Below are 57,168 nucleotides of genomic sequence, written 5' to 3' on the forward strand. Positions count from 1 at the left end.
CGGGAGGAGCCATGTCAGCCTCGTCTCACTGGTCTCGCTTGCTTCGCTTGTCTCGCTCGCCTCGATCACGCGGGTCGACAGGTCGACTGGCGCAGCATGCTAGTACGGTGCCGCTATGCGCACCAGGTTGCGAACGGCGCAACTTGACATGTGAGGTGGGGGATTGCCCCTCCCCCGGGCCGCGTCCGGGCAGCCCCCGCACTGTTGTTTACCGCGCGTATAGTTTCGCTGTGAGCAACTTCAGTGCAGATACCGAAACAAGCGGGGCGCAGCCGGGCGGCGTCCAGTCCGTGGACCGGGCGATCAGCGTGCTGGAGATCCTGGCGCAGCGCGGCGAGGCCGGCGTGAGCGAGGTCGCCGCCGAGATCGAGGTCCACAAGTCGACGGCGTTCCGGCTGCTCGGCGCGCTGGAGGCACGCGGGTTGGTGGAGCAGGCGGGCGAGCGCGGCAAGTACCGGCTCGGCTTCGGCATCGTACGGCTGGCCGGCGCGGTGACCGGCCGCATCGACATCACTCAGCAGGGCCGCCCGGTGTGCGAGCGGCTCGCCGAGGAGATCGGCGAGACCGTCAACATCGCCGTGATGGAGAAGCACTTCGCGATCAACCTGTACCAGGTGCGCGGACCGGCGGCGGTCACCGCGCACAACTGGGTCGGCCAGCTGACCCCGCTGCACGCGACCTCCAGCGGCAAGATCCTGCTCGCCCACCTCCCCGCCGGGCAGCGCGCGGAACTCCTCGCGGACGCGGGCCTGGAGAAGCTGACCCCGCACACCCTCACCTCGCGGACGAAGCTGGAGAAGGACCTCGCCGGGGCCCGGGAGCGCGGGTACGCCTGGACGCTGGAGGAGCTGGAGATCGGCCTGCACGCGATGGCCGCCCCCGTCCGCTCGCGCGACGGCGAGGTCGTCGCCGCCGTCAGCGCCTCCGGCCCCTCGTACCGCTTCACGCAGGAGCGCATGCACGAGCTCGCGCCGCTGCTGGTCGCCGGGGCCGCCGAGATCAGTCACCGCATGGGCTACCTGGGCTGAGCCGTGCCGAGTCGTTCGTGCACCCAGTCGTGGAAGCCGGCGATGTGGTGCTCGCTCGGGACCAGGACCCCGCCCTTGGCGTAGAGCCGGGAGGCCATCGCGGGCTGGCAGCGCTCGCAGGCCTCGAAGTCCTGGCGGTTGACCCGGTCGAAGAGTTCGACCGAGCGGCTGACATCCCTGCCCCCGGTGACGACCTCCTCCAGGTAGAGCCAGTCGCACTCGACGACCGTGCGGTCTGCCGCGACCGGGTACATGCGGTGGAAGATCACGTGGTCCGGCACCAGGTTGACGAAGACCTGCGGCTTGATGGTGATCGCGTAGTAGCGGCGGTCCTGGTCCGCGGAGACCCCGGGTATGCGCTCCAGACCGGGCGAGCCGTCCACGGTGAAGCCCTGGACGTCCGCGCCGAACTCCGCACCGTGGCCGACGTAGTACTGCGCGGCGTAGCCGTCGGCGAACTCCGGTAGCACCTCGGTGAGTTCGGGGTGGATCGTGGCGCAGTGATAGCACTCCATGAAGTTCTCGACGATGAGCTTCCAGTTGGCCCGCACGTCGTAGACGATCCGCCGGCCGACCCTCAGGTCCTCGATGCCGTAACGCTCCAGGGACGCCACGTCCCCCAGCCGGGTGACGACCTCGCCGACCACCTGCTCCTCGAAGGACGGCGGGTCCTCGGCCAGGCAGACCCAGACGTACCCCAGCCACTCGCGGACGTGGACGGCGACGAGTCCGTACTCGGTGCGTCCCACGTCGGGCATCTTGGTGAGGTTGGGGGCCGCCACGAGCCTGCCGTCCAGGTCGTACGTCCAGGCGTGGTAGGGGCACTGGAACGCCCGTCGGACCTCGCCGCCCTCCTCGGTGAGCAGCCGGGCGCCGCGGTGCCGGCACACGTTGAAGAAGGCACGCACCGCGTTGTCCCGGGACCGGGTGACCAGGATGCTCTCGCGGCCGACGTCCACGGTCCTGAAGGCGCCCGGCCGGCCGAGTTCGGAGGAGCGCGCCACGCAGAACCACATCGTCTCGAAGATGCGCTCCTGCTCCTGGGCGAAGATCCCGGGGTCCGTGTAGTAGGAGCCGGGGAGGGTGGCGATCAGGCTGTCCGGCAGACCGGTCGGGGTCACGGGCACTCCTTGCAGGACGTTGTGTAATGAGCAACGGAGTGTGCAGTGCGCAACTGCAGCATGTGGCGCCGGTCCGGCGCTGTCAAGACGTGGCGGCGGCCAGCCGCTTGCGCCAACGGGTGAACGACCGGGGCCGGTTCATCCCCAGCACCGCCACCGGCATCCCGCCCCTGCGGTAGACGGCGAGCACGTCACGCCCCTCCGGGGCGCCCTCCTCGACCGTGACGGTGTCGGCCCCCGCGGCGCGGCCCGCGAACTGGATGCGCACCCCGTACTGGTCGGACCAGAAGTACGGCGGACGCGGCGCCCGTTGCCCGCTCGGGCCGCCGGACAGCAGCGCGGCAACGGCGGCGGCCGGACGCTCCAGTGCTCCCGTCCAGTGCTCCACGCGGTGGTGCGCTCCGGCGGCCGGGTCGTACCAGGCGGCGCAGTCGCCGACGGCGACGACGCCCGGCAGGTTCGTCCGGCCGTCCGGCCCGCACAGCACGCCGTCGCCGAGCCCGATCCCGGACCCGGCGAGCCAGTCCACGCAGGGGCGCGCCCCGATGCCGACGACCACGGTGTCCGCGGGCAGCCTGCGGTCGTCGGCCAGGAGCACGGCCGTCACCCGCCCGCCGCCGTCCGTCTCGGTCCCCCGCACCCCCGTGCCGCACAGCAGCCGTACGCCGTGGTCGGCGTGGAGGCCCGACACGACGCCGCCCATCGTCTCGCCGAGCGGCCCCGAGAGCGGGGTGGGCGCTGCCTCGACGACGGTGACGTCGAGGCCGAGGGCGCACGCGGTCGAGGCGACCTCGGCCCCGATGAAGCCACCGCCGATGACGACGAGCCGGCCGCCGCGCGCCAGGTCGGCCCGTAGCGCGCGGGCGTCGTCCAGGGTGCGCAGGGTGTGCACCCCGGACCCGGACCCGGCCGCGGCGCCGGGCAGGGTACGGGCCGCGGCCCCGGTGGCGATGACGACGCCGTCCGCGCCGACGGAGCGGCCGTCCGCGAGTCCGACACTCCGGGCGCCCGGGTCGAGCGCCACGGCCCGTGCGCCGAGCAGCCATTCGGCCCCGAGGTCCTCGTCCTCCGCCTCCAGGACCAGGGCGGTCTCGTCGGCCCGTCCGGCGAGGAACTCCTTGGACAGCGGCGGCCGGTCGTACGGCCGGTGCGGTTCGTCGCCCACGACCACCAGCCGCCCGTCGAACCCCCGGGCACGCAGCGCCCGCGCCGCCGACAGCCCCGCCAGCGAGGCGCCGACCACGAGGACCGCTCTCACCCGGCTCCCCCGGCGGGCCGGCCGGCGGCGCACGACGGGAGGCCCGGGGCGGCCGGCGACAGCCGTACGTGGATCATGCCGTCCTCGACCACGACCTCGTGCGTCCGCACCGGCCGCCTGGCCGGGGGCGCGTCCACCGCGCCCGTCCGCAGGTCGAACTTCGAGGCGTGCAGCGGGCACTCGACCTCGCACCCCTCCAGCCAGCCGTCCGCGAGCGACGCGTCCTGGTGGGTGCAGGTGTCGTCGACGGCGTAGAGCTCGCCCTCCTCGGTGTGGAACACCGCGACGGGCGGGTCGGTTTCGAGCCGGAAGGCCTCGCCACGCGGGAGATCCGCGAGCCGGCACACGGGAATCATCATGACACCTCGGTGCGTATGGCGGAACTGATTGCGGTTGACGCAACATCAGTGTGGGGGCGCCCCCCACCCCTGTCAAGGCGTCGCCCGGACGTCCGGGACGCCGGATCTGACGGGTGATCACCCGCCGCGATTCGGTCACGGGGGTTGTCCGGGTTCAACCGAATGACATAATCCGTTCCTCTTCTGCATGACAACGGCCGGAATCCGGCCCGGAGGAAGTGACCCACGGCATGAACGTGACCGTTTCGGCCCAGCAGCCCCGTGTGCTGGTCGTGGAGGACGAGGCGAGCATCGCCTCGATGCTCGCGATGGCGCTGCAGTTCCTGGGCTTCGACGTGGTCACGGCCGGTACCGGCGAGGAGGCGGTGAGCACGGCCGCCGAGCGCGCGGCCGACGTGATCCTGCTCGACGTGGGGCTGCCGGACCTCGACGGCTTCGAGGTCTGCCGCAGGCTCCGCGCCGCCCGGGTCGACGCGCCCGTCCTCTTCCTCACCGCCCGGGACGCGGTGGAGGACAAGATCAGGGGGCTGGCGCTGGGCGGCGACGACTACGTCACCAAGCCCTTCGACATCAACGAGGTCGCGGCCCGGGTGAACGCCCTGCTGCGCCGGGGCCGGGCCCCCGAGCCCGCCGGTCGCCGGCTGCGCGCGGGCTGGGTCGAGCTCGACGCGGACACCCACGAGGTGTGGCGGCACGGCAGGCCCGTCCAGGTCTCGGCCACCGAGTTCGCGCTGCTCCGCTTCCTGCTGGAGAACCCGGACCGGGTGGTCTCCAAGGGGCAGATCCTCGACGCCGTGTGGAGCTGCGGCTTCCAGGGCGAGTCCGGGATCGTGGAGACCTACATCTACTACCTCCGCCGCAAGCTCGGGGACACCGACCAGTCGCTGATCCGCACCGTGCGGGGGGCCGGCTACCTGGTGCGGGCCGGGCAGGCGGGCGATACGGCTTCGCGCTGACGGTCCCCGCGCGCGGCGCTATGTTGGCCTTCGGAGGAAGAGCCGACGAGAAGAGGGCATGATCCCGAACGAAGCCGCCGCCCAGGAGCCTGAAGCGCCGCTCGAGCAGCCGGGAGCGGAGCGGCTCGGGCTGCTGCGGTCCTCGGGCGACGACCAGGGCGAGCGCGAGGCGCTGCGGCTGGGACTGCAGCAGGCGGTGGCGGCGCTGAACGGCTTGGGCGGACTGGTCCACCTGCGCGGGCAGGAGGCCCGGGGCGGGGTACCGCTGCGCCTGGCCGCCAGCAGCGGTCTGCCCCGGAACCTCACCCGGGGCTGGCTCTTCCTTCCCCCGCAGGACGGCACCGCGCCCGGTCGCGCGACGACCGGCGGCGAGCCGGTGTGGCTGCCCACCACGGAGACGACCCCCGGCCCGCTGCCGGGCGGGTCCGGGCTCGCCGCCGTACCGCTCCCCGGCCCCGAGGGCCCGCTCGGGGCGCTCTCGGTGGTGACCGCGGACGCCGTGCCGCCGGCCCCGGGCGAGTGGGAGCTGCTGCAGGCGATCGCCGCGTGGGTGTCGGGGCGGCTGGGACGGACGGCCGCCGTCGAGTCCCGCGAGCGCTGGCGCCTGGCGGAGGGCGGTTCCGGCCCGCGGCCCCGGGAGACCCCGTCCGACGTGGGCATCGGCACCTGGGAGTGGAACGTCCGCACCGGCGAGGCGTACCTGGACGAGACCGCGCGCTCCGTCTTCGGGATGTCGCCGCAGATGTACGACGGGCGTTTGGAGACCTGGGTGGAGCTGGTCCACCCCGAGGACCTGCCGTGGGTGATCGCCGACGCCGAGGAGGCCGCCCGGGCCGCCGGCGGTTTCGCCTGGGAGTACCGGGTCCGCCGGCCGGACGGGAGCTTCCGCTGGGTGCAGGCCCGTGGCCGCAGCGTGCTCGGTGCGGACGGCAAGGCCGTGCGACTGGCCGGGGTGCTGTGGGACAGCACGGAGACCCGGGTCGCGATGGACGCCGCCGGCCGGGCCCTGCGCCACATGAGCGACGGATTCCTGGCGGTCGACGACGACGGCCGCATAGCCTTCGCCAACCCGCAGGCGGAGCGGCTGCTCGGGGCACGGCGGCCACTGGTCGGCGACGTGCTGTGGGACCTGCCAGGCGTGCACGGATCGGAACTCGAGGCGCACTGCCGCCGGGCGGCCGGGGGCGATGCGACCGTCAGCGCGGACATCGAGTGGGACGGCGGCAAACGCCGCTACCACCTGCGCGTCATGCCGGTGCCCGACGGCCTGACCCTCTACCTCACCGACGTCACCGAGCACCGGCTGGCCGAGGAGGCCCGCGCCGACGCCGCCCGCACCGCCGCCGACCGCGCCGCGCACATCGGCCGGCTCACCACCGCGCTCGCCGAGGCCGTCACCGTCAAGGACGTCGTCGCCGCCGTCGCCGACCGCGTGCTCCCGCTGTTCGACGCGACCGGGCTGATCATCAAGACGCTGGAGGGCGATCTGCTGCGGGTGGTCGGCTTCGTCGGCTACCCGCCGGGCCTGATGGAACGGCTCAGCCGGACCCGGCTCGCCGAGGGCAGCCCCAGCACCGACGCCATCCGCGAGCGCGTGCCCCGCTACGTCACGTCCGCGAAGGAGTTCCGCGAGGCGTACCCGACCCGGGTGCACCTCCAGGAGTGGTCGCAGAAGCACGCCTGGGCCTTCCTCCCGCTGATCGTCTCCGGGAAGGCCGTCGGCTCCTGCGTCGTCTCCTTCTCCGAGCCCCGCCCGTTCAGCGAGGAGGAGCGCACCCTGCTGACCGCGCTCAGCGGGCTGGTCGCCCAGGCACTGGAGCGGGCCCGGCTGTACGACGCCGAGCACGGGCGGGCGCAGGAGCTCCAGCGCGGTCTGCTGCCGCGCCTCCTGCCCGAACTGCCGGCGGTCAGCGCCGCGGCGCGCTACCTGCCCGCCGTCGAGGGGACGACGGTCGGCGGGGACTGGTACGACGTCATCCCCCTCTCCGCCGACCGGGTCGCGCTGGTCATCGGGGACGTGATGGGGCACGGGATCTCCGAGGCCGTGACGATGGGGCGGCTGCGCACCGCGGTGCACACCCTGGCCGGTCTCGAACTGCCGCCCGACGAGCTGCTCGCGCACCTCAACGACCTGGTCAGCGACCTCGGGGACGACTTCTACGCGACCTGCCTGTACGCCGTGTACGACCCCACCAACCGCACCTGCACCTTCTCCCGGGCCGGTCATCCGCCGCCCGCGCTGGTGCTGCCCGACGGCACCGTCCACTTCGCCGGGCACTCGCCGGACGCCCCGCTGGGCGCGGCCACACCGCCGTTCGCGACCGCGCAGCTGGAGATCCCCGACGGCAGTCTGCTGGTCCTCTACACCGACGGCCTCGTCGAGTCCTCGCGCCGGGACATCGACACCGGCATGGCCGGGCTGGCGAAGGCCCTCACCGGCGCGCGGGCCGCGACGCCGGCGCGGACCGCGGACGGCCGCCGGGGCGAGGCCGAACGGCTCGGCAGGCTCTGCGAGGAGGTCGCAACGGCCCTCGACCCCCACCAGCAGCACGCCGGGGACGACGCGGCCCTGCTCATCGCCCGTACTCATGCCCTGGCGCCCGGCGACGTCGCCACCTGGTCCCTGCCCGAGGACCCGCTCGCCGCGGGCCAGGCGCGCGAGCACGTCCGCAGCCGGCTGGACGCCTGGGGCCTGGACGAACTGGTCATGACCACCGAGCTGATCGCCAGCGAGCTGGTCGGCAACGTGGTCCGGCACGCCCGGGGGCCCATCGACCTGCGGCTGATCCGCAGCCGCACCCTCGTCTGCGAGGTGTCGGACGGCAGTCTCAGCACCCCCCGGATCCGGCACGCCGGCGACACCGACGAGGGCGGCCGCGGGCTGCAGCTGGTGGCCGCGCTGTGCCAGCGCTGGGGCACGCGCTACGTACCCGGCGGCAAGTGCATCTGGACCGAGCAGGCGATCCCGGAACCGTCGTGACGTCGGGCGACACCCAGCGGCAACTCTGATCGGGCTTTGATGTGACTCTGATGCTCCGGTGCTTGGCTTGCGCGCATGACCACCCACGCACCGGTGTCCACGGGCCTGGATTCCTGTCTTGACCTGGGATTCACCGACTCCGGCGGAGGCGAGCCCTCGTTGCGGCGGGAGCTGTTCGCCGCCCTTATAGAAGTCGTCTCCGGCTCGGGTGAGTGGAGCGAGCAGACCGCCGCGCGGATCCGCGGCGAGGGGGTCGCCTGGGCGGCGCGTGGCGAGCCGGTGAGCGCGCTGCGGGTCGCCGTCCAGGAGACGACCGAGCACATCCTGCTCTCCAGCGGGCACACGGCGGCCGGCGCCACCGCCTCCGACGGCTCCCGCGACGAGTTCGCGCGGCGCCTCGCCGACGCCGGGCGCCGCGTGGGCCGGGAGCTGAACCGGGGCTTCTTCGCCCAGTCGGGACCGCGAAGTCCGGCCCCGGTCCCTGAGCCGCCACGGCCCGGACCGTCCTACGCCCCGCCCGCCTACGCCGTGATGGCGCTGCGCGCGCCCGGCCGTCCCCCGCGCGACGTCGAGGCGGTGGCCCGCGGCCACGGCGGCCCGGAGACGGCCGTGCTCACCTCGGCGCGCGGGCTGTACGTGCTCACCCCCGCGCCGCGCCACGAGGAGTCCCTCGACCTGGCGGAACGCGTCCACCGGGACCTCGGCGGGACGGTCCGGCTCGCGGTGCACTGGAAGCCGTACAACGAGGTGACGGCCGGTCAGCTGCTGGTGGACGACATCTGCGCGGTGGTGGACGCGCTGGGCTTCGGGCCCGGCGTGTACCAGCTGGACGACGTCCTGGTCGAGTACGCGGCCGCGCAGACCCCCGACATCGCGCAGCGGCTGGTCGGCATGGTGCAGCCGGTGCTGGCCGACCGGGTGCTGCGGGAGACGCTGAGCGCGGTGATCTCCGCCGACGGCGACCCCGACCTGGCGTGCGAGCTGCTCACGCTCCGCCGCAAGTTCTTCGACCGCCGGCTGCGCCGGGTCGAGGAGCTGACCGGCCGTCGCGTCGACGGCCCGCGCGACCTGCAGGTCCTGCGGACGGCCGTCGCCGTCGCCGCGATCATGCGCCAGTGAGCGCCGGCAACCGGACCCGGAACCACGCGCCCGACTCCGACGCCTCCACCCGCACCGACCCCGAGTGCGCCGCGGCGATCGCGGCGACGATGCTCAGGCCCAGGCCGCTGCCGGGGGCGGGGTGACCGTCCGCGTGGGCGGGGCGGGCCGGGCCGCCGGCGCGGAAGAACCGCTCGAAGATCCGCTCGTGCAGCTCCTCGGGTATCCCGGGGCCGCCGTCGACGACGTCGACGATCTGCTCGTCGCCCTCGCGGCCGACCCGTACCTCGGCGGGGACGTCGTGGGCGGTGTGCGCGACGACGTTGGCCAGCAGGTTGGTGACCACCTGGCGGAGCCGGTCGGGATCGCCGGTCACCACGTGGGACCCGGATTGCACGACGAGGGTCACCGGTCGGTCGGGGGCGGTGACGCGGGTGTCGGCCACCGCGTCGGCGCAGAGTTCGGCCAGGTCGACGGGGCGGCACTCCAGGGGGCGGCCCTGGTCGAGGCGGGCGAGCAGCAGCAGCTCGTCCACGAGGGCCGACATCCTGCGGGTCTCGTTCTGCACCCGGCGCATGGCGTCGTCCAGCCGCGCCGGGTCGTCGAGGGCGCCGAAGCGCACCAGCTGCGCGTAGCCGCCGATCGCGGTGAGCGGGGTGCGCAGTTCGTGGCTGGCGGCGCCGACGAAGTCGCGCAGCTGCTCCTCGGCCTTGCGGCGGCGGTTGAACTCCTCGTCGACGCGGCCGAGCATCGCGTTGACGGCGTCGGCCAGCGCCTCCACCTCCGCCGTCGACACCGGGGCCGAGACCCGCTGCGAGGGCGCGCCCTCCGCGGCGAAGCGGCGTGCGGTGGCGGTGATCTCCTTGAGCGGCGAGATGGTGCGGCGGCTGAAGTACAGGGCGCCGAGCACGACGCCGGCGATCAGCGGCACACCGGAGACGGCCTCGATGACCACGAGGTTGTGCACGGTGGCGGCGTCGTCCGCGGTGGACTCCGCGATCACCAGGTAACCGCCGTCGGGCAGCTTCTCCACGACCGCCCGCATCGGGGCCGGGCCGACCGCGCCCGCCCGGCCATCGGTCGCCAGGCGATCGAGGTCGGCGCTGGACAGCCGGATGACGGCCCGCTCCACCATCGCGCCGGACTCGCGCTGCACGACCCGGCCGATGGCGTCGGTGAGCAGCACCACGGCGTTCGCCCCGGCGGGCTTGAGGTCCGAGCTGGTCTCCAGCTCGTCGAGGCGGTCCTGGCGTATGGAGGCGAGCTGCTGGTCCAGCCGGTTGCGCAGGCCCTCGGCGAGGGCACGGGCGGCGTAGACGTCCGCGGCCGCGACGCCGATCGTGGTGATCGCCAGGAAGCCGAGCGCGAGGCGCCAGTACAGCGAGCGGGGCCACCAGCGCATCCGGCGCCGCCTGCCGGGTGTCTCCACGTGCCCACCCCTCGTTCGGTTCCGGCCGCTTCCGAGCCGATACTAGGACAGGCCCCGGACACATCCGTTCGACCGATCGAGCCGAGGAGACCGCACGATGCGCATCGCCGTCCTGGACGACTATCAGAAGGCTGCGCACCGGTTCGCGGACTGGGACGCACTGGGCGCGGAGGTGGTCTTCCACCATGACCACATAGGCGGCACGGCCGAGCTGGCCGAGGCGCTGGACGGCTTCGACGTCGTGGTCGCCATGCGCGAGCGCACCCCTTTCACCGAGGAGCGCTTCGCGGCGCTGCCGGCGCTGCGGCTCCTGGTGACCACGGGGATGGCGAACGCGTCCGTGGACCTGGATGCGGCCCGGCGGCACGGTGTGACGGTGTGCGGCACGGAGAGCGTCCCGCACGCCACGGCCGAGCTGACCTGGGGGCTCGTCCTGTCGATGGTCCGGCACATCCCCGAGGAGGCGGCGGGGATGCGGCGCGGTGAGTGGCAGCACACGATCGGCGGCGACCTGCACGGACGGACGCTGGGTGTGGTGGGGCTGGGCCGGCTGGGCACGCGGGTGGCCGCGATCGGCAGCGCCTTCGGGATGCGTGTCCTGGCGTGGAGCACCCACCTCGACCCCGGGCACGCCGCCGCGTGCGGCGCGCGGGCGGTCGGCAAGCGGGAGCTGTTCGCGCAGTCCGACGTGGTCACCGTGCACTACAAGCTCAGCGAGCGCAGCACCGGCCTGGTGGGTGCGGAGGAGCTGGGCTGGATGAAGCCCACGGCGCTGCTGGTCAACACCTCGCGCGGGCCGCTCGTCGACACCCCCGCACTGGTCGCGGCGCTGCGTGAGCGCCGGATCGCCGGCGCGGCACTGGACGTGTACGACACCGAGCCGCTGCCCGCCGCGGACGTCCTGCGGACCCTGCCCGGCACGCTGCTCACCCCGCACCTGGGCTACGTCACGGAGGCCACGTACGAGGTCTTCCACCGGCAGGCGGTGGAGGACATCGCGGCCTTCCGCGACGGCGCGCCGCTGCGGGTGCTCGCGGCCTGAGCGGCGGGCCGAAGCCCGCGGGGACCGGAGCCGTCGGGCTCCGGTCCCCGCGGGTGCGACGGGCGCAGCGGCTCAGTGGCCGCGGGCGATCCACTCGTCGAGGTGCGGGGCCTCGGCGCCGATGGTGGTGCTGTCGCCGTGGCCGGTGCGCACCACCGTCTCCGGCGGCAGGGTCAGCAGTCGGTCGCGGATGGAGCCGACGATGGTGGGGAAGTCCGAGAAGGACCGGCCCGTGGCGCCCGGGCCGCCCTGGAAGAGGGTGTCGCCGGTGAAGACGGTGCCGAGGGCGGGCGCGTACAGGCACACGGCGCCCGGCGCGTGGCCGGGAGTGTGCAGCACCGTGAGCTCGGTGCCGGCCACCGCGATGACCTGACCGTCCGTCAGTTCGCCGTCCGGGGATCGCTCGGGGTGGGTCTGCTTCCACAGCGGCAGGTCGTCGCCGTGCAGCAGGATCGGCGCGCCGGTACGGGCCGCGAGCGCGGGCGCGGCGTCGATGTGGTCGTTGTGGGCGTGGGTGCTGACGATCGCGACCAGCCGGCGGCCGCCCAGTGCCGCGGCGATGGCGTCGGCGTCGTGGGCGGCGTCGACGACGATCGCCTCGGTGTCGTCGCCGACGATCCAGACGTTGTTGTCGACGTCCCAGGTGCCGCCGTCCAGCGAGAAGGTCCCCGAGGTGACGAGGTGGTCGATGCGGGCGGCCATCAGAGGACCACCACCGAGCGCAGCACGTCGCCGTGGTGCATCCGCTCGAACGCCTTCTCCACCTCGTCCAGGGCGATGGTCTCGGTCACGAAGGTGTCCAGGTCCAGCCGTCCCTGCAGGTGGAGGTCGATGAGCATGGGGAAGTCGCGGGAGGGCAGGCAGTCGCCGTACCAGGAGGACTTCAGCGCTCCGCCGCGGCCGAACACGTCCAGCAGCGGCAGTTCCAGCTTCATCTCGGGGGTGGGCACGCCGACCAGGACGACGGTGCCGGCCAGGTCGCGGGCGTAGAAGGCCTGCTTGTACGTCTCGGGGCGGCCGACCGCCTCGATGACGACGTCGGCGCCGAAGCCGCCGGTCAGCTCGCGGACCGCCTCGACGGGGTCGGTCTCCTTGGAGTTGACGGTGTGCGTGGCGCCCAGCTTCTTCGCCGTCTCCAGCTTCCGCGGGTCGATGTCCACCGCGATGATCTTCGCGGCGCCGGCCAGCCGGGAGCCGGCGATGGCGGCGTCGCCGACGCCGCCGCAGCCGATGACGGCGACGGAGTCGCCGCGGCCGACGTTGCCGGTGTTGATGGCCGCGCCGATGCCCGCCATGACGCCGCAGCCGAGCAGCCCGGCGACGGCCGGGGACACGGACGGGTCCACCTTGGTGCACTGACCGGCGTGGACGAGGGTCTTCTCGGCGAAGGCCCCGATGCCGAGCGCCGGGGACAGCTCGGTACCGTCCAGCAGGGTCATCTTCTGCTTGGCGTTGTGGGTGTTGAAGCAGTACCAGGGGCGTCCGCGCAGACAGGCGCGGCACTGACCGCACACGGCGCGCCAGTTGAGGACGACGAAGTCACCGGGGGCGACGTCGGTGACGCCCTCGCCGACCGACTCCACGACGCCGGCGGCCTCGTGGCCGAGGAGGAACGGGAAGTCGTCGTTGATACCGCCCTCGCGGTAGTGCAGGTCGGTGTGGCAGACCCCGCAGGCCTGGATCCGCACCAGCGCCTCCCCCGGCCCCGGGTCGGGCACGACGATCGTTTCCAGGCTGACGGGGGAACCCTTCTCCCGGGCGACGACGGCACGGACCTGATGGGCCATGGGGTACTCCTCGGCTGGTACGGATCCCTGAGGCGGGCGTTTCTCATTACGGCACATTCTGCACGTGCCGCAACGCAAGCATCGACGACGGCCGACAGAACGGTCAAGGACCGCGCAGCCGGGCGGCCGGTGTGCTTCATTCTTACCGAGGATCATGCCCGTCGGCCCCGTTCGGTGGCGTACGGCGCCCGGTGTCTTCCCCTCGGCGCGCGCTGAGCGGCATCCGCCGGTTGCGGTCCCCCGGCACGGCAGGGCACGGGCCCGGCGTCCCCTCCTCACTGCGCGTTGAGCAGCATCCGCGGGTTGCGGTCCCCCGCCGCACGGGACGCGGGCAGGACGGAGACGCCCACCGCCACCGCGACGCACACCCCGACGATCAGGAACAGGGAGGCCGCGGGCGGGGACTGGGCGATGCCCGCGCCGACGCCGCTGGCACCGGCCTGCAGGTCGATCAGCCAGTCGGAGGCGTACACCCCCGCGGTGACACCCGCCGCCGCGGCGACCAGGACGACCAGGCCGACGCCGGTGACGACGGTCGCCACGCTCTGCTGGGGCGTCAGGCCCACGGCGCGGTAGGCGCGCATGTCGCGGGCGTGGTCGCGGAGGCCGTTGCCGACCGCCGTGGACAGCTCGGCCAGAGCGATCAGCGCGAGCACGGTGACCAGTCCGATGATCACGCCGCGCACCGGGGAGAGTTCGGCGCCGGGCCCGGTCACCTCGCGCACCTCCAGGGCGCCGTGCGAGGCGTCGGTGAGGGCGCCGCGCACCGCCGACCGGTCGGCGCCGGGACGCAGGGCGAGGCTGTAGTAGGAAGGCCCGACGGAGGCGTCCTGGGCCCGCAGTACGTCGAGCGGGGCGGAGATGACGCGTCCGCCGTGCCCGGTCTCGATGCTGCGTCCGACGATGTGCAGGATGTGCGGGGTGCCGCCGACGGTGACCCGGAGCCACTGCCCGACCTCGATGTGCAGCGCGTCGATCAGGCCCTGTCCGGCGAGTGCCTCGTCGGGTCCGGCGGGGCGCCGGCCCTCCGCGACGGCGAAGGGGTAGGGGTCGGCGATGGTGCCGATCCCCCGCAGGGTGACGGACTGCGACTGGCCCGGGGCGAGCGCGCGGAGTTCGACGCCCGGGTGGACCGCGGCGATCTCGGGCCGCTCCGCGAGCAGTTGCCGGACCGCCTCGTCCGTCAGGCCGTTGGGGCGGGCGGTGAGCGCGCCTGCCTGGCCGAGTTGTTCCGGGTGGTGCTCGAAACGGTCGAGGGTGGCCCAGGTCCCCAGCGCCACGGTGATCATCAGGATCGGCAGGGCGAGCCGGGCGACGGCGGCCGCGGAGCGGGCGGGCCGGTGCAGCACGCCGCGGCAGCCGAGCACCAGCGCGGGCGGGGTGCCCAGGCGCAGCGCGGCCCGGGCGGCGCCGGACAGCCTGCGGCGTCCCGGAACGGCCCCCCGCGCGGCGGGGATCGGCGGCACGCGGCCGGCCCGCCAGGCGGCCAGCACCGTGGCCGCCGCGATGACCAGTACGGTCGCCGCGGCCGTGCCGGGGAGCGCCCAGGTGTACTGCGGCAGACCCTGCCACAGCCCCATGGCGTCCCCCATGGGTCCGGGGATGCCCGGGGCGAACGTCTCCGCGGCCACCGAGCCGAGCAGGACTCCCGCGGTGGCCAGCACCACGTGCTGCACGAGGAACATCCGGACCACCTGGGCCGGGGTGAAGCCGACCGCCTTCAGCACCGAGATGTCCCGGACGTACGCCAGGACACGGGTGGCGATGCCCCCGGTCACCGCGATCGCGGCGGCCAGCAGCGCGGCCAGCCCGAACAGGCCGAGCAGCAGACCGAGAAGGTGGTTGTCGCCCTCGGCGTCGGCGCGGGCCTCCCGCCAGGTGGCGACGCTGGTGACGCGGTCGGGGCCGACGGCGGCGACGGCCCGCGTGACGACGAAGGCGGTGTCCGCCGGGTCCTTCAGCCGCAGCCCCACCGTCTGCCCCGGCCGTGCCGGGCCGGTGGCGAGGCCGCTCACGAGCGCGGGCGACGCCCAGGCGACACCGGGGCTGTCCCCCGGGGAGTAGAGGGGTTCGGCGGTCCCGGCGACGCCGACCACCCGCACGGTGCTGGGCCGTCCGTCGAAGGTCACGCTGATCTCGTCCCCCGGCTCGGCCCACAGCGCGGACGCCACCGACCGTTCCAGCACGATGCCGTCGTTCGCGTCGCCCCGCAGCCAGCGCCCGCCGTCCATCAGCGGCCGGCCCACCGACGGGGGCCTGGTGCCGGCGGCCCGCAGGTCGAGGGCGGCCTTCTCCCGGCCGTGCTGCGCGGTGACAGTGAGGGTGCGGAAGGGTCCGGAGACCGCGGTCACCCCGTCGATCCGGGACAGCGCACGGGTGTCGGCGCTGCCGTCCGTGCGCAGCCAGACGTGGGCGCCCTCGGTGGCGGTGAACATCCGCTGCCAGGGGTTGGCCGCGTACAGCAGCAGGGCGACAGAGAGCAGCAGCGCCCCGGTGATGCCGGCGGTTGCCAGGACGATGGACAGGGCCTGGCCGCGGTGCGTGCGCAGATCGGCGAGGGCCCAGCGGACGGTGGCGCGCACGGCGGTCAGCCCTGCAGCTTTACGACGTCGGCGGCGGCGCGGGAGGGACGCGAGGCGTACGGCGGGGCGTCGAGGGTGATGTCGTCGACGACCTCGCCGTCGAAGAGGCTGATCACCCGGTCCGCGGCGCTGGCCACCTTGGCGTCGTGCGTGACGAGCAGGATGGTCTGGCCGCGTTCGTGGCAGCGGGTCAGCAGCCGCAGCACCTCCCGGGTGCCCTTGCTGTCGAGACTGCCGGTGGGCTCGTCGGCCAGCAGCAGGGCGGGGCGGTTGACCAGGGCACGGGCGAGGGCGACCCGCTGCTGCTCACCGCCGGACAGGTCGGCGGGGGTGCTGTCCTCCTTGCCCGTGAGGCCGAGTTCGGCCAGCAACTCCTGGCGTGCGGCGCGCACCTGGCGGGGGGAGCGGCCGGCGAGCAGGGCGGGCAGTTCGATGTTGTCCGCGACGGTGAGGGTGGAGACGAGGTTGAAGAACTGGAAGACGATGCCGACGCCGCGCCGCCGCAGCACCGCCCAGCGCGCCTCGCTGAGCTGGTCAACCCGCTGCCCGTCCAGCCATATCCGCCCCTGGTCGGGGCGTTCGAGGCCACCGAGCAGGTGCAGCAGGGTGGACTTGCCGGCGCCGGAGGGGCCGGTGACGGCGACGAACTCACCCGGCCGCACCTCCAGGTCGACCCCGCGCACGGCCCGGACCTCGCCGCCGTCCACGCGGTGCGTCTTGACCAGCCCCTCGACCCGGAGCATGTGCGGCGCCGCGGGAGGCGGCTCGGCCCTTCTCATTCCAGCTCCTCCTGGCAGCGCTCCAGCCAGTCGAGGTCCGCCTGCAGGTGCAGTGTCGCGCCCTCGATCAGCAGCTGCGCGATGGTGTCGTCCCGGTCCTCCCCGGCGGCGAGCCGGGACATGGCGCGCATGAGGTTGAGGTAGTGGCGGCGCTGCTTGTTGATCAGGGAGACCTGGTCGGCCATGCCGGTGGCCGGGGCGAGGGCGAGCTTCATGAAGAACTCGTCGCGCACCCGCGGCTCGCTGGACGGCTCGTCGAACCAGGCGGCGACCGCCTCCCGCCCGGCGTCGGTGAGTTCGTAGATCCGCTTGTTGGGCCGGCCGGACTGGGTGACGTCCTCGCCCCGGATCAGTCCCGACTTCTCCAGGCGCGCCAGCGTCACGTAGATCTGGCCGATGTTCGGCTGAGGATAGGCAGCACCGAAAAGCTTCTCAAGGGCCGTCTTCAGTTCGTAACCGTGGGCGGGTCCCTTGGCGAGGAGTGCCATGAGAGGAAGGCGCACGCTCGTCCTGCCTCCTCCCCGGCTACCTGCTCGTTAGGGGCTGCTCACCAGCGCGATCATCGGTGAGCAGGCCGTCTCGCACCAATGGCTAGTATCGCGCATGTCCAACAGGTATACATGTCCCTCCGGAGGACGACGCCGTCGCCGGAAGCGGGACCTGGAGGATCGTATGCGCTGGGCGCGGGCCGCGGGCCGGACCGTGCTCGTGGCTGCCCTGTTGCTGACCGGATACGCCTCCGCGGGCGCCCGCGCCTCCGACGGCCCGCCGGGCACGACGGGCCGGGGCCCGGTGACCCTCGCGACCGGGCGCGACCTGACCGGCTACCTCCAGCACGTACTGGACGGCTGGAACCGTGCCCACCCCCTGGAGAAGGCGACGCTCGTCGAACTGCCCGAGGCGGCCGACGAGGTGCGCGCGCAGATGGCCGACAGCCTGCGCTCCGGCAGCGACCGCTTCGACGTGCTCAACATCGACGTGGCCTGGACCTCCGAGTTCGCCGGAGCCGGCTGGATCGCGCCGGTCGACCCGCGCGGCCTGCCGATGGACCGGCTGCTGGAGTCGGTGCGGAAGACCGCCACGTTCCGCGGGCGGCAGTACGCCGTCCCGTACGTCACCAACGCCGGGCTGCTCTACTACCGCAAGGACATCCTCGACCGCGAGCACCTGGCCCCGCCGCGCACCTGGGCCGAGCTGGAGCGGCAGGCGAAGACCCTCGCCCCCAAGTACCGGATCGGCGGCTACGCGGGGCAGTTCCTGCCGTACGAGGGCCTGACGGTCAACGTCACCGAGGCCGTGCAGTCGGCCGGTGGCGGGATCCTCGGCGGGGAGGGCAGCCGGGTCACCGTGGACTCCGACGCCGCCCGCGAGGGGCTGGGCTTCCTGGTGCGCGGGGTGCGCGAGGGCTGGATCCCGCGCGAGGCCCTGCGCTTCAAGGAGGAGGAGTCCCGGCGGGCCTTCCAGGACGGCCGGCTGCTCTTCCTGCGCAACTGGCCGTACGTGTACGACCTCGCCTCGGCGCCGGGCTCGCGGATCGCGGGACGCTTCGGGGCGGTGCCGCTGCCCGGCCCCGACGGACCGGGCGCGAGCGTGCTGGGCGGGTCCAACCTCGCGGTCAACGCGCACTCGCGGCACCCCGGGACGGCCGCCGACCTGATGGCTTACATGACGGGTGAGTCCGTGCAGCGGCAGGTGCTCACGGAGGGCTCGCTGCCGCCGGTGTGGGCCGATCTGTACCGGGACCCGGCGCTGGTCCGCCGTTACCCGTACCTGCCGGTGCTGGAGCAGAGCCTCAGGGCGGCCAAACCGCGCGCCAAGAGCGCCCGTTACGAGCAGGTGAGCCTGGCGGTGGCGGCGGTGAGCCGGGACGCGCTGGCGCTGCACACGACTCCGGAGCAGGCCGTCGCGCGCCTGGACCGCGAGCTGCGGGAGATCGTGCGGGACCGCTGATCCCGCGGCTCCCCGCTGCGGGCGTCACACCCGCGCCATACATACATGTTAGGTATCGGCGGAGCCTTCCGTACGGCCCGCCACTGCCCACATCCCCGCAAAACATCCCAGTTAAGGCCGACTGTTGGCAGCTTCGTTGACATCCTCCTGACATGACTACTTAACATGTATGCATAACGAGCCACCCGCGCGGCGTGCAGTGTCGTGTCCGTCCGCGCGCCCGCAGTCAGGATGGTGACGGGTGTTCACAGCCCCTCTGGAGGACGGTTCCTCCACCGCCGCCGCCCCCTCGCCCGCACTCACCGCCGTCCGCCCCTGGTGGCGCGACGCGGTGGTCTACCAGGTCTACGTGCGAAGCTTCCTGGACAGCACAGGCGACGGTGTCGGGGACCTGGCCGGGGTCCGGGCGGGTCTGCCCTACCTGCGCAAGCTGGGCGTCGACGGGATCTGGCTGAGCCCCTTCTACCCCTCGCCGCAGCACGACCACGGATACGACGTCTCCGACTACACGGCCGTCGACCCGCTCTACGGCGACCTCGCCGAGTTCGACCGCCTCGTGGCCGACGCGCGGCGTCTGGGTCTGCGCACCGTCGTCGACGTCGTCCCCAACCACTGCTCCAGCGCCCACCCGTGGTTCCGCGAAGCACTGGAACAGGGTCCCGGCGGCACCGCCCGGTCGCTGTTCCACTTCGCCGACGGACGCGGCGAGCACGGCGAACTGCCGCCCAACAACTGGCGGGCGATGTTCGGCGGCCCCGCGTGGTCCCGGGTGACCGAACCGGACGGCCGGCCCGGCCAGTGGTACCTGCACCTGTTCACCCCCGAGCAGCCCGACCTCAACTGGCGGGACCCGCGGGTGGGCGAGCACTTCGAGCACGTGCTGCGCTTCTGGCTGGACCGGGGCGTCGACGGCTTCCGCATCGACGTGGCGGCGGGCCTGTTCAAGCACCCCGCCCTCCCCGACTCCCCCGACCCCGCGGCCGACGAGCGGACCCGCGACTCCGTCAACCCGCTGGCCTGGAACCGTCCCGAGGTGCACGGGGTGTGGCGGCGGTGGCGCGCGATCTGCGAGGAGTACACCGCCCACGACGGACGCGAACGCCTGCTGGTCGGCGAGGTCTCCGTCGCCACCCCGGCCGAACAGGCCCGCTACGTCCGCCCGGACGAGCTCCACCAGGCCTTCTTCTTCCACCTGCTGAGCGCCCCCTGGGAAGCGGGGGCGTTCCGCACCGCCATCGCCGAGGCGCTGCGGGACATCGCCGGGACCGGGTCCACCGTCACCTGGGTACTCAACAACCACGACCAGGTCAGGACCGTCACCCGGTACGCGGGCGGCCCCACCGGGCACTTCGGTGCCGCCCGGGCGCGCGCCGCGGCGCTGCTGATGCTGGCGCTGCCCGGGGCCGCGTACGTCTACCAGGGCGAGGAACTGGGGCTGCCCGAGGTCGTCGACCTGCCGGACGAGGTGCTGACCGACCCGATCTTCCGCCGCACCGGCAGCCGCCGCTTCGTCCGGGACGGCTGCCGGGTGCCGCTGCCCTGGTCGGGTCACGCCTCGCCGTTCGGCTTCACCGCCGGGGGCGGCACGGCCCGCCCGTGGCTGCCGCAGCCGGCCTGGTTCGCCGAGCACAGCGCCGACCGCGCGCTGCTGGACACCGGTTCCTTCTGGCACCTGTACCGGGAGGCGCTCGGCCTGCGGTCCCGGCTGCCCCAGCTCGGCGAGGGGACGCTGCGCTGGCTGGAGGCACCGCCCGGGGTGCTCGCCTTCGTCCGCGGCGAGGGCCTGGTCTGTGCCGTGAACTTCGGCGACCAGCCGGTCCCCGCCCCCGTGCCCGGACACCCGCTGCTGTCCAGCACCCCCTGCCCGCCCGGGGTCCTCCCCGGCAACGCCGCCGCCTGGTGGGTCCACGACCCGGCGCACACCTGACCGTTCCGCACCGGCCGGCGCAGCACCGCACCACCCCACCGTAGAAGGGACTCCACCTCGATGAAGCGCACCCTCGTCGCGGCCACCGCCATATGCGGTCTGGCCCTCGCGACCACCGCCTGCGGCGGTGACACCAAGGCATCCTCCGACTCCGGACCGGCGGCCGGCGGCCAGAAGCTCAAGGGCCAGACGGTGACCGTCGCGGCCGTCTGGACCGGCGTCGAGCAGCAGAACTTCCAGAAGGTCCTGGACGGCTTCACCGCGAAGACCGGGGCGAAGGTGGCCTACGTCTCCACCGGCGACAACTTCGCCACCGTCCTGGGCAGCAAGATCGAGGGCGGTGACTCGCCCGACGTCGCGATGGTGCCGCAGCCCGGCGTACTCAAGGAGTTCGCGGGCAAGGGCTGGCTCCAGCCGCTGTCGCCGGACGTGAAGGGCGCCGCAGAGAAGAACTACGCCAAGATCTGGCAGACCTTCGGCACGGTCGACGGCACCTACTACGGCCTGTACTTCAAGACGTCCGACAAGTCGACGGTCTGGTACAGCCCGCAGGCGCTGGAGACGGCCGGCGTGCAGCCGCCCAAGACCTTCGCGGAGATGCTGGACGCCGCCCGCGCCGTCTCCGACTCGGGCCTGCCCGCCTTCGCCGTCGGCGGCTCGGACGGCTGGACGCTCACCGACTGGTTCGAGAACGTCTACCTCTCCCAGGCCGGTCCGGAGAACTACGACAAGCTGACCCAGCACGAGATCCCCTGGAGCGACCCCACCGTCGTCAAGGCGCTCACCACCCTGTCCCAGCTGTTCGGCAAGGACGACCTGCTCGCGGGCGGCCGCAAGGGCGCCCTGGCCACCAGCTTCCCGGACTCCGTCGCGCACGTCTTCGGCAAGAGCCCCAAGGCCGGCATGGTCTACGAGGGCGACTTCGTCGGCGGAGTCATCTCGGGCGACCTGGGAGGCAAGGTCGGCGAGGACGCCAAGTTCTTCCCGTTCCCCTCGGTCGACGGCGGCCCGGCACCGGTCGTCGGCGGCGGCGAGGCCGCCGTGGCGCTGAAGTCCGGCAAGAACGCCAAGGCGGCCATGGAGCTGATCGCCTACCTGGCCACCCCGGAGGCGGCGGAGATCTGGGCGAAGGCGGGCGGCTTCCTCTCCCCCAACCAGAAGCTGGACCCGGCCTCCTACGCGGACGACACCCTCCGGACGGCCGCCAAGTCCCTGGTCGACGCCGGTGACACGGTGCGCTTCGACATGTCCGACCAGACCCCGCCCGCCTTCGGCGGCACGCCCGGCAAGGGCGAGTGGAAGATCCTGCAGGACTTCCTGCGCGACCCGTCGGACCCGAAGGCCACCGCGGCGGATCTCGAGGCCGCGGCCGCCAAGGCGTACAAGGGCTGAGGCCGGGTCATGTCCGCCCTCACCCGCAAGGTGCCGTCCGCTCCGGCGGGCGGCGCCGTCCCGGCCTCCGTCCGGCGGCGTTCGCGCCGGGCCCGGATCACGGCGATCGTCTTCGCGCTCCCGGCGCTCGCCCTGCTCGGCGCCCTCGTCGGCTACCCCATCCTCTTCTCCGTCGGCCGCAGCCTGTTCGACGCGAGCGGCGACCGCTTCGTGGGCCTGGACAACTACCAGGAGATGTTCAGCGACCCCGCCACCCTGAAGGCCGTCCGCAACACGGCGATCTGGGTGGTGGCCGCCCCGGCGCTGCTCACCGGCGTCGGCCTGGTGCTGGCCGTGCTCACCGAGAAGATCCGCTGGGCCACCGCCTTCAAGCTGCTGATCTTCATGCCGATGGCGGTCTCCTTCCTCGCCGCGGGCATCACCTTCCGGCTGGTGTACGACCAGGACCCGCAGCGCGGGGTCATGAACGCGGTCGCCGTCGCCGTCCACGACACCTTCGCCGACTCCTCCGCCTACCCCGGCGCCCGCCCCCGCGGCACGGACGTCATGAAGGAGTCCGGCGACGGCGGCTACCAGGCGGTCGCGCGGGTGGAGCCGGGCAAGGACGTCACGCTGGGCCTGGTCGGCCTGCCGCCCGCGTCCCTCCCAGCCCAGGCCCACCAGGCGGCGCCCGCGCAGGCCTCCGCCGACGCCGTCACCGGCGTGGTCTACCTGGACTTCGTCCCGGGCGGCGGGGGCACACCGGGCGCCGTGGACCCCAAGGAGCGCGGACTGCCGCACATGGCCGTCGAGCTGACCAAGGGCGATGCCGTCGTCGCCACCACGACCACCGGTGACGACGGTTCCTTCCGCTTCGCGGGCGCGAAGGACGGCCCGTACGGCGTCCGGCTGCCCGGGAAGAACTTCGCGGAGCCCTACGCGGGCATCGACTGGCTCGGCCCGACGCTGATCACGCCGGCGATCATCGGCGCCTACCTGTGGATCTGGACCGGCTTCTCCATGGTGCTGATCGGCGCGGGACTCTCCTCGCTGCCGCGCGAGACGCTGGAGGCCGCCCGGATGGACGGCGCGGGCGAGTGGCAGATCTTCCGCAGGATCACCGTGCCGCTGCTGGCACCCGTGCTGGGCGTGGTCTTCGTGACGCTGGTGATCAACGTGATGAAGGTCTTCGACCTCGTCTACATCATCGCACCGGGCCCGGTGCTGGAGGACGCCAACGTCCTGGCGCTGCAGATGTGGCTGGTCTCCTTCGGCGGCGGCAACAACCAGGGCCTGGGCAGTGCGATCGGCGTCGTCCTGCTGCTGCTGGTGCTGCCCGCCATGGCCCTCAACATCCGACGCTTCCGCAGGAGCAACCGATGACCGTGCAGACCGCTCCGCGCCCCGCCCCGACCACCCCGCCCGGCGGTCCGGCCGGCCGGGCCCCCGGGCGTCCCTCCGTGGCGGCCCGGCTGGTCGCGGTGCTGCGCGGCGGGCTCGTCCAGGTCCTGCTGACGGTCGTCGCGCTGGTCTGGCTCACCCCGACGGCCGGGCTGTTCGTCTCCTCGCTGCGGAGCTCCGACGACAACGCCGGATCCGGCTGGTGGACCGCGCTGCTCCACCCCGGGACGCTGACCTTCGACAACTACTCCGCGATCCTCGGGGACAGCGGGATCACCCAGGCGTTCTGGAACACCGTACTGATCTCGGTGCCCGCCACGGCGGCCGTCGTGGTCCTGGCGGCACTGGCCGGGTACGCCTTCGCCTGGCTGGAGTTCCCAGGGCGCGACTGGGTCTTCCTGGTGGTCGTCGGCATGCTCGTGGTGCCCGTGCAGATCGGGCTGCTGCCGGTCGCCAGGCTGTTCCGGGAGGTCGGGCTGTTCGGGACGACCGCGGGCGTGGTCCTCTTCCACGTGGCGTACGGGCTGCCGTTCGCGATCTTCCTGCTGCGCAACTACTTCGCCGAGATCCCGCGCGAGATGCTGGAGGCCGCCCGCATGGACGGCGGGTCGGAGTGGACGATCTTCCGGAAGCTGGTGCTGCCGGTGGGCCGTCCGGCGATCGCGAGCCTGGCCATCTTCCAGTTCCTGTGGGTCTGGAACGACATGCTGGTCGCGCTGATCTTCGCCGACGCCGGCTCGCAGCCGCTCACGGTGGCCCTGCAGTCGCAGATGCGGCAGTTCGGCGCCAACATCGACGTGCTGGCACCGGGCGCCTTCCTGTCGCTGATCGTGCCGCTGGTGGTCTTCTTCGCCTTCCAGCGGCACTTCGTGGAGGGTGTCATGGCCGGGTCGGTGAAGTAGCCGTTCACGTGGCGGGTGCGGCGATACATCGGAGGTATTCCTTGTCAGTCATCCCGATCCCCCTTAGGGTCGGGGCGGAGGACAGGACTCCTCCGACGTATCACCGCACCCGTGGTCGTCCCTCCCGATCCCCGAGGACCCGTCAGCCATGCCCCTGCAGCCGTGGTTCGCCGACGCCAAGCTCGGCATCTTCGTCCACTACGGGATCTACGCGGTCGACGGCGTGCCCGAGTCCTGGGCCTTCTACAACGGCGACGTCCCCCACGAGCGGTACATGCGCCAGCTCGACGGGTTCACAGCCGCCCACTACGACCCGGACGCCTGGGCCCGGCTCTTCGCCCGCGCGGGCGCCCGTTACGCGGTGCTGACCGCCCGGCACCACGACGGGGTCGCCCTGTGGGACACCGCGCAGGGCGACCTGTCGGTCGTCCGGCGCACCCCTGCCGGGCGCGACCTGATCGCCCCGTACGCGCGGGCACTGCGCGAACAGGGCCTCAAGGTGGGCCTCTACTACTCCCATTCGGACTGGAACCACCCGGACTACCCCAGCGTCCTCCACCCCGCCCCGCCGACGGAGGACGTCGTCACCAGCCGCTTCGTGGCCCCCGCGGACGGCAAGGAGGACCCGGCGGCCTGGGCACGCTACCTGGCCTACCGCGACGCCCAGGTCGGTGAGCTGGTCGACCGCTTCCGCCCCGACCTGCTGTGGTTCGACGGCGAGTGGGAGCGCAGCGAGGAGCAGTGGGGCCTGGACGCCCTGGCCGCGCGCATCCTCGCCGCCAACCCGGAGACGGTCCTCAACGCGCGCATGCTCAGCCACGGCGACTACGCCACGCCCGAGCAGGGCATCCCCGTAGAACCGCCCGCCGGGCCGTGGGAGCTGTGCCTGACCGTCAACGACTCCTGGGGCTTCCAGCACGCCGACCACCGCCACAAGTCGGTTGGCCAGCTGGTCCGTTACCTCACGGAGACGATCGGCGCCGGCGGCAACCTGCTGCTGGACGTCGGCCCCCGCGAGGACGGCACCATCACCCCGGAGCAGACCGCGCGCCTGGAGGGGCTCGGCGACTGGATCCGCGCCCACGCCGACGCCGTGTACGGCACCGTCGCGGGCCTTCCGGCCGGACACCACTACGGCCCCAGCACCCTGTCGGCCGACCGCCGCACCCTGTACCTGGTGTGCTTCGACGCCCCCCGCGAGACCATCGCCGTGCGCGGCCTGCGCAACCGCCTGCGCCGCGTCTCCGTGCTCGGCAGCGGCGCCGTCCTCGGCCACCACGTGACCGGCGGGCTCCACGAGGTCCCCGGGGTCACCTGGATCGACGCGCCCTCCCCCGACGCCCTGGACCCGTACGCCACCGTGCTCGCCCTCGAACTCGACGGCGAACTCGACCTCTACCGCGGCACCGGCCGGGCCTGAGGGGGCGGCGGCACCGACGCGTGGCCGGACGGCGTCAAGGACGCTCGTCCCGCGATGTCGCTGAATGGGTACCGGGCCGGGAGCCGAGCCGGCCCGGTACCCCCATCGTCGCTCAGCGGCCCGCGGTGAGCACGGTCTCGTAGCCCGGCAGGACGACGTCACGGATGATCGCGTTCCGCTCGCCGAAGGGGAGGAACGCGCTCTTGAGCGCGTTGACGGTGACCTCGCGCAGGTCGTCGGCCGTCCAGCCCGCCTCCGTGACCAGCAGTTCCATCTCCCGGGTCATGGTGGTCGCCGACACCAGGCGGTTGTCGGTGTTGAGGGTGACGCGGAAGCCGAGGTCGCGCAGAAGGGTGATGGGGTGCCCGGCGATGGAGGCGGCGGCGCCGGTCTGGAGGTTGGAGGTCGGGCAGACCTCCAGCGCGATGCGGCGGTCGCGGATCCAGCCCGCGAGGCGGCCGAGCTTGCCGTCCACGATGTCCTCGGTGAGGCGGACGCCGTGACCGATCCGCAGCGCGCCGCAGACCTGCACAGCCTGGTGGATGCTGGGCAGGCCGTGGGCCTCGCCCGCGTGGATGGTGAAGGGCACGTTCTCGCGGCGCAGGTGCTCGAAGGCCGCGAGGTGGTCGGCGGGCGGGAAGCCGTCCTCGGCGCCCGCGATGTCAAAGCCGACGACGCCCGCGTCGCGGTAGGCGACGGCGAGGTCGGCCACCTCGCGGCTGCGGTCGGTCATGCGCATCGCACACAGCAGCGTCCCCACGCGGACCGGCGTGCCCGCGGCGGCGGCCTTCGCCATGCCGGCGGCCAGGCCCTCCTGGACGGTCTCGACGACCTCGGCGAGGGTGAGGCCGCGGTGCACCAGCAGCTCGGGGGCGTAGCGCACCTCGCCGTAGACGACGCCGTCGGCGGCGAGGTCCAGCACGTACTCCTCGGCGACGCGCAGCAGGCCCTCACGGGTGCCCATCACGGCGATGGTGTGCTCGAAGGTGGCGATGTAGCGGACCAGGTCGCCGGAGTTGGCCGCGTCGTAGTACCAGGCGGCCAGTTCCCCCGGGTCGGTGGCGGGCAGCGCGTGGCCGATCTCCGCGGCCAGCTCGACCAGGGTGGCCGGGCGCAGGCCGCCGTCCAGGTGGTCGTGGAGGACGGCCTTGGGGAGCCGGCGTATCAGGTCGGTGTCGAGGGCGGTCACGCGGTGTGCTCCTGGTCGGCGGTGGCGGCGGGCTGGAGAAGGTCCCAGCGGTTCCCGTACGGGTCCTGGAAGACGACGACCGAGCCGTACGCCTCGTGGCGGGGCTCCTCCAGGAAGGTCACCCCGGCGGCACGCATCCGCGCGTGGTCGCCCGCGAAGTCCTCGGTGTGCAGGAAGAAACCGACCCGCCCTCCGGTCTGGTCGCCGACCCGCGACAGCTCCGCGTCGTTCTTGGCGCGGGCGAGCAGCAGCCCGCTGCCCGCACCGCCGCCGGGCGGGCGCACGACGACCCACCTGCTCCCGCCGGGGCGCGGCTCGTCCTCGGCGAGCTCGAAGCCGAGTGCGCCGGTGTAGAAGGCGATGGCCTCGTCGTAGTCGCGGACGACGAGGGTGACCAGGGCGATACGGGACATGCCCGAACGTTATACGTAACACCACGACCCGGGCAAGGCGCCCCTTCCGGCCCGGCCGCCGGGACGTGCCGCGGGCGCCGGCGGCACGCCCTGACGACCCCGCCGGCCGGGCCCGAGCACACCCGTCAACCTCCTCGGCGTTCGCGGCACAGACCCACGTCCTTGGGCACCCCACCCGACCACTGGCCTCCCCCGACCTTCGGCCAGGGGGCCCCTGGCCGAGCCCCCTTCCACAGGTCGGGGCGGCTGACGGCCGGTGGGGGATGCGAAGGCGAACCGGGGTGACCCCGGATTGCCTCCTCACCCCCCTCCGGCGTCAGTCGCCCATACGACAGGAGGGGGTGTGGCGGGGTGCGCCCATGGGGGTCCCCCCGGCCGAAGGCTGGGGGAGACGAGCGGTGATGCCGGTGACGGAATGCTCCGGCAAATCCGCGAGCGCTGTGGGGGTCCCCGGCCGAAGGCTGGGGGAGGGAGGGCGGCGGGAAAAGAACCCCAACCGCAGCCACGAACCGCGCCGCACACCAGGCCCGGGGCGCCGGAGAAGCCGTCAGCCGGTGCGCACCCCCCTCCGGAGCCCCACGACGACGTCGAGGACGAGGAATCCGAGCAGGGTCACACCGAGGACGGGCAGCGCCCAGCCGAGGGCGACGACGGCGGGGATGCCGAGGACCAGCGCGAGGACGGGCAGGCGCCGCCATGTGCCGCGCGCGGGGGCCCGGCCGAACGGTGCCGTGCGGTCCTCGCGGACGGGCCGGCGCTGCCACCACATGCGGTAGCCCCAGCCGATGACGAGGATCAGGCCGAGTGCCACCACCGCCAGCACGATCTGGTTGACGAGCCCGAAGAGCAGGCCCATGTGGCCCTGGACGCCGAGCTTGCTGAGCTTGGCCAGGGCGGGGTGGTCTGCCCAGCGGCTCTCGGACGTGACCTGCCCGGCTGCGGCGTCGACGGCGACGCGGTCGTAGTGCACCGGCCACCGGTCGTCGTCCTGGGCCACGGTCCAGGCGGTCGCCGCGTCGGCGGGCGGGGTCAGTTCCACCCTGCCGCCCAGGCCCGCGTCCCGGGCCACCGCCAGGACCGTGTCGAAGTCGGCCGGGTCGGCCGACGCCGTGGTCCGGCCGCCGGTGTGCCCGGCGTGTCCCTCGTGTTCTTCCCCGGCGCCGGTCCCCGCGCCGGGCAGGGCGGTGTCGAGCGCGGGCGCCTGCCCCTTGACCGCGTCCAGGAGCAGCCCGAAGCGCTCACCGGCGTAGTGGGACCAGGTCAGACCGGTGGCGCTGAGGAAGAGCAGGCCGAGCGCGAGCCACACGCCGGTGGCGGCGTGCCGGGTACGGGTGCGGCGCACCCCCCGGGCGGACCGGTCCGGCAGCAGCACGCCGCGGGCCGTGGCGGCGCGCTGCCCGCGGGCGCGTCCGATCCACAGCACGAGCCCGCCCGCGACGATCACCCAGAGCCAGCTCGCAGCGACCTCGGAGTAGAGCCTGCCGGTCTCCCCGAGGTGGAGATTGCGGTGCAGGTCGTCGAGCCAGGTCGTCAGCGGCGTCGAGCCGAACCAGGTGGTCAGCTCCCCGCGCACGCGCCCCGTGTAGGGGTCGACGAACACCGTGCGCTGCTTGTCGCCCAGTTCGGGGACGGACAGCACCACGCGCGTGGTGTCCTCGGGTCCGGACGGGGTGATCACCGAGGCGAGCGTCCCCTCCGGGTGGGCGGCCCTGGCGGCCGCGATCTGCTCGGCCAGCGGACGCGGTTCGCCTGCGGTCCGCTCGACGTACAGCACGTCGCCGTGGACGAGCCGGTCGAGTTGCGGTGTGAAGGTGTAGGCGAGGCCGGTGAGGGCCGCGACGAGGAGGAAGGGGGCGACGAACACCCCGGCGTAGAAGTGCAGTCGGACCAGCAGTGTGCGCACCTCGCGCCAGGAACGCTCCGGCCGCGCGGTGGTGGCGGGCCGGGCCGCGGCGGGTTCCCGGGCAGGGGGTGGAACGGCAGGGGGGACGGCGTCCCCGTCGTGGCCGTCGGTCGGTGTCTGTTCCTGCGTGGAAGACATGGGTGCATCCCCGATCGGCGCCCGGCGCGCACGGCGCGGGCGCGGGTGAAGTCGGCAGGTCGGTCCGCCTTCGCGGCGGGACGGCGTGGCCGCGCGGCAGGGAGTGCCGTGCGCGGGCAGGCCGGACTGCGCCCGTCACCGCCGGTGGGCGGGACGGACGGTCAGAAGGCGATCGCCGGCTTCGGTGGGCCCCTGCGTGCCACCGTGTGCCGCAGGGGCGTCCGGCGGGGCGGGCGCACCGGACGGGGGAGGACCGCGGGACGGCCCGGGGCGGGGCGGCCGTGGGTCACTGCGATGCGTACCGCCCGGCGCAGCGGGGCGAGCAGGAACGCGGTCAGGGCGCGGCCGGCCCGGAACACCGCGGCCTCGCCCCGCCACAGCCACAGTCCGCACAGCACCGCGGCGAGCGCGTGGGCAGCCGCCATGCCCGTGGTCCAACCGCCGGTGGCGGAAGCGGACATGGGCATCGTGCCCATCGCCGCGGCCGTGTGCCGGTAGGCGGGGCCCGGGTCGGCGGGGGCGGCGGCGAAGGCCTGGGCGAGGCCGAACCAGGCGTGCAGCGCGAGCTGCGCCCCGACCGTGGATGCGGTGACCGCGAGGGCGCCGCGTTCCCGGCGTCCGGCGAGCCACCAGGCACCGGCGGTCGTGGCGGCGAAGGCGTACCCCACGGCCCAGCCCGGCACCGCCCGCGACATCAGGGCGTGGCCGAGCCCGGTCGCCGTCACGCACACGGCCGCGAACACCGCGGCGCGTACGAGGCGGAAGGCGGGCCCGGAGGTCATGGGCAGACATGGTGCCAGGAGCGTCGCCACCCGCGCCACGGGTCCCGAACCGCCCCTCCCGTTGGGCCTCCTGGTTCCCGTAAATTGCTGTCATGGGGGCAGCGGACGCAGGGGACGGACCGGTGCGGGGCGGCCGGGGAACGGAAGGGCACGGCTTCGGCACGGGTCTTCCCGCGGGCTCGGGCGCGGGTCTTCCCGCGGGCTCGGGCGCGGGCGTCCGCGAGGGTTCCGCCCATCCCCTGGCGCTCCTGCTGGCCGGTGTGCTGTTCCTCGCCGCGGGCGTCTGGTTCCTGACCGCCGCGGCCAGGGACACCCTGGCCGTGCGCTACGGCGTGCACACGCTGGGAACCGTCCACGAGGCGCACGACGGCTCCGGCGACGGCCGGCTGTGGGTGACGTTCACCGTGGCGGGCGCCGAGGTCACCCACCCGCTGCCGGCGGGCACCAACCGCCGCCAGGTCGACCACGGGGACCGGCTCCCCATCGTCTACCGGGCCGACCGTCCCGAGCGGGTCGTCGCCCGCCGCGACGTCGGGCACGGGCCCCTGCTGTTCTGGTCGGGGTTCGCCGCGGTGGGACTCGTCCTGGTCGGCTGGTCCGGCCTGGCACTGCATCGCGCCGGGCCGCGGCCGACGCGCGGCGGCCCGGGCCCACGTACGGGGACGGTCTGAAGCACGCCGCCGCCGCGTGGGGTGGGGTCAGTCGGTGGTGGTGATGTGGCCGTCGCGCAGTTCCAGGACGCGGTCGGCGAGGGCGATGAGCTGGGGGTCGTGGGTGGCGACGAGGGCGGTGACGCCTTCGCTGTGGACGACGGCGCGCAGGAGTTCCATGACGGCGCGGCCGGTGTCGGCGTCGAGTTGGCCGGTGGGTTCGTCGGCGATGATCAGGGCGGGGCGGTTGGCGAGGGCGCGGGCGATGGCGACGCGTTGCTGCTGGCCGCCGGACATCTCGCCGGGGCGCTGTCCGGCGTGGCCTTGCAGGCCGACGAGGGAGAGCAGGAGGTTGACGCGTTCCTCGCGTTCGCGGCGGGGGGTGTTGCACAGGCGCAGGGGGACGCCGACGTTCTCGGCGGCGGTGAGGATGGGCAGCAGGCCGAAGGACTGGAAGACGAAGCCCATGCGGTCGCGACGCAGGGCGAGCAGGTCGCGTTCGGGCAGGCCGTTCAGGGTGGTGCCGTCGACGGTGACGTGGCCGGCGTCGGCGCGGTCCAGGCCGCCGATGATGTTCAGCAGGGTGGTCTTGCCCGAGCCCGAGCGGCCCTTGAGCGCCACCAGTTCCCCGCGCGCCACGGAGAAGGAGACCCCGCCCAGGGCGTGCACCGCGGTGTCCCCGGTGCCGAAGGTGCGCACCAGGTCCTCGACCACGACCATCGCCTCGGAGGCCGCACCGTCGCCCGCCGGGCCCTCACGCCGTTCCAGCAGTCCCTCACTCATGCCGGTCAGCATAGTGGGATATTTTTGTGCCACTGTTCACACGGTGGCACCGAGGACGGATCCGCAGATACGATGATCACAGGAGATTAGGTCTGCGTTCCTCCCACCCACGGGTGAACGTGGGGACACCTGTGCGATCACGTCATGACCTGGGCGTAAGCTGTGCCCCTCCTCACCGCTCCGCGGTGACCTGGACGACCACTCGCAACACACTGTTACGGGCATCGAGAACGGGGGGCATGGTGCCGGGTTTCGTCTTGCTGCGCCTGCGCGCGCACCGGCTGCTGCTCGCTGCCGCACTGCTGTCGGTCGTCCTGACCACGTGCGCCGTGGCGGCGTTGGCCGCGTTCAGCGACGCGGTCGGGGACGCCGGGCTGCGGCGCGCGCTGCAGGGGCCGTCGGCCGCCAGGACACAGATCGACGTGACGTCCGAGGTGACGGACCAGGACACCGGGCGGCTGGACTCCCAGGTGCGCACGTCCCTCACCCGGGCCTACGGCGGGCTGCCGGTGCGGATCTCCTCCAGCACCCGCTCGGGCGCCTACGGGCTGCCGCGGAGCCTGCGCCCGGCGGACGCGCCGGGTTCTGACAACCCGGACCTCACGTTGCTCGCCACGTTCGACCGTTCCCGGGTGACCATGGTCGGCGGGGCCTTCCCGGGCGTGCCGCAGGCCGCGGGCCCGGTGCCCGTCGCGCTGCCCGAGCCGGCCGCACAGGCCCTCGGCGTCAAGCCGGGGGACGTGATCACCCTCGCCGACCGGCGCGGCGGGCCGTCGCTGCGCGTGCGGCTGACCGGTCTGTACCGGCCCACGGACCCGGCCGCCCTGTACTGGCGGCTCGACCCGCTGGCCGGGCGCGGCGTGCGGACGCTGTCGTTCACCACCTACGGCCCGATGCTCGTGGACCCGCGGGCGTTCACCGCGGGCGCGGTCCCGGCCGCCGAGGTCCAGTGGACCGCGGGGGCGGACTTCTCGGCCATGACCACCGCCCGGCTCGACCGTGTCGGCCAGGACGTCCGCCGCACGGTGGACCGCCTGGACGACACGGTGCTCAATGGGGAGACGACGGCGAGCAGTGAACTGCCCGCGCTGGCGGACGACCTGAGCCGCACCCTGCTGGTGAGCCGCTCGACGCTGCTCATCAGCGCCCTGCAGCTGATCGTCCTGGCGGGTCTGGCGCTGATGCTGGTGGCCGGCCTGCTCGCCGGCGAACGCTCCGAGGAGACCGCCCAGCTGCGGGCCCGCGGCGGTTCCCGGACCCGCATCGCGGGCCTGGCCGCCACCGAGGCACTGCTGCTGGCGCTGCCCGCCGCCGTGCTGGCACCGCTCCTGACCGGGCCGCTGGTGCGGCTCCTGGCCGGGCACGGCGCCCTGGCACGCGCGGACGTGCACCTGCACGTACCCGCCTCCACGGCCTGGTGGGCCGGCGTGCTCGCCGCGCTCGCCTGCGCCGTCGCGGTGGCCTCGCCGGCACTGCGCCGCACCGGCACCTACGCGGGCGAGCAGGCGGCACGGACCCGCAGGGGCGCGCTGCCCGGCGCCGTGCAGGCGGGCACCGACCTCGCCCTGCTGCTCGTGGCCGGCCTGGGCTACTGGCAGCTGTCCCGACGCGAGGGCGGGTCCGGCGCGCTGTCCACCGACACCGCGGGGAAACTCGGACTCGATCCGGTGCTCATCGTGGCCCCCGCGATCTGCCTGCTCGCCGGAGCCGTGCTCGCGCTGCGTCTGCTCCCGCTGGCCGCCCGCCTCGGCGAGCGGCTGGCGGCCGGGTCCCGCGGACTGCCGACCGCACTGGCCGGCTGGCAGCTGGCGCGGCGGAGCGGCCGCGGCGCCGGCCCCGCCCTGCTGCTGGTCCTCGCCGTGTCGATCAGCATGTTCGCGATCGGCGAGAACGCGAGCTGGGAGCGGTCCCAGCGCGACCAGGCCGACTTCACGGCGGGCGCGGACGTCCGCGTCGCCGGTACCTCCACTCAGCCCTTCGGACAGGGCGGCGTCTACGACCATGTCCCCGGGATCGCCGCGGTGACCCCGGTGAACCGCAGCATGGTGCCGCTGCCCCGGGGCCGCGAGGCGACCGTGCTGGCGATGGACACCACCACGGCCTCCCGGGTGACCGGGCTGCGCGACGACCTCGCCGATCGCCCGTTCCCGGACATGCTGCGCTCCCTGCGGCCCGCGCAGGAAGCCGCCTCGCGGGGCGCCGGGTTCACGCTGCCGGACGATGCGGCACGGCTCCGCCTGACCGTCCGCCTGCGGGCCATCGACTCCCGCGGCCGCGGGAGGACGAGCGAGATCGGCGACCGGCTCTCGGCGACCTTCACCGACCGCTACGGCATCCCCTACACCCTCGCCCTGGGCGAGGTCCCCGCCGACGGCAAACCACACGTCCTGGAGGCGGACTTCGACGCCGAGGCCGGCCGGGCCCCCGGCGCCGGCCCGGCCGGACCGCTGCACCTCACCGGGATCAAGGCCGGCTTCTCCGTGCCCCGGTCGTCCGAACACCACAGCCTGTCCGTCACCGCCCTGCAGGCGGTGGCCGCCGACGGCTCCACGCACGCCGTACCCGTACCGGCCGGCTCCTCGTGGCAGGCCCACGCCCTCATGGGCAACCGGGACTTCACCGAGGACCCCGACCGCGGCCTCGTCTCGACCCGGGCGGACCGCCCGCGCTCCGGCGCGGGGACTCCGCTCACCATCGAGTACGACACCGGGGGGATGCTCCTCGAGGGGTACGTGCCGAGCGGCTTCGACCAGGCGACCGTGATCGTGAGCTCGGGACCGAAGGCCCCGGCCGCGCTGACGGGCGTCGCCACCGACTCCTTCCTGCGGGCGGTCGGCGCGAAGGTGGGCGACCCGGTGCGGATCCAGCTGGCCGGCGTGACCGTGCCGGTCCGCGTCACCGCGTCCGTCCGCGCCCTGCCCACCGCCGCGCCCAAGACCGACGGCACCGACGGCGGCGCACTGCTGCTGGACCTGCGCTCCGTCAACACGCTGCTGAACGGGACCGACCAGGGCTCCCTGGCACCCGGCGAATGGTGGCTGGCGGCCGAGCCCGGCGCGACCGCCCGCGTCGCCTCCGCGCTGCGGGCCCGCGGCGACATCACCTCGCTCCTCGTCCGCGACGAGCAGCGCACCGAGCTGCAACGCGATCCGCTCGGCGCCGGGCCGGTGTCCGCGCTGCCCGCCGCCGTCGTGACCGCCGCGGTGCTGGCCGCGGTCGGCTACATCGTCGCGGCCGCCGGCGCGCTGCGCGAACGCTCCCAGGAGTTCGCGATGCTGCGGGCCCTGGGCACCCCCCGCCGCCGGCTCGCCCGGGTCATCGCCGCCGAACAGGGCCTGCTGGTCCTGGTCGCGGTGGGGGTGGGCGCCGTACTCGGCGGACTGCTGACCCGGCAGGTCGTCCCCCTGATCGTCCTGACCGCACGCGCCCAGACCCCGGTCCCCGAGGTCCGGGTGGAGCTGCCGTCCGGCCCGCTGGCCGTGCTGCTGATCGCCGTCACCGTGCTGCCCCTGCTCGGCGTCATGCTCACGGCGTGGCGGTCCGCCGACCCGGCCCAGGCGCTGCGGCGCCAAGGAGGTGAATGACGTGGCCGAGCCCCGTTCCCCGCGCAACGGTGACGTCTCCTGGATCCGCGCCCGGCTGCGCGCCGCCCCCGGCGGGACGCTGGCCCTGGCCGCGCTGGTGTTCGTCACCGCGTTCCTGGCGGCCGCCCTGCCGCGGGCCGTCGAGGGCTACGAGGACACCGCCCTGCGCGACACCGTGTCACACGCCTCGATTCCGAACCGCAGCGTCACCATGTCGCTCCAGGTCTCCCGGCTGTCCGTGCCCTTCGGCCCCGAGGCACTGCTCACCCCGCGGTCGCTGAAGGCCACGGAGGCGCAGTTCCAGCGTCTCGTGAAGCCGCCGCTGGCGCTGGACGCGGACCGGAGCGTGCACGGCGTGCGTTCCGTGGAAACGGTCGCCACCGACCCCGGACTGACCCGGTTCCCCGCCGTGGACCCGCTCCCCCCGAAGAGCACCCTGGTGGCCCAGCCCGACCTCGCGGCGAACACCCGGCTCCTGGAGGGGCGTCTGCCCCGGCCCGGCGCCGACGCCCGCAGCGTCGAAGCGGTGATCACCGACCGCACCGCCAAGGCCATGAAACTGCGCGCCGGTTCGGCCTTCCACCTCCAGGACGCCGTCGGATCCGTCATGACCGTCCGGGTCACCGGGATCGTCACACCCCGGTCGGCGGGCGCCGCATGGTGGAACGCGGAGCCCGACCTGCGCAGGCCCAGCCTGCGCTCGCTGCCCAGCCCGGGTGCCGACCCCGTCCGCTACTGGCACTTCACCGCGCTCATCGACCAGAACGCCACCAAGGCCCTGCTCGCACTGCAGGACGGCGCGCAGGTCTACTGGCACCACCCCGCCGACGTGGACGCGCTCAGCGCGCAGGACGTCCCGGCGCTGCGTGACCGGCTGTCAGCGCTGACGGCGGGACCGGCCGCGGCACAGCTGCAGACCCGGCAGCGTGGTCTCCACGTCGAGGAGGAGGGACTCGCCGGACTCCTCGGGCCGTTCACCGCCGAACGTACGGCCGCGCAGCCGCTGGTGCTGGTCGCCGCCGTGGGTGTGGGCACTGTCGGTGCCGTGGTGCTGCTGATGGCGGCGGGGCTGTCGGCGACCCGGCGCAGGGCCGAGTTCACCTTGCTGCGGGCCCGCGGCATCAGTCTGGGCGCGCTCACCAGGCGGCTGCTGGCTGAGAGCGCGGTGGTGGCGGTGCCGTCCGCGGCGGCGGGACTGGCCCTGGCGCTGGTCTTGCTGCCGGCCGAACGCGCCTGGTTCGCGGTGTGGGCGGCTGTCGCGGTGGCCGTGCTGGCCACGCTGAGCCTGCCACTGCGGGCCGCGGCGATGGCCCGCAGGCCCCGCCCCGGACAGCGTGAGGACATCGTCGCGGCACGCCCGTCGCGCCGCCGCACGGTGACCGAACTGGCGGTGGTGGTCGTCGTCGCCGGCGCCGTGGTGGCGCTGCGGCAACGCGGCACGGCCGACGGCGGCGTGGACGTGCTGACCGCCGCGGCACCGGTGCTGCTCGCCATCGTCGCCGCGCTGGTGCTGCTCCGGCTGTATCCCTGGCCGGTACGGCTGCTGGCACGGCCCTTCGCCCGGCTGAACGGGGCGGTGCTGCACCTGGGCCTGGCCCGCGCCGGACGCGCCCCCTCCACCACGGCCCTGCCCCTGCTGGCCGTACTCGTGGCGCTCACCATCACCTCCTTCGGCGGATCGGTGCTCGCAGGCGTCGCGTCCGGACGCGACCACGCCGCGCTCACCGCGGTCGGCGCCGACGCACGCGTGCAGGACTTCGGAGCCCTCCCGCAGACGTTGCCCGCACAGATCCGGAAGATCGCGGGCGTCCGCGAGATCACCGGCGTGCGGGTCGAGCCCGGGCAGCAGATCATGAACTCCCGCACCCGGTTCGACCTGCTGGTCGTCGACCCGAAGCCGTACGCCCGCCTCGTCGCCGCCACCGGCCTGGGCTCCGACTTCCCCGCCAGCAAGCTCGATTCAGGCACGAAGGAGCCCATCCCCGCCATCGCCTCCCCGGCGGTCGCGCGGACGTTCGGCAACGGCGCCGGCGACCCCGAGAGCGTCAGGTCCTCGGTCGGGCGGGTCATGGTGCGGATCGTGGGCACGCAGGACGCCACCCCGGCCGCCCCCAACCACGAGTTCCTCATCGTGTCGCGGGCCGCCCTGGCCAAGGTCGCACCCGGAACGAAGGAACCGGCGCACGGGCCGTCGACGCTCTACGCGATGGGCACCGGCATCGACGCGAAGGCGCTGCGCGCGGTGGTGGCCAAGGCCGCACCCAAGGCGCAGGTCACACTGCGGACCGAGCAACGCGCCTCCTACGGCACCACGTCCGCGCTCCAGAGCGGCGCGCGGCGGGTGTACCTGGCGGCGGTCGCGGCGGGCGCCGGCTACAGCGTGCTGGCCCTGCTGCTGTCGCTGCTGCACAACGCACCACAACGCAAGGCCCTGCTGGCGCGGCTGCGCACCATGGGCATGACGGGCCGTGGACGGCAGTGGCTGGCGGTACTCGAGATGCTGCCGCAGGTCCTGCTCGGCGCCCTGGGCGGTGTCCTGGTCAGCGTGGCCACCGTGCCACTGGTACGCCCCGGCGTGGACCTGGCGGCACTGGCCTTCACCGTCCGCACGCCCGCAACCGACCTGTCCGGGGCGGTGCTGCGCACCGACGCGCCGTCCCTGCTGGTACCCGCCGCGGGACTGGTGCTGCTGGCCTGCGTGGTGCTGGCCGTCCAGGCCTGGCTGACAGGACGACGGGGAGAAGGAACCGAACTCCGGATGGGGGAACGATCATGACTCAGGACACGTCCGGGACCGCCGAACGCGACCGCGTCACACTGGCCGAGCTGGAACGACGCGTCACCGAGAACCGGGAACAGCCCGCCTACGGGCACGACGCCCTGATCGCCTGCGACCGCCTGGTGAGGATCTTCACCGCCCAGGGCGTGGAAGTCCAGGCCCTGCAAGGACTGGACCTGCTGGTGCAGCAGGGCGAACTGATGGCCCTGGTCGGCGCCTCCGGCAGCGGCAAATCCACCCTGCTCAACATCCTCGCCGGCCTCGACACCCCCACGGCGGGCGCCGCCTCCGTCGCCGGCTTCGACCTCCTCGCCCTCGACTCCGCCGCACGCCTGCGCTACCAGCGCGAAGTCGTCGGCTTCGTCTGGCAGCAGACCTCACGCAACCTCCTGCCCTACCTCACCGCCCTGCAGAACGTCGTCCTGCCCATGCGCCTGGCCGGCCGCGTCAAGGGCCGTAAGGCGCGCACCGACCGCGCCACCGAACTCCTCGACATGATGGGCGTCGGCTACTGCGCCGACCGCCGCCCCCAGCAGATGTCCGGCGGCGAGCAGCAGCGCACCGCCATCGCCGTCGCCCTGGCCAACCACCCCTCACTGGTCCTGGCCGACGAGCCCACCGGCCAGCTCGACTCGGCCACCGGCGAACAGGTCTTCAACTCCTTCCGCACCGCGAACAAGGAACTCGGCACCACCATCGTCGTCGTCACCCACGACCAGGCGGTGGCCACCGCGGTCGACCGCACCGTCGCCATCCGCGACGGCCGCACCGCCTCCGAGGTCGTCCGCCGCACCAGCGTCGACGACGAGGGCCGCACCACCGTCCACGCCAGCGAATACGCCACCGTCGACCGCTCCGGCCGCCTCCAGCTCCCCCGCGACTTCACCCACGCCCTCGACATCCGCAACCGCGTCATGCTCGAACTCGAACCCGACCACATCGCCGTCCGCCCCGACGCCCACGAACAGGACTGACGGCCCGCGGGCCGCTACGCGTCCGGCGCCGCGTAGACCCGCTCGCCGCCCACGAAGGTCTGCAGCACCCGGGTGGCCGCGATCTCGGCGGGCGGCCCGGCGAAGGGATCGCGGTCGAGGACGACGAGGTCGGCGAGCTTGCCCGGGGTGACCGTGCCGGTGTCGTCGAGGTGGTTCGCGTACGCGCTCCCCGCGGTGTACGCGGCGATGGCCGCGGCCAGGTCGATGCACTGCTCCGGCAGGAAGACGGGAGTGCCGGCCGGGGCGTCCGGGGTGCGGCGGTTGACCGCGACGTGCAGGGCCTGGAACGGGTCGGGGCTGCTGACCGGCCAGTCGCTGCCGGCCGCGAGCGTGGCGCCGCAGCGGAGCAGATCCCCGAAGGGGTACTGCCGGGCGGCCCGTTCGGGGCCGAGAAAGGGCAGCGTGAGCTCGTCCATCTGCGGCTCGTGGGCGGCCCACAGCGCCTGGATGTTCGCGGTGGCGCCCAGCGCGCGGAAACGGGCGACGTCGTCGGGGTGGACGACCTGCAGATGGGCGAGGTGGTGCCGGGTGTCGCGGAAGCCGTTCGCCGAGCGGGCGGCCGCCACCGCGTCCAGAGCCTCGCGGACGGCGCGGTCGCCGAGGGCGTGGAAGTGCACCTGGAAGCCGAGCGCGTCCAGTTCGGTGACGTGCTCGGCCAGCGCCGCCGGATCCACGAAGCTGATGCCGCTGTTGGCGGAGGCGCAGCCGCAGGCGGTGAGGTAAGGGCCGAGCAGGGCGGCGGTCCCGTTCTCCGCGATGCCGTCCTGCATGATCTTGACGCTGCCGGCGCGGAAGCGGCCCCGGCTCACCGCGTCGCGCCGCTCGAGGAGTTCGGGGATCTGCTCGGCGCCGCGGGACCGGTCCCACCACAACGCGCCGACGACGCGGGCGGTGAGCCGCCCGTCGGCGATCAGGGCGTGGTAGGCGGACACCGGGTCGGTCATGTTCGCGTAGTCCCCGACGATGGCGTCCTGCCAGGCCGTGACGCCCAGGGAGTGCAGCACGCCCTGGGCGCGCAGCAGCGCGGCGGTCCGCTCGGCGGCCGTGACGGGCGGCAGGAGCCGGCCGACCAGGTGGAGGGCGCCCTCCTGGAGCATGCCGGTGGGGTTGCCGCCGGCGTCGCGCTCGATGCGGCCGTCCGCGGGGTCGGGGGTGTCCCGGCTGATCCCGGCCAGTTCCAGGGCACGGGAGTTGACCCACGCCCCGTGGTGGTCGCGGTTGGGCAGGAACACCGGGCGGTCGCGGACGACCCCGTCCAGGAGCGCGGCGGTGGGGGTGCCGCCGGGGAAGGCGTCCAGTGACCAGCCGCCACCGGTGATCCACTCGGCGCCGGGATGCGCGTCGGCGTACGCACCCACCAGCCGCAGGTACTCCCCCGCCTCCCGGGCCTCCGCCAGATGGCACTGGCCCAGCTCGATCCCCGCGCCGAGCGGGTGGACGTGGGCGTCCTGGAAGCCGGGCAGCAGCATCTTCCCGGCCAGGTCGACGACCTCGGTACCGGGCCCGATCAGCTCGCGGACCTCGTCGTGGCCGACGGCGGCGATCCGGCCGCCGCGCACGGCGACCGAGGTGGCCCGGCCGAGGACGGGGTCGACGGTGTGCACCGGGCCACCGGTGAGGACGAGGTCGGCGTGGGGTTGGGACATGGCGTGCGCTCCGGAAACGGGGACAGGGGACGAAGACGGCAGGGCGGTACGTCAAGGCGGTGCGTCCGGACAATCGTCCGGTCCACCGGCAGGGACAGGGCGTCCGCGTCCGTACCGCGGCCGGTGGTGCAGTGGGAAGAGCCTCGCAGGTACCCGGCGCAGGCGAGCCATCACCAGACCGGCCGGGGCGGTCCCGCCGGGCATCGCGAGCATCAACCAGCCGTCGCCAGGCCGAGTTCGATGTGATCGCTCATCGTGGCGTACGAGCGGCCCGGCCGGCAGCCGGCGCCCGGCGGCCCCGCGCCGGACGGGCCCGGGACCCACCACCGGCAGCAGGGCCTCGCGCGGTCCGGCACGCAGCGCGCCGCGGAAGCGGACGGCGCAGGCGACGGCCGTCAGACCGTGGTGGACGGCGACGAGCAGCCCGACGAAGTCGCCGCCGCCATGGCCTCGTACCGGATCACCCGCCGCGAACACGAGTTCCGCGCCGTCGAGGCGGCCAACGGCATCCTGCAGCGGGCCGGCCTCGAACCCGACGACACCGTCCGCCTCCACCTGGCCATGCCGTGCGAACAGCGCGAGGCCGACCGGCGCGCCCGGACCGAGGAGCACCGCTCCGCGACGCCCGGCCCGGCCGCCTTCCCCGCGCTGTCCGCCGTCCGCGGCCACCCGCACCGGACGGCCGGCGGTTCCTTCGACACCGCCGTCGACCCCGTGCCCACCGCCCTCGAAGAGCGATTGCGCCCACAGCGTGATCGCTGTCGCCCGGCCCCGCGCCGGGGCACAGTGGCCGGTATGAGACTGCTGACGCTGGGTGGTACGGAGTTCGTGGGACGCGCCGTCGTCGAGGACGCGCTCGAACGGGGCTGGGACGTCACGGTGTTCCACCGCGGCCGGCACCGGGCACCTGCCGGCGCCACCGAACTGCTCGGGGAACGCGGCACCGAGGACGGCCTCACCGCCCTCGAACACGGCGAGTGGGACGCCGTCGTCGACACCTGGTCCGGCGCACCCGCCGCCGTACGCGAGACCGCCCGCCTCCTGGCCGGCCGCGCCCGCACCTACGCCTACGTCTCCAGCCGCTCCGTGTACACCTACCCCGCGGCCGCCGGCCTCGACGAGGACGGCCCCGTGGTCGACGCGTCCCCCGGCGACGGAGCCGACGTCGACTACGCCCGCGCCAAACGCGGCGGCGAACTCGCCGCGGCCGAGTCCTTCGGCAACCACGCCCTGCTGGTGCGCGCCGGCCTCATCCTCGGCCCCTACGAGAACATCGGCCGCCTCCCCTGGTGGCTCACCCGCATCGCCCGCGGCGGCCCCGTCCTCGCCCCCGGCCCCCGCGACCTGCCCCTGCAGTACATCGACGCCCGCGACCTCGCCGCATGGGCCCTGGACGCCGCGCGATCCGGCCTCGGCGGCGCCTACAACCTCGTCAGCCCGCCCGGCCACACCACCACCGGCGAACTCCTCGACGCCTGCGTCCGGGTGACCGGATCCGACGCCGAACTGCGCTGGACCGACCCCGGGACCGTACTGGCCGCCGGCATCGAACCCTGGACCGAACTGCCCGTCTGGCTCCCGCCGGGCGAGCTCTACGACACCCTCCACACCGGCGACGTCTCCCGCGCCCTGGCCACCGGCCTGCGCTGCCGCCCCGTCACCGAGACCGTCGCCGACACCTGGCAATGGCTGCGCTCCATCGGCGGCACCGCACCCCAGCGCCCCGACCGCCCGGCGGTCGGCCTCGACCCCGTGAAGGAGGCCAAGGCGCTCGGCTCCTAGACCGGCGCCCGTCCTCCCCGCCGGGCCACCCGCGCAGGTGCGTCCCGGCCCGGCGCCGACAGCGCGGCGGCCAAGTCGTCGAGCGCGGCCAGGTCATGGCCACTGACCACGGTGTCGCAGTACGGCAGCGCCGCCGCCATGCCGCCCACGAGCGGGCGGTAACGGAGGCTGGCGGTGCGGGGGTTGACCCACACGACGCGGAAGGCCACCCGGGCGAGCGCGGCCATGTGCCGGGCGAGGAGCGCGGGGTCGCCGGTGTCCCAGCCGTCCGAGACGATCACCACCACGGCGCCGCGGGCCATGCCACGACGTCCGTACCGCTCGTTGAACTCCCCCAGGCACGCGGCGATCCGTGTGCCCCCCGACCAGTCCGGCGCCGTACGCCCGGCGCGCGCCAGCGCGTCGGAGGGCAGACCGGGCCGCCGCAGCACGGGGGTCAGGCGGGTGAGCCGGGTGGCGAAAGTGAAGACCTCGGCCCGCGCACCGCGTGACGCGCAGTAGAGCAACTGCAGCATCGCCCGGGCGTACGGTTCCATCGACCCCGAGATGTCGCAGAGCACGACCAGGTCGCGGCGCCGGGTCCGCGGCACGAAGCGGCGCAGCCGCAGGGGATACCCTCCCGTGCGGCGCCCGGCGGCGAGCGTACGGCGCAGGTCGACGCGCCCGCCGTGGCGGGCGGGCCGGCGCCTGCGCGACTGGCGGAGCGGGGTGTTGAGCACGATCGCGCGCATCGCCTGTGCCAGCAGGACGAGTTCGGCTTCGGTCAGCGCCGCGAAGTCCCGGGTGGCGAGCCGGTCGGCGGGGCTGGCGGTGGTCGGTGCCGCGACGTCGCGGGCCCGCGCCTCCGCGTCCTCGGCGGGCCGCGTGGCAGCATCTCGAGGGGCGGCACGTGCCGGCCCGGCACCGGTCCTCGGCGGGTCGCCACGCTGCCCCCGCACGACCGGGTGACCGAGGGCCCCACCGCCGAACACCGCCCGGAACACGGCGTCCAGCACCGCGATCTGCTCCGGGTCCGCCACCAGCGTGGCCAGCGCGCAGTTCCGCAGCTCGGGTGCCGTCGCCGGCGCCAGCACGGTCACCGCCCGCGCGAACCGTCCGGCCCTGTCCGGCCCCACCGGGACCCCCGCCTCCCGCAGGGCCGCGCTCAGGGCGGCGGCCACCTCCGCCAGCCCCGGAGCCGCGGGAATCTCGACCCTCGCATTACTCGACGGCGCGGCCCCGGGCTCACGCATCGCTGTCCACCAGGCGTGCAAGGCCCTCGGCACGGACCGCCGCGAGGTCCTCGGCGTACTTGAGGACCGCGCCGAGGGTGCGGTCGGCCGCGTCCGCGTCGAAGGTGGTGAGGCCCAGCGCGCGCAGCGCGGCGGCCCAGTCGACGGCCTCGGCGATGCCGGGCGGTTTGGTGAGCCGGCCGTCGGCCCGCAGCCGGTCCACGGCGGCGGCGACCCGGGAGGCCAGCCACTCCCCCGCCCCGGGGACACGGCGCCGGATGACGGCGGCGACGCGCTCCGTGTCCGGGTACTCGATCCAGTGGTAGAGGCAGCGCCGCTTCAGCGCGTCGTGCAGGTCGCGGGTCCGGTTGGAGGTCAGCACGGCGACGGGCGGCACCTCGGCGGTGCGCGTGCCGAGTTCGGGGACGGTGACGGCGGCGTCGGCGAGCAGCTCCAGCAGGAAGGCCTCGAACTCGTCGTCGGCGCGGTCCACCTCGTCGATCAGCAGGACGGCCGGCCGCGGCCCGGGGTGGGTGATCGCGGCCAGCAGGGGCCGCGGCATCAGGAAGTCCTCGGTGAACAGGTCGGCGTCCCGCAGCGGTTCGCCGCGCGATTCGGCCAGCCGGATCGCGAGCAGCTGGCGCGGGTAGTTCCACTCGTACAGCGCTTCCGCGGCGGACAGCCCCTCGTAGCACTGGAGCCGGATCAGCGGGGTGTCGAGGACGGTGGCGAGGGCGCGGGCCGCCTCGGTCTTGCCGACGCCCGGTTCGCCCTCCAGCAGGATCGGCTGGCGCATGCGGACGGCCAGCAGCAGGGCCGTGGCGAGCGCGTCGTCGGCGAGGTAGTCGGCGGCGTCGAGCCGGGCGCGCAGGGCGGGGACGTCGGGGACGAGGGTGCCGGGGTCAGGAGGCATGCGCGTAGCGGTCGGGGTCGTCGGTGTAGGCGTGCCGGCAGCCGGGGCCGCAGAAATAGACGGGGCCGCCGGCCGCGCCGGTCAGTGCGGCGGTGCCGGAGGTGACGGCGACCGTCATGCCGCACACCGGGTCGACGGCCTCCGCGGCGGGCCGCCCCGGCGCCGCCGTGTCCGGCCCGGTGGGGCGGGCGGGACGGGCCGCCGCGCACCGCCGTACCGCGATGACCTCGGCGTACACCGACACGGCGATCTCCGCCGGGGTGCGGGCGCCGATGTCGAGCCCCGCCGGGGTGTGGACGCGGGCCCGCTCCTCCCGCGTCAGCTCGAGCCCGGCCAGGACGGCGGCACCGCGCCGGGGGCTGGCGACGAGCCCGACGTAGGGCACCCCGGCGCGCACCGCCGCGGCCAGCGGGGCCTCCTCGTCACGGCCGTGCGAGGCGATCAGGACGGCGTCGAGGTCGTCCGGCAGTGGCGTGCCCGGTCCGGCGGGCCGGGCGTCGTAGCCGAGGGCCCGGCCGAGGTCGAGCAGGGCGCGGGCGATGGGCGCGTGGCCCTGGACGTGCACCAGCAGGGGCGGCAGATGGGCTTCGAAGAAGATGTCGAGGGTCCCGCCGGACCGGCAGGGGTTGGCGACGGTGACCAGGCCCTCGTCCTCGGGCGCGGACTCCGCCGCGGCCGCGCCGCCGGGGGTGATCCGCAGCAGCACCGATTCCCCGGTCTCCAGCAGGCGCAGTCCATGCAGTTGGACGGTCGACTCGGCGCAGACACCGCCGACGAAGCCCTCCACCGTGCCGTCGGGCAGCACCAGCGCGCTGTCGCCGGGCCTGGCGCTCGTGGGGCGCTGCGCGCGGACGACGGTGGCGAGGACGAACGGGGTGCGGCCGTGCCGGAGTTCGTCCAGGCGGTTCAGCAGTTCGGTGCTCGTCATCGGGTGGCCTCAGGTGATCGCCAGGTCGCTGCGGAACGGCTGCCCCCGTGCGGCCCGCCAGACCGCCGCCGGGGTCAGGGGCATGTCGACGTGGCGTACCCCGAGCGGCCGCAGGGCGTCGACGACGGCGTTGACGACGGCGGCGGGCGAGCCGACGGTGGCGGACTCGCCGACGCCCTTGGCGCCGATCGGGTGGTGCGGGGAGGGGGTGACGGTCTCACCGAGCTCCCAGGAGGGGCATTCGACGGCGGTGGGCAGCAGGTAGTCCATGAAGGACCCGCCGAGGCAGTTGCCGTCCTCGTCGAAGGCGATCACCTGCATGAGCGCCATGCCGAGCCCGTCGGCGAGCCCGCCGTGCACCTGCCCCTCGACGATCATGGGGTTGATGCGGGTGCCGCAGTCGTCCACGGCGACGAAGCGGCGCACCTTCACCTGCCCGGTGCCGGCGTCGACGTCGGCGACGCAGATGTAGGCCCCGAAGGGGAAGGTGAGGTTGGGCGGGTTGTAGACGCAGCTCGCGTCGAGGTGGCCCTCCACGCCCTCGGGCAGTTCGAGGCTGGAGTGGGCGGCGAGCGCGATCTCGGCCATCGTGCGGCCCTGGTCGGGGTCGCCGGTGACGAACCAGCGGCCCTTCTCCCATTCCAGGTCGTCCGGGCTGACCTCGAGCATCGCCGAGGCCACCAGCCGGGCCCGTTCGCGGACCTTGCGGGCCACCAGCGCGGCGGCCGCGCCCGACACCGGGGTGGAGCGGGAGCCGTAGGTGCCCAGGCCGAAGGGCGTCTGGTCGGTGTCGCCGTGCACGACGTCGATGTCCTCGGGCGGGATGCCCAGTTCCTCGGCGACGATCTGCGCGAACGTCGTCTCGTGGCCCTGCCCCTGGGTCTGCACGGAGATCCGCAGAACGGCCTTGCCGGTGGGGTGGACGCGCAGTTCCGCGCCGTCGGCCATGCCCAGGCCCATGATGTCCATGTGCCTGCGCGGGCCCGCGCCGACGGCCTCGGTGAAGAAGCTGACGCCGATGCCCATGAGTTCACCGCGCTCGCGCCGCTCGGCCTGCTCGCGGCGCAGGTCCTCGTAGTGCGCGAGGTCCATGGCGAGCCGCAGGGCCCGCGGGTAGTCGCCGGAGTCGTACTCCCAGCCGGTCTTGTTCCGGTACGGGAACTGCTCCGGCCGCAGCAGGTTGCGCATCCGCAGTTCCGCCGGGTCGGTGCCGAGTTCGGCGGCGAGCACGTCGACCATGCGCTCCACGAGGTAGACGGCCTCGGTGACGCGGAAGGAGCAGGCGTAGGCGACGCCGCCCGGTGCCTTGTTGGTGTAGACGCCGGTGACCTCGCAGTGCGCGGCCTCGATGTCGTACGAGCCGGTGAAGACGCCGAAAAAGCCGGCGGGGAAGTGGGTGGGCTGGGCGGTGGCGTTGAAGGCGCCGTGGTCGGCGACGACCTTCACGCGGAGGGCCAGGATCCGCCCGTCCGCCGTCGCCGCCAACTCCCCGTGCATGTGGTAGTCGCGGGCGAAGGAGGTGCTCATCAGGTTCTCCGAGCGGTCCTCCACCCACTTGACCGGCTTTCCGGTGACGATGGAGCCGACCACCGCGCACACGTACCCGGGGTAGATGCCGACCTTGTTGCCGAAGCCGCCGCCGATGTCGGGGGAGATGATGCGGATCTTGTGCTCGGGGATCCCGGCCACCATCGCGTAGAGGGTGCGGTGCGCGTGCGGGGCCTGAGTGGTGGACCACACGGTGAGCTTGCCGGTGACGGCGTCCATGTCGGCGACCGTGCCGCAGGTCTCCAGCGGCGCGGGGTGCACCCGGGGGTAGAGCATGTCCTGTCCGACGACGACGTCGGCGCGGGCGAACACCTCGTCGGTGGCGGTCCGGTCGCCTGCCTCCCAGTCGAAGATGTGGTTGCCGGTCTGGCCCTCCTTGTCGTCGCGGATGACCGGCGCGCCGGGGTCGAGGGCGCGGCGGGCGTCGACGACGGGGTCGAGCGGCTCGTAGTCCACGTCGATCAGCTCGAGGGCGTCGCGGGCCGCGTAGCGGTCCTGGGCGACGACGAAGGCGACCTCCTGGCCCTGGAAGCGGACCTTGTCGGTGGCGAGCACCGCCTGGGTGTCGTAGGAGAGCGTCGGCATCCAGGCCAGCCCGAGCCCGGCCAGCGTCTCCCCGGTGATGACGGCCTTCACCTTGGGGTGCGCCTCGGCGGCGGAGGTGTCGATGGACACGATCCGCGCGTGCGCCAGCGGGCTGCGCAGGACGGCGCCGTGGAGCATGCCGGGCAGATGGACGTCGTCGACGTAGGTGCCGTGGCCGCGGACGAAACGGGCGTCCTCCTTGCGGGGCATCCGCCCGAAGCCGACCGGCCGTTCCCCGGTGGTGGTCATGTCCGCACCTCCTCGCGGCCGGCGTCCTCCTCGGCGGGCCGCGCGGCGCCGCCGTGCTCGGCGGCCCAGCGGATGGAGCGCACGATGTTCTCGTAGCCGGTGCAGCGGCACAGCTGGCCGGAGACGGCCTCGCGGATGTCCTCCTCGGAGGGGTCGGGGTCGTGGTCGAGCAGCCAGCGGGCGGTCATCATCATGCCGGGGGTGCAGAAGCCGCACTGCAGTCCGTGACAGGCGACGAACCCCTGCTGCACGGGGTCGAGTTCCGCGCCGTCGGCGAGGCCCTCGACGGTCCGCACCTCGTGGCCGTCGGCCATCACCGCGAGCACCGTGCAGGACTTGACGGGCGCGCCGTCCAGCCACACCGCGCAGACACCGCAGTTGGAGGTGTCGCAGCCCCAGTGCGTGCCGGTGAGGCCCAGGTCGTCGCGGAGGAAGTGCACCAGCAGCAGGCGGGGTTCGACGTCCCGGGTGTACCGCTCGCCGTTCACGGTGACCGTGATCTGCATGTCAGGCCTCCTGCCCCTGGGCGCGGGCGGCCGCGGCGCGCAGGGCCCGCACGGTGAGCTCGGCGGCGAGGTGCCGCTTGTAGTCGACGGGGCCGCGCTGGTCGGCGGAGGGCCGGCACTCCTCACCGGCGATGCGGCCCGCCTCGGCGAACCGTTCCTCGTCCGGCGGTCCGCCGCACAGGTACCGTTCGGCCTCCTCGGCGACGAACCGGGGCGCGCCGACGGCGGTCAGCCCGATGCCCGCCTCGGCGACCGCACCACCGGAGAGCTCCAGCACGGCGGCCGCGGCGGCGACCGCCCAGTCCCCGGCGCGGCGCTCCACCTTGCGGTAGGCGCTGGCGTGCGAGCGGATCGGCACCCGGACCTCGAGCAGCAGTTCCGCCTCGCCGAGCGCGGTCTCGTACGGCCCGAGGAAGAACTCCCGCACCGGCACCGCCCGCCGGCCGTCCGGTCCCTGGGCGACGAGGGTCGCGCGCAGCGCGCAGAACGCGGCGGACAGGTCCTCGGACGGATCGGCCTGGCAGAGCGAGCCGCCGACCGTGCCGCGGTTGCGCACCAGCGGGTCGGCGATCATGCGTTCCGCGTCGCGGAGGACGGGGAAGTGCTCGCCGACCACGGCCGAGGCCAGCAGGCCGGCGTGCCGGACCATGGCACCGACGGCGAGCTCGGCGCCGTCGACGCGGATGCGGGTCAGCTCGTCGAGGCCGTTGATGTCGATCAGCGCCTCCGGCTGGGCCAGCCGCAGTTTCATCATCGGCAGCAGGCTGTGCCCGCCCGCGATGAGGCGCGCCTCGGGCCCGTACCGGGTGAGGAGCTCGATGGCGTGGTCGACGCCGGTCGCCCGCGCGTACTGGAACGTGGCCGGGACCTGCATACCGCCCTCCTGGGGCCGGGCTCCCCCTGTGGCGTGATGCTGCGCCTCGCCGCGGCGCCGGTGCAATGGGCCGATAAGTCTTCACTTATCGGGGCGAAGGCGGGAAAATCAAGGGGTGACCGTGACGCAGCTCAGCACCTTCGTGCTGGTGGCCCGGCTCGGTTCGGTCACCGCCGCCGCGCGGACGCTGAACGTGAGCGAGTCCGCCGTGTCGCAGGCGCTGGGTGCGCTGCGCGCGCACTTCGGCGACCCCTTGATCCGCCGCGCGCCGGGCGGCGGCATGCGGCTGACCCCGGCGGGAGCGCGGCTGCTCCCCGTCGCCTCGCGCATGGTCGCGCTGAGCGCGGACGCGGAGGCCGCGGTGCGGGCGGCGCAGGGCGGGCCCGACGAATTGCGCGTGGTGGCCGCGGGCACGCTCGCGGAATTCGTGCTGCCGTCGCTGACGGAGGCCTTCGCCGAACGGACGGGCCGGCGCATCGACACCTCCTTCGGCGTCGCCACGACGAACGCGATGCGCGCGCTGGTGGAGCACCGCCTCGCCGACGTGGCGCTCGGCCCCGATCTGGGGGCGGTGCGCGGCGGGGACCTGGTCGGCGAGCCCGTCTTCCGCGCCGTGCTGGTCGCGGTGGCCGGGCCCCGGGCCCCTCGCCCCGCGGGACCGCCGTCCCGGTGGACGTGGCTGGTCGACGCCTCCGGCACCGACCCCGGCGCCGACGCGGGACGCCTGCTGCGCCAGCTGCGGGTGCCCGAGGCCCGCGTCCGGGTCTTCCCGCACCTGACCGCGGCCTGGGACGCCGCCGCGGAGGGCGCGGGCGTGGCGCCCGCGGTCGCCCATCTGGTCACCCCGCGCCTGCGCCGCGACGAACTGCGTCTGCTCGACACCCCGGGCACGCCCGCGGACGCCACCTGGTACGCCACCGTCCTGCCGCCGGGCTTCCGCTCCCCCGCGACCGACGTCTTCCTCCACTTCCTCCGCACCGCCGCGGCAACCCGCCTGATGGGCGCCCCCGGCACCGGCATCTCCCCCTCCCGCTCCCGCCCCGCCGTCCACGTCACGCTCTGGCCGACCGCCTGACCCCGCCCCGGCCCGGGGGGCGCGGACTCCCCGGACCGGCCGAGGGCGCGGTGCTCCCTCACGCCATCCGTCGTCGGGCCGGTCCCGCGGGGCAGGATCCGGCGATTTCGCCACGTCGAGATCGCCACCTGTTCGTGTTCCTCTCCCCGTGCCCCTCGCCCACGGCGGCCGCGCAGGTCGCGGGGCCGGTGACCCACGGGAGGGGGCCTTTCGGTGACGGTACGCTCCTGCCATGTCCCGATCAGCCGATGCCGGCCTCTCCCGGTCACCCGTGACCGCGGATGACCTCGATCTCGCCGTGCAGATGGCGGTGGCAGTCCTCCGGGAGGCGCCCCCGGCCGCTTGGGAGGGCAAGGCGGGTTCGCTGGAATGGGACTGCTGGGAAACCGTCGAACACCTCAGCGACGACCTCTTCGCCTACGCGGCACAACTGGGCCCCAGGACACCGCCCTTGGACGGCGAGGTGCCCTTCGTATGGGAGAGTCGGCGGCCCGGCGGCCCGGCGAACGCCATTCACGCGAACCGCGCGGCGGGGCCGGCCGGTCTGCTGCAGGTCCTGGAAGCGAGCGGGGCGCTGCTGGTCGCCATGGTGCGCACGACGTCTCCGCGGACCCGCGCTCACCACGTATTCGGTGTCTCGGACCCCGAGGGATTCGCCGCGATGGGGATCGTGGAGACGCTGGTGCACACGCACGACCTGGCACATGGGCTCGATCTCGTATGGAGCCCGCCTGCCGGTCTGTGCTCCCGGGTGCTCGCCAGGCTGTTCCCGCACGCGCCGTCGTCCACGGATTCCTGGTCCACGCTTTTGTGGGCCACCGGACGCGCCGACCTGCCCGGACACCCTCGTCCCACGTCGTGGCGCTGGGACGGCACGCCCCGGGCATAGGCCGTGCCCGAGGTGACGACTGCGCTCGGCACCCCGCCACCGGGGCGCACCACAGCACGAACGGCGGCGGTCACGGCGGGGGCGGGGTGACCAGGACCTCCCTCAGCCGGGTGAGTTCGGCCGCCGTCAGGCCGCGGTCGCGCAGCCAGGGGCCCGCCCCGCCGTGGGCGGTGTGGAGGGTGGCCAGGAAGCGGCGCATGACGCGCGGTTCCGAGGCCATGAAGGCGTGCTCCACGGCGGGGAGGTCGCGGTAGGAGGGGAAGCGGGTCAGGCGCTCGCGGATTCGGGCGACGCGCTGGGCGGTGAGCGCGTAGTCGGCGGCGATCGCCGGGGCGGGCACGCCGACCGCGTCGAGCAGGAGGGCCGCGAGGACGCCGGTGCGGTCCTTGCCGATGGCGCAGTGGAAGACGACGGCGTGCCGGTCGGCGTCGGCGACGACGCGGGCCGCCGCGACCAGCGACTCGCCGCTGCCGTCCAGTAGTCCGAGGTAGAAGCCGATCGCGTCGCCGTCGTCCGCGGTCGTCACCGGGACCGCGTCGGCGACCAGCGCCCGCACCCGGCTGACCGGCAGGCTCATCCTGCGTACGGCCGTGTCCGCCAGCAGGCCATGCCCTTCGCGGGCGGCCTCCTCCGGGCCGCGCAGGTCGAGGACGGTACGCAGCCCGTAGCGGCCGAGGAGGAGTTCGACGTCGTCCGCCGAGGCCTCCTGGAGGGTGCTGGCCCGGAACACGACGCCGCGCCGGGTCGTGCCCCCGCCCTGTACGGGCAGACCGCCCAGGTCGCGGATGTTGTCGACCTCGGCCAGCTCGACCCAGCGATGCGTCCCACCGGTGGATCCGTCCTGCGTCGCCTCCAAGGCGCCCTCCTCGTACCGTCCCCGGCCATCGTGCCGTGCGCGGCCGCCCCGGTCCACCGGCGACCGCGGCCGTGGGGATATCGTCGGCTGACCCCGGGACGCCCCGGGCGACCACCGACCGGAGGTGCCCGCCATGGCCCAGCCCGAGCCGAGCGGGGAGCCGCCGGTGCGCACGGAGCGGCACGGCCGGGTGCTGGTGATCCGGATGTGCCGTGCGCACAAGCGCAACGCCGTCGACCGGCGGCTGGCCGAGGCGCTCGACGCGGCGTTCAACACCCTGGAGGACGACCCGGAGCTGTGGGCCGGGGTGCTCACCGGCTCCGGCGGGGTGTTCAGCGCTGGCAGTGACCTGAACGCCATCGGCGACTACGTCACCGAGCGCGGCGGCGAGTACGGGCTGATCCGCCGTCACCGGCGCAAGCCGCTGGTGGCCGCCGTGGAGGGCGCCGCGCTGGGCGGCGGGATGGAACTCGTCCTCGCCTGCGACCTCGTGGTGGCCGCGTCGACCGCCCGGTTCGGGCTGCCGGAGGTCCGGCTGGGCCTGGTGCCCACGTGCGCGGGGCTGTTCCGCGGCCCGCGCGCCCTGCCCGTCAACCTGGCCAGGGAGCTGGTGCTGACCGGCGACCCGATCGACGCCGCGCGGGCGCACGCCGCGGGGCTGGTCAACCGGGTCACCGAGGAGGGTGAGGCCCTGGCGGGTGCGCTCGAACTCGCCGCGCGCGTCTGCGAGAACGCCCCGGTCGCCGTCCAGGCGAGCCTGGTGGCGATGGACGCCTGGCTCTCCGGCTCCGACGCGCTCGGCTGGCGTGCCACCGAGGAGGCGACCCGCACGGTGCTGTCCTCCGAGGACCGGCGCGAGGGCGTCGCGGCGTTCCTGGACCGGCGACCGCCCCGCTGGACGGGCCGCTGACGGCCCCCGTGACCGGCGGATACACGCACCCGGGTGACTCCGGCGTGCGCCACGCCGGAGTCCGGGCTTATCTGGAGCCGTGGCCGGTGTCGTCCGGACGCGGTCCGCCGCGCGCAGGAGGCGCCCCGAGCGAGGAGCTTCCTTTTGGCACGCAGGATTCCGCCGACCATCGCGGTCGCCGTGGTGTTCGTCGCCGCGCTGTTCATGGCGATCATGGACACCACGATCGTCAACGTAGCCGTACCGGCCATCGGCGAGGACTTCGGCGTGCCGGCCTCCGGGCTGGGCGGCGTCAACATCGGCTACCTGGTGAGCCTGGCGGTCTTCATCCCGGTCGCGGGCTGGCTGGCCGACCGGTACGGCACCCGCCGGGTGTTCCTCGCCGCGCTGGTCGCCTTCACCGGGGCGTCGGCGCTGTGCGCGATGTCCACCAGCCTCGAACAGCTCACCCTCTACCGGATCCTGCAGGGCGCCGGCGGCGGGCTGCTCGTCCCGGTCGGCCAGACGATGCTGTTCCGGGCGTACCCGCCCGCGGAACGGATCAAGGCGCAGCGCGCGCTGATGGTGCCGACCGCCATCGCCCCGGCCGTGGGCCCCGTGCTGGGCGGCTGGCTGTGCGACGCGGTGTCCTGGCACTGGGTCTTCCTGGTCAACCTGCCGGTGGGCACCGCGGCCGTCGTCTTCGGTCTGCTCTTCCTCCCGGACTACCGCCTGGAGCGGCCCGGGCGCTTCGACCTCATCGGCTTCCTCCTGGCCGGCGGTGGGCTGGCACTCGCGCTGTACGCGCTGACCAACGGCGCCAAGGACGGCTGGGGCACCGCGGGCATCCTCGTGCCGCTGGTCGCGGGCATCGCGGCGCTCGGCGCGATGGTGCTGGTGGAGCGGCGGATTTCGATGCCGATGCTCGACCTGGAGCTCTTCCGGGACCGGCTCTTCCGGGCCAACACGGTCGTGATGTTCCCGCTCAGCGCGGTCTTCCTCGGCACGGTGTGGCTCTATCCGATGTTCCTTCAGGAGGCGCTGGGCTTCAGCGCCTTCGAGAGCGGTCTGGCCACCTGGCCGGAGGCGGTGGGCGTGATGGCCGCCGCGCAGATCGCCCCGCGCCTGTACCGGCGGATCGGGCCGCGCTGGCTGATGGTGGGCGGTTCGGCCGGCATGGGCGTCTGCGTGGCGGTGATGACCGGGTTCACGACGGCCACCTCGCCCTGGGTGCTGCGCGGGGTGCTCTTCGTCCTCGGCTACTGCATCGGGCACGTGATGATGTCGGCGCAGAACGCCGCCTTCGCCACGATTCCCGCGCCCTCGACGGGGCGGGCCGCGACCGTGTTCAACATGCAGCGGCAACTGGGCGGTGCCTTCGGCACGGCGCTGATCGCCACGCTCCTGACGGCGGTCGGGACGACGACCGTGACAGCGGGCGGCACCACCACGTCCAACCTGGGCGCCTACCACGCCGGCTTCGTGCTCTGCACGGGCCTGGCCCTGATCTCCGCGGTCGCCGCGCTCTTCGTCTCCGACAAGGACGCCCTCGGCGTCGAGACCTCCCGCCCCGGCCGCCACGCCCGCCCCGACGCGGCCGCCTCGCCGGCCTCCTGACGTCCGCCGGCGGGCCGGCGGCAGCCGGGGCCCGGCAGCGGTGACGCCCGACCCGGAGCCTCGACACCCCGCGACCGGGGTGGGCGCACCCGACGGGCCGGTGACCGCACGGGGACGCCCGCGATCGGGCCGCTCGGCACGCGCGGCTCACGCTGACGGCGGGTCATCGACGCGGGCGGCACCACCTCCGCGCAGCCGTGGCACAGCACACCTGCCGCGCCTCGCACCCCGTCGTCCAGCCCGGCGGCACGGCACGGTCGGGGTCCGCACCGTCGAGGGCCGCGTCCCCTCCGCCACGCCGCGACCGCTTCGGATCGACGAGATCCACGCCGTCGTCGCCGGGTTCGCCAAGGACGGCGGGCCCGGGGCGGCTCAGCGGCGGCCAGGCGCGCGCCACGGCCGCCGGACCAGGGGTCCTCGGGGCGCGCGAGAGCTCGCCCGAGGACGACGAACAGCGGGAAAGCCGTGCCCGCGCCCGCGTGGACGGCCGGCGGCCGGCGTCGCAGCGGGCCCGGCCGGAGGCCCGGGACTGCGCGGGGGCCGATCGCGCGTCGCCGCCGCCATGTCAGGCCCTAGCATCGAGGCATGCCTCGCCTGGAACGTCTCCGTACCGATCACGCCGCCGCGCTCCTGGAGTTCGAGCGGGCGAACCGGTCGTACTTCGCCGCGTCGATACCGGACCGGGGGGACGACTACTTCGCGTACTTCGACGCGCGGCACCAGGCGCTGCTCGCCGAGCAGGAGACCGGGACCTGCCACTTCCACGTGCTGGTCGGCGCGGGCGACGAGGTGCTGGGGCGGGTCAACGTGGTGGACGTGACGGAGGGTTCGGCGGAGCTCGGGTACCGGATCGCCGAGAGTGCGGCCGGGCGGGGGCTCGCCACGGCCGCGGTTCACGAGGTGTGCGCCCTGGCGGCCGGGGAGTACGGGCTGACGACGCTGTGGGCGGTCACCACGCTGGACAACGCGGGCTCGCGCACGGTGCTGTCCCGTACGGGGTTCGTGTCGGCCGGCACGGTCGAGCTCGACGGCCGTCCCGGGCTGCGGTTCGTCCGCGAACTGGGCGACGCGGCGGCGCCGTCCGCCGAGGGCTGAAGGCGGGCGGCCATCGCGCGCAGGCCGGGCAGGGCGAGCACGGCGATCCCGGGGAGGCTGGAGACGAGGGTGAGCACCCCGTAGACGACGGCGGTCGCGAGGCCCTGCGCGGCGCCCAGCCCGGCCGCGCCGAAGGCGAGCGTCGCGGCGGCCTCGCGCGGGCCCCAGCCCCCGATGTTGACGGGCAGTCCCATCACGAGCAGGGCCAGGACGAGGGGCGGCACGAGCGTCGTGACCGGCGCCGACGAGCCGGCGACGCGGGCCGCGACCACGAACAGGGCGATGTGGCCGGCGAGTCCCGCCGCGGACAGCGCGACCACCCCCGGCCAGGTGCCGCGGGCGAGCAGTCCGCCGCGGACGTCGGCCAGCCCGGTGGCGAGCGCCTGCCGCCCCCTGGCGCCGCGCCGCCACAGCAGCCATCCGCCGAGCGCCACGAGGACCAGCAGCACGCCGGCCGTGACCTCCGCGGCCCGGCCCGGAACGAGGTCGCCGGCGATCGCCGTGACCAAGGCGGGCCGGGTGAGCAGGACGGCCCCGCCGAGCACGAGGACGACCACCTGGCCGCCGACGCGCTCCAGGACGACGGCGCGCACGCCGCGGCCGACGTCGCCCGAGTGCTTGCCGTGCCGGACGGCCCGGTCGACGTCGCCGAGGACCCCGGCCGGGAGCACCGCGTTGAGCAGCAGCGCCCGGTAGTAGTCGGAGACGGCCCGGGCCAGCGGGAGCCGCAGGCCGAGCCGGCGGGCCACCAGGCACCAGCGCCAGGCGCTCGTCACGGTGGTGAACAGGCCGATCGCGAGCGCGGCGAGGACCGCGCGGCCGTCGACGACCCGCAGGCCGTCGACGAACGCGCCGGTGCCGAGCCGCCACACGAGGGCGGCGAGGATGCCCGCGCCGATCAGCAGCCGCAGCCAGGCCCACAGTCGTTGCCTCACCGGGCCCCGCCTCCGGGCAGGGCGAGCAGGTCGCCGTGGCCGACGACGGCGGTCAGCCGCCCGGCCGCGCAGTCCTCGAGCCGGCGGCCTAGGTAGGCCTGCGCGGGGGCGGCCAGGCCGGGCTCCTGTTCGACGGCGGCGCCGACCCAGCCGCGCAGCCACTCGGCGGTGAGCGCGGACCGGTCCGCACCGAGCCGCCAGGGGCTCGGCCGGGTCGTGACGGTGGCGCCGTGCCGGGTGAACGCCCGGGCGGCGGTGTCGAGGGCGTCGGGGCCGAGCAGTGCGCGGCCGCCTGCCGTGCGCCGCTGGTGTGCGTTGAAGGCGGCGGTGATGTCCTCGTCGAGGGGGTCGGCGGGCCCGAGTTCGACCTCGCCGACCACGGAGAGGCCGAAGAGCACGGGGACACCGGCGGCGGTGCAGGTGGCGGCGAGGGCGTCGATCTCGTCGGCGGTGAGCAGGTCCAGCAGCGCGGAGCCGGTGACGAGCGAGGTCCCGGCGAGGTCTGCGGCGGCCAGCCGGGTGAGGTCGCCCTCGCGGGTCTCGGCGGTGACGGGGCTGCCGCCCGCGGTGAGGCCGCCGAGGCTCGCCGCGGCGAGGGCGAGGAGGGCGGGGTCGTGGTCGTGCAGGATCCAGTGCTGCGGTCCGGGGAGGCGGCCGCTGAGCCATCGGCCCATGGAGCCGGTGCCGCATCCGAGGTCGCGGACGACGAGCGGTCCCGCGCCGCGGGGCGCGCCCGCGAGGTGCTCGCGGAGCGGGCCGAGCAGGTCGTGGGCGCGGGCCGCGGCGTCGGCGTCCTCGCGCAGCGCGAGCCAGTGCGGTGTGAAGGGGGCGGTGTCGGACGTGGTCATCGGGTTCCCTCCCGCAGCAGTTCGAGCACCGCGTCCATCTGCCGCGCGGCGTGCTCCCAGCCGTGCAGCGTCCCGCGCCGCCGGCGGGCCGCCGTCCGCAGCCGGTCGCGCAGGTC

The 57,168-nt window shown here is 74.3% G+C and carries 46 protein-coding genes and 1 pseudogene (2 of these 47 cut by a window edge); 21 read left to right on the plus strand and 26 right to left on the minus strand.

Annotated features, from left to right (window positions below; translation table 11 throughout):
- Window positions 1-13, minus strand: the start of a protein-coding gene (gene betA / locus ACFW3D_RS06105; RefSeq protein ID WP_500501889.1) for a choline dehydrogenase. The gene continues 1,655 nt to the left of window position 1, outside the view; only the first 13 of its 1,668 coding nucleotides appear in the window; the start codon lies at window positions 11-13; its stop codon lies off the left edge, out of view.
- A 217-nt stretch (window positions 14-230) separates the two neighbouring features.
- Here betA and ACFW3D_RS06110 point away from each other — a divergent pair, with 217 nt between their 5' ends.
- Complete coding sequence (locus ACFW3D_RS06110) at window positions 231-1,028, plus strand: IclR family transcriptional regulator (protein ID WP_500501891.1); 798 nt, start codon at window positions 231-233, stop codon at window positions 1,026-1,028.
- On the opposite strand, the gene ACFW3D_RS06115 is transcribed toward ACFW3D_RS06110, so the two are convergent.
- The 3 genes from ACFW3D_RS06115 to ACFW3D_RS06125 form a co-directional block, all read right to left on the minus strand.
- Window positions 1,016-2,149 (minus strand): aromatic ring-hydroxylating oxygenase subunit alpha, encoded by a 1,134-nt coding sequence (locus ACFW3D_RS06115; RefSeq protein ID WP_500501893.1) that lies wholly within the window; start codon window positions 2,147-2,149, stop codon window positions 1,016-1,018. The two genes, ACFW3D_RS06110 and ACFW3D_RS06115, sit on opposite strands and share 13 nt — an antisense overlap.
- Window positions 2,150-2,231: 82 nt before the next feature.
- The gene (locus ACFW3D_RS06120; RefSeq protein WP_500501896.1) at window positions 2,232-3,407 is read right to left on the minus strand and encodes an NAD(P)/FAD-dependent oxidoreductase; all 1,176 of its coding nucleotides are present in this window, start codon (window positions 3,405-3,407) and stop codon (window positions 2,232-2,234) included.
- Entirely contained in the window at window positions 3,404-3,766 is a 363-nt protein-coding gene (locus ACFW3D_RS06125) for a bifunctional 3-phenylpropionate/cinnamic acid dioxygenase ferredoxin subunit (RefSeq protein WP_500501898.1), read from the minus strand. The genes ACFW3D_RS06120 and ACFW3D_RS06125 overlap by 4 nt, the downstream gene beginning before the upstream one ends.
- Window positions 3,767-3,996: 230 nt before the next feature.
- Here ACFW3D_RS06125 and ACFW3D_RS06130 point away from each other — a divergent pair, with 230 nt between their 5' ends.
- The 3 genes from ACFW3D_RS06130 to ACFW3D_RS06140 all read left to right on the plus strand — a co-directional run bounded on the left by ACFW3D_RS06130 (window position 3,997) and on the right by ACFW3D_RS06140 (window position 8,821).
- The gene (locus ACFW3D_RS06130) at window positions 3,997-4,722 is read left to right on the plus strand and encodes a response regulator transcription factor (protein ID WP_500501900.1); all 726 of its coding nucleotides are present in this window, start codon (window positions 3,997-3,999) and stop codon (window positions 4,720-4,722) included.
- Between the two features lie 58 nt (window positions 4,723-4,780).
- A complete protein-coding gene (locus ACFW3D_RS06135) occupies window positions 4,781-7,702 on the plus strand; it encodes a SpoIIE family protein phosphatase (protein ID WP_500501902.1) in 2,922 nt (973 codons plus the stop codon).
- Between the two features lie 75 nt (window positions 7,703-7,777).
- On the plus strand, window positions 7,778-8,821 hold the full coding sequence (locus ACFW3D_RS06140) for a helix-turn-helix domain-containing protein (protein WP_500501904.1): 1,044 nt from the start codon (window positions 7,778-7,780) through the stop codon (window positions 8,819-8,821).
- Here ACFW3D_RS06140 and ACFW3D_RS06145 read toward each other — a convergent pair.
- The gene (locus tag ACFW3D_RS06145) at window positions 8,808-10,229 is read right to left on the minus strand and encodes a sensor histidine kinase (protein ID WP_500501906.1); all 1,422 of its coding nucleotides are present in this window, start codon (window positions 10,227-10,229) and stop codon (window positions 8,808-8,810) included. The two genes, ACFW3D_RS06140 and ACFW3D_RS06145, sit on opposite strands and share 14 nt — an antisense overlap.
- Window positions 10,230-10,326: 97 nt before the next feature.
- Here ACFW3D_RS06145 and ACFW3D_RS06150 point away from each other — a divergent pair, with 97 nt between their 5' ends.
- The gene (locus ACFW3D_RS06150; protein ID WP_500501908.1) at window positions 10,327-11,271 is read left to right on the plus strand and encodes a D-2-hydroxyacid dehydrogenase family protein; all 945 of its coding nucleotides are present in this window, start codon (window positions 10,327-10,329) and stop codon (window positions 11,269-11,271) included.
- Window positions 11,272-11,343: 72 nt separating this feature from the next.
- On the opposite strand, the gene ACFW3D_RS06155 is transcribed toward ACFW3D_RS06150, so the two are convergent.
- The 5 genes from ACFW3D_RS06155 to ACFW3D_RS06175 form a co-directional block, all read right to left on the minus strand.
- Entirely contained in the window at window positions 11,344-11,973 is a 630-nt protein-coding gene (locus tag ACFW3D_RS06155; protein ID WP_500501910.1) for an MBL fold metallo-hydrolase, read from the minus strand.
- Window positions 11,973-13,058 carry an S-(hydroxymethyl)mycothiol dehydrogenase gene (locus ACFW3D_RS06160; RefSeq protein ID WP_326571298.1) on the minus strand — a complete coding sequence of 362 codons (1,086 nt, stop codon included), beginning with the start codon at window positions 13,056-13,058 and terminating at the stop codon, window positions 11,973-11,975. The genes ACFW3D_RS06155 and ACFW3D_RS06160 overlap by 1 nt, the downstream gene beginning before the upstream one ends.
- A 275-nt stretch (window positions 13,059-13,333) precedes the next feature.
- Window positions 13,334-15,640, minus strand: a complete 2,307-nt coding sequence (locus tag ACFW3D_RS06165; protein WP_500501912.1) for an ABC transporter permease — start codon at window positions 15,638-15,640, stop codon at window positions 13,334-13,336.
- Window positions 15,641-15,645: 5 nt separating this feature from the next.
- Window positions 15,646-16,419 carry an ABC transporter ATP-binding protein gene (locus ACFW3D_RS06170; protein ID WP_500501914.1) on the minus strand — a complete coding sequence of 258 codons (774 nt, stop codon included), beginning with the start codon at window positions 16,417-16,419 and terminating at the stop codon, window positions 15,646-15,648.
- On the minus strand, window positions 16,416-16,922 hold the full coding sequence (locus tag ACFW3D_RS06175) for a PadR family transcriptional regulator (protein WP_026251263.1): 507 nt from the start codon (window positions 16,920-16,922) through the stop codon (window positions 16,416-16,418). The genes ACFW3D_RS06170 and ACFW3D_RS06175 overlap by 4 nt, the downstream gene beginning before the upstream one ends.
- Before the next feature lie 169 nt (window positions 16,923-17,091).
- On the opposite strand from ACFW3D_RS06175, the gene ACFW3D_RS06180 reads away from it, so the two are divergent.
- The 6 genes from ACFW3D_RS06180 to ACFW3D_RS06205 all read left to right on the plus strand — a co-directional run bounded on the left by ACFW3D_RS06180 (window position 17,092) and on the right by ACFW3D_RS06205 (window position 25,390).
- On the plus strand, window positions 17,092-18,369 hold the full coding sequence (locus tag ACFW3D_RS06180; RefSeq protein ID WP_500501916.1) for an ABC transporter substrate-binding protein: 1,278 nt from the start codon (window positions 17,092-17,094) through the stop codon (window positions 18,367-18,369).
- 241 nt (window positions 18,370-18,610) lie between these two features.
- Window positions 18,611-20,296, plus strand: a complete 1,686-nt coding sequence (locus ACFW3D_RS06185; RefSeq protein ID WP_500501917.1) for a glycoside hydrolase family 13 protein — start codon at window positions 18,611-18,613, stop codon at window positions 20,294-20,296.
- A gap of 60 nt (window positions 20,297-20,356) precedes the next feature.
- Window positions 20,357-21,688 (plus strand): ABC transporter substrate-binding protein, encoded by a 1,332-nt coding sequence (locus ACFW3D_RS06190; RefSeq protein WP_500501919.1) that lies wholly within the window; start codon window positions 20,357-20,359, stop codon window positions 21,686-21,688.
- 9 nt (window positions 21,689-21,697) lie between these two features.
- Window positions 21,698-23,050 (plus strand): carbohydrate ABC transporter permease, encoded by a 1,353-nt coding sequence (locus ACFW3D_RS06195; RefSeq protein ID WP_500501921.1) that lies wholly within the window; start codon window positions 21,698-21,700, stop codon window positions 23,048-23,050.
- An 89-nt stretch (window positions 23,051-23,139) separates the two neighbouring features.
- Entirely contained in the window at window positions 23,140-23,970 is an 831-nt protein-coding gene (locus tag ACFW3D_RS06200) for a carbohydrate ABC transporter permease (RefSeq protein WP_500502157.1), read from the plus strand.
- A gap of 148 nt (window positions 23,971-24,118) precedes the next feature.
- Window positions 24,119-25,390 (plus strand): alpha-L-fucosidase, encoded by a 1,272-nt coding sequence (locus tag ACFW3D_RS06205; protein ID WP_500501923.1) that lies wholly within the window; start codon window positions 24,119-24,121, stop codon window positions 25,388-25,390.
- 112 nt (window positions 25,391-25,502) lie between these two features.
- On the opposite strand, the gene ACFW3D_RS06210 is transcribed toward ACFW3D_RS06205, so the two are convergent.
- The 4 genes from ACFW3D_RS06210 to ACFW3D_RS06225 form a co-directional block, all read right to left on the minus strand.
- Entirely contained in the window at window positions 25,503-26,579 is a 1,077-nt protein-coding gene (locus ACFW3D_RS06210; RefSeq protein ID WP_500501926.1) for an adenosine deaminase, read from the minus strand.
- Complete coding sequence (locus ACFW3D_RS06215) at window positions 26,576-26,992, minus strand: VOC family protein (protein WP_500501929.1); 417 nt, start codon at window positions 26,990-26,992, stop codon at window positions 26,576-26,578. The genes ACFW3D_RS06210 and ACFW3D_RS06215 overlap by 4 nt, the downstream gene beginning before the upstream one ends.
- Before the next feature lie 547 nt (window positions 26,993-27,539).
- Window positions 27,540-29,033, minus strand: a complete 1,494-nt coding sequence (locus ACFW3D_RS06220) for a PepSY-associated TM helix domain-containing protein (protein ID WP_500501931.1) — start codon at window positions 29,031-29,033, stop codon at window positions 27,540-27,542.
- Between the two features lie 161 nt (window positions 29,034-29,194).
- Window positions 29,195-29,815 (minus strand): hypothetical protein, encoded by a 621-nt coding sequence (locus ACFW3D_RS06225; RefSeq protein ID WP_500501933.1) that lies wholly within the window; start codon window positions 29,813-29,815, stop codon window positions 29,195-29,197.
- A 92-nt stretch (window positions 29,816-29,907) separates the two neighbouring features.
- On the opposite strand from ACFW3D_RS06225, the gene ACFW3D_RS06230 reads away from it, so the two are divergent.
- On the plus strand, window positions 29,908-30,486 hold the full coding sequence (locus tag ACFW3D_RS06230) for a hypothetical protein (RefSeq protein WP_500501935.1): 579 nt from the start codon (window positions 29,908-29,910) through the stop codon (window positions 30,484-30,486).
- Window positions 30,487-30,513: 27 nt separating this feature from the next.
- Here the strand turns inward: ACFW3D_RS06230 and ACFW3D_RS06235 are convergent, their stop codons facing one another.
- Window positions 30,514-31,185 (minus strand): ABC transporter ATP-binding protein, encoded by a 672-nt coding sequence (locus ACFW3D_RS06235; RefSeq protein ID WP_500502159.1) that lies wholly within the window; start codon window positions 31,183-31,185, stop codon window positions 30,514-30,516.
- 302 nt (window positions 31,186-31,487) lie between these two features.
- On the opposite strand from ACFW3D_RS06235, the gene ACFW3D_RS06240 reads away from it, so the two are divergent.
- From ACFW3D_RS06240 to ACFW3D_RS06250, 3 genes are read left to right on the plus strand one after another with little or no spacing between them, the layout of a single operon-like run.
- Entirely contained in the window at window positions 31,488-34,832 is a 3,345-nt protein-coding gene (locus ACFW3D_RS06240; RefSeq protein WP_500501938.1) for an FtsX-like permease family protein, read from the plus strand.
- Between the two features lies 1 nt (window position 34,833).
- A complete protein-coding gene (locus ACFW3D_RS06245) occupies window positions 34,834-37,608 on the plus strand; it encodes a hypothetical protein (protein WP_500501942.1) in 2,775 nt (924 codons plus the stop codon).
- Entirely contained in the window at window positions 37,605-38,585 is a 981-nt protein-coding gene (locus ACFW3D_RS06250; protein WP_500501944.1) for an ATP-binding cassette domain-containing protein, read from the plus strand. The genes ACFW3D_RS06245 and ACFW3D_RS06250 overlap by 4 nt, the downstream gene beginning before the upstream one ends.
- 14 nt (window positions 38,586-38,599) lie before the next feature.
- Here ACFW3D_RS06250 and ACFW3D_RS06255 read toward each other — a convergent pair whose 3' ends face one another.
- The gene (locus ACFW3D_RS06255) at window positions 38,600-40,252 is read right to left on the minus strand and encodes an amidohydrolase (protein ID WP_500501946.1); all 1,653 of its coding nucleotides are present in this window, start codon (window positions 40,250-40,252) and stop codon (window positions 38,600-38,602) included.
- Window positions 40,253-41,047: 795 nt separating this feature from the next.
- Between ACFW3D_RS06255 and ACFW3D_RS06260 the strand changes: the two genes are divergently transcribed.
- On the plus strand, window positions 41,048-42,034 hold the full coding sequence (locus ACFW3D_RS06260) for an NAD-dependent epimerase/dehydratase family protein (RefSeq protein ID WP_500502163.1): 987 nt from the start codon (window positions 41,048-41,050) through the stop codon (window positions 42,032-42,034).
- Here the strand turns inward: ACFW3D_RS06260 and ACFW3D_RS06265 are convergent.
- Genes ACFW3D_RS06265 through ACFW3D_RS06290 form a run of 6 tightly spaced genes read right to left on the minus strand, consistent with a single transcriptional unit; the run spans window position 42,031 to window position 48,848 of the window.
- Window positions 42,031-43,266, minus strand: a complete 1,236-nt coding sequence (locus tag ACFW3D_RS06265; protein ID WP_500501949.1) for a vWA domain-containing protein — start codon at window positions 43,264-43,266, stop codon at window positions 42,031-42,033. The two genes, ACFW3D_RS06260 and ACFW3D_RS06265, sit on opposite strands and share 4 nt — an antisense overlap.
- Entirely contained in the window at window positions 43,259-44,158 is a 900-nt protein-coding gene (locus tag ACFW3D_RS06270; protein ID WP_500501952.1) for an AAA family ATPase, read from the minus strand. Before ACFW3D_RS06270 ends, ACFW3D_RS06265 begins: the two co-directional genes overlap by 8 nt.
- A complete protein-coding gene (locus ACFW3D_RS06275; protein ID WP_500501956.1) occupies window positions 44,148-45,086 on the minus strand; it encodes an XdhC family protein in 939 nt (312 codons plus the stop codon). Before ACFW3D_RS06275 ends, ACFW3D_RS06270 begins: the two co-directional genes overlap by 11 nt.
- A gap of 9 nt (window positions 45,087-45,095) precedes the next feature.
- Complete coding sequence (locus tag ACFW3D_RS06280) at window positions 45,096-47,468, minus strand: aerobic carbon-monoxide dehydrogenase large subunit (protein ID WP_500501959.1); 2,373 nt, start codon at window positions 47,466-47,468, stop codon at window positions 45,096-45,098.
- Window positions 47,465-47,974 carry a (2Fe-2S)-binding protein gene (locus tag ACFW3D_RS06285; protein ID WP_378362140.1) on the minus strand — a complete coding sequence of 170 codons (510 nt, stop codon included), beginning with the start codon at window positions 47,972-47,974 and terminating at the stop codon, window positions 47,465-47,467. The genes ACFW3D_RS06280 and ACFW3D_RS06285 overlap by 4 nt, the downstream gene beginning before the upstream one ends.
- A 1-nt stretch (window position 47,975) precedes the next feature.
- A complete protein-coding gene (locus tag ACFW3D_RS06290; protein WP_500501963.1) occupies window positions 47,976-48,848 on the minus strand; it encodes an FAD binding domain-containing protein in 873 nt (290 codons plus the stop codon).
- Between the two features lie 115 nt (window positions 48,849-48,963).
- Here ACFW3D_RS06290 and ACFW3D_RS06295 point away from each other — a divergent pair, with 115 nt between their 5' ends.
- Together ACFW3D_RS06295 and ACFW3D_RS06300 are read left to right on the plus strand one after the other, a co-directional pair.
- Window positions 48,964-49,923, plus strand: a complete 960-nt coding sequence (locus ACFW3D_RS06295) for a LysR family transcriptional regulator (protein ID WP_500501966.1) — start codon at window positions 48,964-48,966, stop codon at window positions 49,921-49,923.
- A gap of 232 nt (window positions 49,924-50,155) precedes the next feature.
- The gene (locus ACFW3D_RS06300; protein WP_500501969.1) at window positions 50,156-50,812 is read left to right on the plus strand and encodes a hypothetical protein; all 657 of its coding nucleotides are present in this window, start codon (window positions 50,156-50,158) and stop codon (window positions 50,810-50,812) included.
- Between the two features lie 70 nt (window positions 50,813-50,882).
- On the opposite strand, the gene ACFW3D_RS06305 is transcribed toward ACFW3D_RS06300, so the two are convergent.
- Window positions 50,883-51,668, minus strand: coding sequence for a tyrosine-protein phosphatase (locus ACFW3D_RS06305; protein WP_500501972.1), 786 nt, complete (start codon window positions 51,666-51,668; stop codon window positions 50,883-50,885).
- Between the two features lie 133 nt (window positions 51,669-51,801).
- On the opposite strand from ACFW3D_RS06305, the gene ACFW3D_RS06310 reads away from it, so the two are divergent.
- The 3 genes from ACFW3D_RS06310 (at window position 51,802) to ACFW3D_RS06320 (ending at window position 55,269) form a co-directional block, all read left to right on the plus strand.
- Window positions 51,802-52,578, plus strand: a complete 777-nt coding sequence (locus ACFW3D_RS06310; protein WP_500501975.1) for an enoyl-CoA hydratase-related protein — start codon at window positions 51,802-51,804, stop codon at window positions 52,576-52,578.
- A 144-nt stretch (window positions 52,579-52,722) separates the two neighbouring features.
- Entirely contained in the window at window positions 52,723-54,174 is a 1,452-nt protein-coding gene (locus tag ACFW3D_RS06315) for an MDR family MFS transporter (RefSeq protein ID WP_500501977.1), read from the plus strand.
- A gap of 585 nt (window positions 54,175-54,759) precedes the next feature.
- Window positions 54,760-55,269, plus strand: coding sequence for a GNAT family N-acetyltransferase (locus ACFW3D_RS06320; protein WP_500501980.1), 510 nt, complete (start codon window positions 54,760-54,762; stop codon window positions 55,267-55,269).
- A gap of 110 nt (window positions 55,270-55,379) precedes the next feature.
- Here ACFW3D_RS06320 and ACFW3D_RS06325 read toward each other — a convergent pair.
- From ACFW3D_RS06325 to ACFW3D_RS06335, 3 genes and pseudogenes are all read right to left on the minus strand, one after another.
- Window positions 55,380-56,204: pseudogene (locus ACFW3D_RS06325) on the minus strand (lysylphosphatidylglycerol synthase transmembrane domain-containing protein); the annotation flags it as partial.
- Window positions 56,201-57,052 carry an SAM-dependent methyltransferase gene (locus tag ACFW3D_RS06330; RefSeq protein WP_500501982.1) on the minus strand — a complete coding sequence of 284 codons (852 nt, stop codon included), beginning with the start codon at window positions 57,050-57,052 and terminating at the stop codon, window positions 56,201-56,203. The pseudogene ACFW3D_RS06325 and the gene ACFW3D_RS06330, both read right to left, overlap by 4 nt.
- Window positions 57,049-57,168 carry the final stretch of a glycosyltransferase family 4 protein gene (locus ACFW3D_RS06335; protein ID WP_500501985.1) on the minus strand. The gene runs 1,005 nt beyond the window's last position, so only the last 120 of its 1,125 coding nucleotides appear in the window; the start codon falls outside the window, past its right edge; it ends in the stop codon at window positions 57,049-57,051. The genes ACFW3D_RS06330 and ACFW3D_RS06335 overlap by 4 nt, the downstream gene beginning before the upstream one ends.

Source organism: Streptomyces sp. NPDC058864, assembly GCF_042742985.1.
Classification (GTDB): domain Bacteria; phylum Actinomycetota; class Actinomycetes; order Streptomycetales; family Streptomycetaceae; genus Actinacidiphila.

Coding starts and splice junctions, on each gene's coding strand:
- ACFW3D_RS06190 (WP_500501919.1), top strand. CDS start 20,357: ATGAAGCGCACCCTCGTCGCGGCCACCGCCATATGCGGTCTGGCCCTC.
- ACFW3D_RS06235 (WP_500502159.1), bottom strand. CDS start 31,185: ATGGTCGTGGTCGAGGACCTGGTGCGCACCTTCGGCACCGGGGACACC.
- ACFW3D_RS06320 (WP_500501980.1), top strand. CDS start 54,760: ATGCCTCGCCTGGAACGTCTCCGTACCGATCACGCCGCCGCGCTCCTG.
- ACFW3D_RS06125 (WP_500501898.1), bottom strand. CDS start 3,766: ATGATGATTCCCGTGTGCCGGCTCGCGGATCTCCCGCGTGGCGAGGCC.
- ACFW3D_RS06195 (WP_500501921.1), top strand. CDS start 21,698: ATGTCCGCCCTCACCCGCAAGGTGCCGTCCGCTCCGGCGGGCGGCGCC.
- ACFW3D_RS06330 (WP_500501982.1), bottom strand. CDS start 57,052: ATGACCACGTCCGACACCGCCCCCTTCACACCGCACTGGCTCGCGCTG.
- ACFW3D_RS06205 (WP_500501923.1), top strand. CDS start 24,119: ATGCCCCTGCAGCCGTGGTTCGCCGACGCCAAGCTCGGCATCTTCGTC.
- ACFW3D_RS06160 (WP_326571298.1), bottom strand. CDS start 13,058: ATGGCCCATCAGGTCCGTGCCGTCGTCGCCCGGGAGAAGGGTTCCCCC.
- ACFW3D_RS06170 (WP_500501914.1), bottom strand. CDS start 16,419: ATGAGAAGGGCCGAGCCGCCTCCCGCGGCGCCGCACATGCTCCGGGTC.
- ACFW3D_RS06230 (WP_500501935.1), top strand. CDS start 29,908: ATGGGGGCAGCGGACGCAGGGGACGGACCGGTGCGGGGCGGCCGGGGA.
- ACFW3D_RS06150 (WP_500501908.1), top strand. CDS start 10,327: ATGCGCATCGCCGTCCTGGACGACTATCAGAAGGCTGCGCACCGGTTC.
- ACFW3D_RS06280 (WP_500501959.1), bottom strand. CDS start 47,468: ATGACCACCACCGGGGAACGGCCGGTCGGCTTCGGGCGGATGCCCCGC.
- ACFW3D_RS06310 (WP_500501975.1), top strand. CDS start 51,802: ATGGCCCAGCCCGAGCCGAGCGGGGAGCCGCCGGTGCGCACGGAGCGG.
- ACFW3D_RS06135 (WP_500501902.1), top strand. CDS start 4,781: ATGATCCCGAACGAAGCCGCCGCCCAGGAGCCTGAAGCGCCGCTCGAG.
- ACFW3D_RS06155 (WP_500501910.1), bottom strand. CDS start 11,973: ATGGCCGCCCGCATCGACCACCTCGTCACCTCGGGGACCTTCTCGCTG.
- ACFW3D_RS06285 (WP_378362140.1), bottom strand. CDS start 47,974: ATGCAGATCACGGTCACCGTGAACGGCGAGCGGTACACCCGGGACGTC.
- ACFW3D_RS06260 (WP_500502163.1), top strand. CDS start 41,048: ATGAGACTGCTGACGCTGGGTGGTACGGAGTTCGTGGGACGCGCCGTC.
- ACFW3D_RS06220 (WP_500501931.1), bottom strand. CDS start 29,033: ATGTCTTCCACGCAGGAACAGACACCGACCGACGGCCACGACGGGGAC.
- ACFW3D_RS06215 (WP_500501929.1), bottom strand. CDS start 26,992: ATGTCCCGTATCGCCCTGGTCACCCTCGTCGTCCGCGACTACGACGAG.
- ACFW3D_RS06240 (WP_500501938.1), top strand. CDS start 31,488: ATGGTGCCGGGTTTCGTCTTGCTGCGCCTGCGCGCGCACCGGCTGCTG.
- ACFW3D_RS06225 (WP_500501933.1), bottom strand. CDS start 29,815: ATGACCTCCGGGCCCGCCTTCCGCCTCGTACGCGCCGCGGTGTTCGCG.
- ACFW3D_RS06290 (WP_500501963.1), bottom strand. CDS start 48,848: ATGCAGGTCCCGGCCACGTTCCAGTACGCGCGGGCGACCGGCGTCGAC.
- ACFW3D_RS06265 (WP_500501949.1), bottom strand. CDS start 43,266: ATGCGTGAGCCCGGGGCCGCGCCGTCGAGTAATGCGAGGGTCGAGATT.
- ACFW3D_RS06180 (WP_500501916.1), top strand. CDS start 17,092: ATGCGCTGGGCGCGGGCCGCGGGCCGGACCGTGCTCGTGGCTGCCCTG.
- ACFW3D_RS06300 (WP_500501969.1), top strand. CDS start 50,156: ATGTCCCGATCAGCCGATGCCGGCCTCTCCCGGTCACCCGTGACCGCG.
- ACFW3D_RS06270 (WP_500501952.1), bottom strand. CDS start 44,158: ATGCCTCCTGACCCCGGCACCCTCGTCCCCGACGTCCCCGCCCTGCGC.
- ACFW3D_RS06250 (WP_500501944.1), top strand. CDS start 37,605: ATGACTCAGGACACGTCCGGGACCGCCGAACGCGACCGCGTCACACTG.
- ACFW3D_RS06130 (WP_500501900.1), top strand. CDS start 3,997: ATGAACGTGACCGTTTCGGCCCAGCAGCCCCGTGTGCTGGTCGTGGAG.
- ACFW3D_RS06275 (WP_500501956.1), bottom strand. CDS start 45,086: ATGACGAGCACCGAACTGCTGAACCGCCTGGACGAACTCCGGCACGGC.
- ACFW3D_RS06255 (WP_500501946.1), bottom strand. CDS start 40,252: ATGTCCCAACCCCACGCCGACCTCGTCCTCACCGGTGGCCCGGTGCAC.
- ACFW3D_RS06140 (WP_500501904.1), top strand. CDS start 7,778: ATGACCACCCACGCACCGGTGTCCACGGGCCTGGATTCCTGTCTTGAC.